Source organism: Neptunicella sp. (assembly GCF_048268085.1).
Lineage (GTDB): Bacteria > Pseudomonadota > Gammaproteobacteria > Enterobacterales > Alteromonadaceae > Neptunicella.
Genome location: NZ_JBLWWF010000015.1, coordinates 1 through 57,671, shown reverse-complemented (window position 1 = coordinate 57,671; position 57,671 = coordinate 1). Strand labels below are relative to the sequence as shown.

Annotated in this window: 54 protein-coding genes and 1 pseudogene (1 of these 55 running past the window's edge); 34 read left to right on the top strand and 21 right to left on the bottom strand. The window is 43.2% G+C overall.

Features of this window, described 5'->3' with window-relative positions; genetic code table 11:
- Nucleotides 1-472, bottom strand: partial view of an SO2930 family diheme c-type cytochrome gene (locus ACTD55_RS12885; protein WP_438864744.1) — the start only. The gene continues 656 nt to the left of window position 1, outside the view; 472 of the gene's 1,128 nt are visible here — the first part of the coding sequence; its start codon is at nt 470-472; its stop codon lies off the left edge, out of view.
- A 71-nt stretch (nt 473-543) separates the two neighbouring features.
- Entirely contained in the window at nt 544-1,791 is a 1,248-nt protein-coding gene (locus ACTD55_RS12880; RefSeq protein WP_438864743.1) for a parallel beta-helix domain-containing protein, read from the bottom strand.
- Nucleotides 1,792-1,980: 189 nt separating this feature from the next.
- Here ACTD55_RS12880 and ACTD55_RS12875 point away from each other — a divergent pair, with 189 nt between their 5' ends.
- From ACTD55_RS12875 to ACTD55_RS12865, 3 genes are all read left to right on the top strand, one after another.
- The gene (locus ACTD55_RS12875; RefSeq protein WP_438864742.1) at nt 1,981-4,557 is read left to right on the top strand and encodes a TonB-dependent receptor; all 2,577 of its coding nucleotides are present in this window, start codon (nt 1,981-1,983) and stop codon (nt 4,555-4,557) included.
- Between the two features lie 103 nt (nt 4,558-4,660).
- Nucleotides 4,661-5,605 carry a hypothetical protein gene (locus ACTD55_RS12870; protein WP_438864741.1) on the top strand — a complete coding sequence of 315 codons (945 nt, stop codon included), beginning with the start codon at nt 4,661-4,663 and terminating at the stop codon, nt 5,603-5,605.
- 112 nt (nt 5,606-5,717) lie between these two features.
- The gene (locus tag ACTD55_RS12865) at nt 5,718-6,761 is read left to right on the top strand and encodes a glycosyltransferase family 2 protein (protein ID WP_438864740.1); all 1,044 of its coding nucleotides are present in this window, start codon (nt 5,718-5,720) and stop codon (nt 6,759-6,761) included.
- Nucleotides 6,762-6,823: 62 nt separating this feature from the next.
- Here ACTD55_RS12865 and ACTD55_RS12860 read toward each other — a convergent pair whose 3' ends face one another.
- Complete coding sequence (locus ACTD55_RS12860) at nt 6,824-8,221, bottom strand: PhoH family protein (protein WP_438864739.1); 1,398 nt, start codon at nt 8,219-8,221, stop codon at nt 6,824-6,826.
- A gap of 323 nt (nt 8,222-8,544) precedes the next feature.
- Between ACTD55_RS12860 and rapA the strand changes: the two genes are divergently transcribed.
- The 4 genes from rapA to ACTD55_RS12840 all read left to right on the top strand — a co-directional run bounded on the left by rapA (nt 8,545) and on the right by ACTD55_RS12840 (nt 13,498).
- Entirely contained in the window at nt 8,545-11,379 is a 2,835-nt protein-coding gene (gene rapA / locus ACTD55_RS12855; protein ID WP_438864738.1) for an RNA polymerase-associated protein RapA, read from the top strand.
- A complete protein-coding gene (rluA, locus tag ACTD55_RS12850) occupies nt 11,379-12,038 on the top strand; it encodes a bifunctional tRNA pseudouridine(32) synthase/23S rRNA pseudouridine(746) synthase RluA (RefSeq protein WP_438864737.1) in 660 nt (219 codons plus the stop codon). Before rapA ends, rluA begins: the two co-directional genes overlap by 1 nt.
- Nucleotides 12,039-12,100: 62 nt before the next feature.
- Nucleotides 12,101-12,955, top strand: a complete 855-nt coding sequence (locus tag ACTD55_RS12845; protein WP_438864736.1) for a DUF3530 family protein — start codon at nt 12,101-12,103, stop codon at nt 12,953-12,955.
- A gap of 219 nt (nt 12,956-13,174) precedes the next feature.
- Nucleotides 13,175-13,498 (top strand): hypothetical protein, encoded by a 324-nt coding sequence (locus tag ACTD55_RS12840; RefSeq protein WP_438864735.1) that lies wholly within the window; start codon nt 13,175-13,177, stop codon nt 13,496-13,498.
- 12 nt (nt 13,499-13,510) lie between these two features.
- Here the strand turns inward: ACTD55_RS12840 and ACTD55_RS12835 are convergent, their stop codons facing one another.
- Genes ACTD55_RS12835 through rppH form a run of 5 tightly spaced genes read right to left on the bottom strand, consistent with a single transcriptional unit; the run spans nt 13,511 to nt 18,813 of the window.
- Nucleotides 13,511-14,362, bottom strand: coding sequence for a thymidylate synthase (locus ACTD55_RS12835; RefSeq protein ID WP_438864734.1), 852 nt, complete (start codon nt 14,360-14,362; stop codon nt 13,511-13,513).
- The gene (lgt, locus tag ACTD55_RS12830; protein ID WP_438864733.1) at nt 14,359-15,159 is read right to left on the bottom strand and encodes a prolipoprotein diacylglyceryl transferase; all 801 of its coding nucleotides are present in this window, start codon (nt 15,157-15,159) and stop codon (nt 14,359-14,361) included. Before lgt ends, ACTD55_RS12835 begins: the two co-directional genes overlap by 4 nt.
- 7 nt (nt 15,160-15,166) lie before the next feature.
- Nucleotides 15,167-15,967, bottom strand: a complete 801-nt coding sequence (locus ACTD55_RS12825; RefSeq protein WP_438864801.1) for a sulfite exporter TauE/SafE family protein — start codon at nt 15,965-15,967, stop codon at nt 15,167-15,169.
- 39 nt (nt 15,968-16,006) lie between these two features.
- The gene (gene ptsP, locus ACTD55_RS12820) at nt 16,007-18,286 is read right to left on the bottom strand and encodes a phosphoenolpyruvate--protein phosphotransferase (protein ID WP_438864732.1); all 2,280 of its coding nucleotides are present in this window, start codon (nt 18,284-18,286) and stop codon (nt 16,007-16,009) included.
- Nucleotides 18,280-18,813: an RNA pyrophosphohydrolase gene (rppH, locus tag ACTD55_RS12815; RefSeq protein WP_438864731.1), complete on the bottom strand. Its 534-nt coding sequence runs from the start codon at nt 18,811-18,813 to the stop codon at nt 18,280-18,282. Before rppH ends, ptsP begins: the two co-directional genes overlap by 7 nt.
- A gap of 145 nt (nt 18,814-18,958) precedes the next feature.
- On the opposite strand from rppH, the gene ACTD55_RS12810 reads away from it, so the two are divergent.
- The 3 genes from ACTD55_RS12810 (at nt 18,959) to ACTD55_RS12800 (ending at nt 20,635) form a co-directional block, all read left to right on the top strand.
- Nucleotides 18,959-19,651, top strand: a complete 693-nt coding sequence (locus ACTD55_RS12810; protein WP_438864730.1) for a lysoplasmalogenase — start codon at nt 18,959-18,961, stop codon at nt 19,649-19,651.
- On the top strand, nt 19,635-20,312 hold the full coding sequence (gene mutH / locus ACTD55_RS12805) for a DNA mismatch repair endonuclease MutH (protein ID WP_438864729.1): 678 nt from the start codon (nt 19,635-19,637) through the stop codon (nt 20,310-20,312). The genes ACTD55_RS12810 and mutH overlap by 17 nt, the downstream gene beginning before the upstream one ends.
- A gap of 98 nt (nt 20,313-20,410) precedes the next feature.
- A complete protein-coding gene (locus tag ACTD55_RS12800; protein ID WP_438864728.1) occupies nt 20,411-20,635 on the top strand; it encodes a hypothetical protein in 225 nt (74 codons plus the stop codon).
- A gap of 36 nt (nt 20,636-20,671) precedes the next feature.
- Here ACTD55_RS12800 and ACTD55_RS12795 read toward each other — a convergent pair whose 3' ends face one another.
- Nucleotides 20,672-22,069 carry a M20/M25/M40 family metallo-hydrolase gene (locus tag ACTD55_RS12795; protein WP_438864727.1) on the bottom strand — a complete coding sequence of 466 codons (1,398 nt, stop codon included), beginning with the start codon at nt 22,067-22,069 and terminating at the stop codon, nt 20,672-20,674.
- Between the two features lie 48 nt (nt 22,070-22,117).
- Nucleotides 22,118-23,623: a CYTH and CHAD domain-containing protein gene (locus ACTD55_RS12790; protein WP_438864726.1), complete on the bottom strand. Its 1,506-nt coding sequence runs from the start codon at nt 23,621-23,623 to the stop codon at nt 22,118-22,120.
- Nucleotides 23,624-23,879: 256 nt separating this feature from the next.
- On the opposite strand from ACTD55_RS12790, the gene ACTD55_RS12785 reads away from it, so the two are divergent.
- From ACTD55_RS12785 to rpsT, 5 genes are all read left to right on the top strand, one after another.
- Nucleotides 23,880-24,506 carry a TIGR04211 family SH3 domain-containing protein gene (locus tag ACTD55_RS12785; protein WP_438864725.1) on the top strand — a complete coding sequence of 209 codons (627 nt, stop codon included), beginning with the start codon at nt 23,880-23,882 and terminating at the stop codon, nt 24,504-24,506.
- Between the two features lie 152 nt (nt 24,507-24,658).
- On the top strand, nt 24,659-25,306 hold the full coding sequence (locus ACTD55_RS12780; protein WP_438864724.1) for a LysE family translocator: 648 nt from the start codon (nt 24,659-24,661) through the stop codon (nt 25,304-25,306).
- Between the two features lie 55 nt (nt 25,307-25,361).
- Nucleotides 25,362-25,865 carry a DUF2062 domain-containing protein gene (locus ACTD55_RS12775; protein ID WP_438864723.1) on the top strand — a complete coding sequence of 168 codons (504 nt, stop codon included), beginning with the start codon at nt 25,362-25,364 and terminating at the stop codon, nt 25,863-25,865.
- Nucleotide 25,866: 1 nt separating this feature from the next.
- A complete protein-coding gene (locus tag ACTD55_RS12770; RefSeq protein WP_438864722.1) occupies nt 25,867-27,615 on the top strand; it encodes a TIGR03545 family protein in 1,749 nt (582 codons plus the stop codon).
- A gap of 173 nt (nt 27,616-27,788) precedes the next feature.
- Nucleotides 27,789-28,052 (top strand): 30S ribosomal protein S20, encoded by a 264-nt coding sequence (gene rpsT, locus ACTD55_RS12765; protein WP_416307941.1) that lies wholly within the window; start codon nt 27,789-27,791, stop codon nt 28,050-28,052.
- 58 nt (nt 28,053-28,110) lie between these two features.
- Here rpsT and ACTD55_RS12760 read toward each other — a convergent pair whose 3' ends face one another.
- Nucleotides 28,111-28,941, bottom strand: coding sequence for a substrate-binding periplasmic protein (locus ACTD55_RS12760; RefSeq protein ID WP_438864721.1), 831 nt, complete (start codon nt 28,939-28,941; stop codon nt 28,111-28,113).
- 245 nt (nt 28,942-29,186) lie between these two features.
- On the opposite strand from ACTD55_RS12760, the gene ftsB reads away from it, so the two are divergent.
- From ftsB to ACTD55_RS12685, 15 genes are all read left to right on the top strand, one after another.
- Complete coding sequence (gene ftsB / locus ACTD55_RS12755) at nt 29,187-29,471, top strand: cell division protein FtsB (RefSeq protein ID WP_438864720.1); 285 nt, start codon at nt 29,187-29,189, stop codon at nt 29,469-29,471.
- Nucleotide 29,472: 1 nt separating this feature from the next.
- A complete protein-coding gene (ispD, locus tag ACTD55_RS12750) occupies nt 29,473-30,162 on the top strand; it encodes a 2-C-methyl-D-erythritol 4-phosphate cytidylyltransferase (protein WP_438864719.1) in 690 nt (229 codons plus the stop codon).
- 2 nt (nt 30,163-30,164) lie between these two features.
- A complete protein-coding gene (gene ispF, locus ACTD55_RS12745; protein ID WP_438864800.1) occupies nt 30,165-30,638 on the top strand; it encodes a 2-C-methyl-D-erythritol 2,4-cyclodiphosphate synthase in 474 nt (157 codons plus the stop codon).
- Nucleotides 30,635-31,711, top strand: a complete 1,077-nt coding sequence (truD, locus tag ACTD55_RS12740) for a tRNA pseudouridine(13) synthase TruD (RefSeq protein ID WP_438864718.1) — start codon at nt 30,635-30,637, stop codon at nt 31,709-31,711. Before ispF ends, truD begins: the two co-directional genes overlap by 4 nt.
- Nucleotides 31,708-32,454 (top strand): 5'/3'-nucleotidase SurE, encoded by a 747-nt coding sequence (gene surE, locus ACTD55_RS12735; RefSeq protein WP_438864717.1) that lies wholly within the window; start codon nt 31,708-31,710, stop codon nt 32,452-32,454. The genes truD and surE overlap by 4 nt, the downstream gene beginning before the upstream one ends.
- Nucleotides 32,455-32,467: 13 nt before the next feature.
- Complete coding sequence (locus tag ACTD55_RS12730; protein ID WP_438864716.1) at nt 32,468-33,118, top strand: protein-L-isoaspartate(D-aspartate) O-methyltransferase; 651 nt, start codon at nt 32,468-32,470, stop codon at nt 33,116-33,118.
- Entirely contained in the window at nt 33,115-33,693 is a 579-nt protein-coding gene (locus ACTD55_RS12725; protein ID WP_438864715.1) for a YqaA family protein, read from the top strand. Before ACTD55_RS12730 ends, ACTD55_RS12725 begins: the two co-directional genes overlap by 4 nt.
- Nucleotides 33,694-33,746: 53 nt before the next feature.
- Nucleotides 33,747-34,547 (top strand): peptidoglycan DD-metalloendopeptidase family protein, encoded by an 801-nt coding sequence (locus ACTD55_RS12720; protein WP_438864714.1) that lies wholly within the window; start codon nt 33,747-33,749, stop codon nt 34,545-34,547.
- Nucleotides 34,548-34,622: 75 nt separating this feature from the next.
- Entirely contained in the window at nt 34,623-35,603 is a 981-nt protein-coding gene (rpoS, locus tag ACTD55_RS12715) for an RNA polymerase sigma factor RpoS (protein WP_438864713.1), read from the top strand.
- Nucleotides 35,604-36,028: 425 nt separating this feature from the next.
- Nucleotides 36,029-39,034 (top strand): TonB-dependent receptor, encoded by a 3,006-nt coding sequence (locus tag ACTD55_RS12710; protein ID WP_438864712.1) that lies wholly within the window; start codon nt 36,029-36,031, stop codon nt 39,032-39,034.
- Nucleotides 39,035-39,177: 143 nt separating this feature from the next.
- Complete coding sequence (locus ACTD55_RS12705; protein ID WP_438864711.1) at nt 39,178-40,737, top strand: tryptophan halogenase family protein; 1,560 nt, start codon at nt 39,178-39,180, stop codon at nt 40,735-40,737.
- 40 nt (nt 40,738-40,777) lie between these two features.
- A complete protein-coding gene (locus ACTD55_RS12700; protein ID WP_438864710.1) occupies nt 40,778-41,506 on the top strand; it encodes a SapC family protein in 729 nt (242 codons plus the stop codon).
- Between the two features lie 15 nt (nt 41,507-41,521).
- Nucleotides 41,522-42,538, top strand: coding sequence for a cupin-like domain-containing protein (locus tag ACTD55_RS12695; RefSeq protein ID WP_438864709.1), 1,017 nt, complete (start codon nt 41,522-41,524; stop codon nt 42,536-42,538).
- A gap of 39 nt (nt 42,539-42,577) precedes the next feature.
- Nucleotides 42,578-44,068: a tryptophan halogenase family protein gene (locus tag ACTD55_RS12690; protein WP_438864708.1), complete on the top strand. Its 1,491-nt coding sequence runs from the start codon at nt 42,578-42,580 to the stop codon at nt 44,066-44,068.
- A 21-nt stretch (nt 44,069-44,089) separates the two neighbouring features.
- Complete coding sequence (locus ACTD55_RS12685) at nt 44,090-44,800, top strand: DUF6445 family protein (protein ID WP_438864707.1); 711 nt, start codon at nt 44,090-44,092, stop codon at nt 44,798-44,800.
- Nucleotides 44,801-44,808: 8 nt separating this feature from the next.
- On the opposite strand, the gene ACTD55_RS12680 is transcribed toward ACTD55_RS12685, so the two are convergent.
- From ACTD55_RS12680 to ACTD55_RS12670, 3 genes are read right to left on the bottom strand one after another with little or no spacing between them, the layout of a single operon-like run.
- A complete protein-coding gene (locus ACTD55_RS12680; protein ID WP_438864706.1) occupies nt 44,809-45,813 on the bottom strand; it encodes a LacI family DNA-binding transcriptional regulator in 1,005 nt (334 codons plus the stop codon).
- A gap of 44 nt (nt 45,814-45,857) precedes the next feature.
- Nucleotides 45,858-47,186: a glycoside-pentoside-hexuronide (GPH):cation symporter gene (locus tag ACTD55_RS12675; RefSeq protein ID WP_438864705.1), complete on the bottom strand. Its 1,329-nt coding sequence runs from the start codon at nt 47,184-47,186 to the stop codon at nt 45,858-45,860.
- A gap of 9 nt (nt 47,187-47,195) precedes the next feature.
- Nucleotides 47,196-48,554, bottom strand: a complete 1,359-nt coding sequence (locus ACTD55_RS12670) for a GH1 family beta-glucosidase (RefSeq protein ID WP_438864704.1) — start codon at nt 48,552-48,554, stop codon at nt 47,196-47,198.
- Between the two features lie 426 nt (nt 48,555-48,980).
- Here ACTD55_RS12670 and ACTD55_RS12665 point away from each other — a divergent pair.
- Together ACTD55_RS12665 and ACTD55_RS12660 are read left to right on the top strand one after the other, a co-directional pair.
- A pseudogene (locus tag ACTD55_RS12665) lies at nt 48,981-50,078 on the top strand (PAS domain-containing protein); the annotation flags it as partial.
- A gap of 96 nt (nt 50,079-50,174) precedes the next feature.
- Entirely contained in the window at nt 50,175-50,732 is a 558-nt protein-coding gene (locus ACTD55_RS12660; RefSeq protein ID WP_438864799.1) for a methyl-accepting chemotaxis protein, read from the top strand.
- Here the strand turns inward: ACTD55_RS12660 and ACTD55_RS12655 are convergent.
- The 3 genes from ACTD55_RS12655 to soxR form a co-directional block, all read right to left on the bottom strand.
- Nucleotides 50,729-51,211 carry a thioredoxin family protein gene (locus tag ACTD55_RS12655; protein ID WP_438864703.1) on the bottom strand — a complete coding sequence of 161 codons (483 nt, stop codon included), beginning with the start codon at nt 51,209-51,211 and terminating at the stop codon, nt 50,729-50,731. The genes ACTD55_RS12660 and ACTD55_RS12655 overlap by 4 nt on opposite strands.
- An 86-nt stretch (nt 51,212-51,297) precedes the next feature.
- The gene (locus ACTD55_RS12650; RefSeq protein WP_438864702.1) at nt 51,298-52,086 is read right to left on the bottom strand and encodes a lipase family protein; all 789 of its coding nucleotides are present in this window, start codon (nt 52,084-52,086) and stop codon (nt 51,298-51,300) included.
- Nucleotides 52,087-52,154: 68 nt separating this feature from the next.
- Nucleotides 52,155-52,601 carry a redox-sensitive transcriptional activator SoxR gene (soxR, locus tag ACTD55_RS12645; protein ID WP_438864701.1) on the bottom strand — a complete coding sequence of 149 codons (447 nt, stop codon included), beginning with the start codon at nt 52,599-52,601 and terminating at the stop codon, nt 52,155-52,157.
- 355 nt (nt 52,602-52,956) lie between these two features.
- On the opposite strand from soxR, the gene ACTD55_RS12640 reads away from it, so the two are divergent.
- Entirely contained in the window at nt 52,957-53,346 is a 390-nt protein-coding gene (locus ACTD55_RS12640; RefSeq protein WP_438864700.1) for a hypothetical protein, read from the top strand.
- Here the strand turns inward: ACTD55_RS12640 and ACTD55_RS12635 are convergent.
- The 4 genes from ACTD55_RS12635 to ACTD55_RS12620 form a co-directional block, all read right to left on the bottom strand.
- Complete coding sequence (locus tag ACTD55_RS12635; RefSeq protein WP_438864798.1) at nt 53,343-54,254, bottom strand: M14 family metallopeptidase; 912 nt, start codon at nt 54,252-54,254, stop codon at nt 53,343-53,345. The two genes, ACTD55_RS12640 and ACTD55_RS12635, sit on opposite strands and share 4 nt — an antisense overlap.
- Before the next feature lie 24 nt (nt 54,255-54,278).
- Nucleotides 54,279-54,680, bottom strand: coding sequence for a hypothetical protein (locus ACTD55_RS12630; protein ID WP_438864699.1), 402 nt, complete (start codon nt 54,678-54,680; stop codon nt 54,279-54,281).
- A 72-nt stretch (nt 54,681-54,752) separates the two neighbouring features.
- Nucleotides 54,753-56,174 carry an MATE family efflux transporter gene (locus tag ACTD55_RS12625; protein WP_438864698.1) on the bottom strand — a complete coding sequence of 474 codons (1,422 nt, stop codon included), beginning with the start codon at nt 56,172-56,174 and terminating at the stop codon, nt 54,753-54,755.
- 5 nt (nt 56,175-56,179) lie between these two features.
- Complete coding sequence (locus tag ACTD55_RS12620) at nt 56,180-57,010, bottom strand: 5'-nucleotidase, lipoprotein e(P4) family (RefSeq protein ID WP_438864697.1); 831 nt, start codon at nt 57,008-57,010, stop codon at nt 56,180-56,182.
- Nucleotides 57,011-57,231: 221 nt separating this feature from the next.
- Between ACTD55_RS12620 and hpf the strand changes: the two genes are divergently transcribed.
- A complete protein-coding gene (gene hpf / locus ACTD55_RS12615) occupies nt 57,232-57,588 on the top strand; it encodes a ribosome hibernation-promoting factor, HPF/YfiA family (protein WP_438864696.1) in 357 nt (118 codons plus the stop codon).
- Nucleotides 57,589-57,671: the final 83 nt, after the last annotated feature.

The window sequence follows — 57,671 nt, the reverse complement described above, 5'->3', positions numbered from 1 at the left end:
CATTCCATACATAAGGTAACGCTACCCAGCCCTGTTGCTGATGAATCAGTAAACGAGTTTCAATCAAACGTACTTTATCCAGGGCTAAACCATTTAAGGTGAAATCACCGCTGTAATCGTCAGTTTGACGCAGCGCATGGCGACTATCCCGTTGACGCGGGTAATAAAACGTTTTGGAAATAATGGTTCCAACCGGAAAGTCCAGCTCATCTTCACTGTACGTAGCCGATGTCCCCTCAGGCATCCAGATGGTTCTGAATTTGTGTGCATGATCGGTGAACAATTGCATATTCAGATCATAAGGCACCACCCCTTTGTTGGGGGTTAATTCTCCATTGGCAAAATTTAATACATGCCAATCACTGAGTTTGTCCGGAAAATTATCATCGGCGATAAAGTTAACCGGTTCGATGTTTTTACTACAGCCACCCAACAAAAACAGGGCAAGCAAAAAACAGCTTATTCTAATCACGAGGTTGTTTCCTGTATTAATCCGGGACAATCAGGCTTTATGACATCACAAAGCCTGATTTAAAATACCGATTAATGTGTCGAGAAATATTCCGGCAACACGATTTCGGGTAGTTTTTCATGTTGACATTGATGAGGCGTGATATCCGTTGAGATATTTTTATAACCATTCGGACCATCGACATTAACGATACCCGCATCACCATTATCAATACATATTTTATATTCAGCTTTTAGCTGGCCATTTTCGGTTTTATCAGGATTAACATAACCATCCCATAAAACATCCGGCAAGCTGCCGGTTAAACCAAACTCAGACACACGCAATGCTTGTAATTCAAGATGATCAGGTGAATCACCACCACCTTTAAATTCATTGTCATAGATAAAAATCGTTTCTGGGTAAGGGTCAAAATTTTCCGCACTGGATTTTTTAGAATAAAAACCAGCCGAATAATAACTGGATATGACCACGTTGGCAGTTTTGTTATCGGCAATCAGATTGGCAAAAATTTCCACTTTATCGTTAGAGTTAATTACCACACCTGAACCTGCAGGAACACTGGCAACCGCGGTGCCTTTGGCCGCGAAATTGTCGGTATTATTTTCATAGACTTTATTGTTAAACACACGTGTGCCAAAGCCCGGCTGAGGCAAATTAGGCATATTAAACACCAAAATACCGCCGGTATTATTAGTGGCAATATTGTCATAGACATCCGCACCTTGGGTATTTTCAATCTCGATACCAGCAACGTTATATTCGGCACGACTGTTTCGTACAATCACATTGTGAGACTGGCCTACATAAATTCCCGCATCCGATGCCGCAATAGCCACCGCGCCTTCAATCAGGGTGTTGGTGGTTTGCACCGGATAAATGCCGTAAGCGCCATTTTTCTCATTGGGGCCATCAGTCCATTCGGTACGTACACGGCGAATAATCACATTCTCGGCTTCATTTACTTTAAGCGCATCACCCAATGCATCTTCAATGGCAACATCTTCAATGGTGAAATTACTGGCATTAACCAATAAACCTTCAGCTCCAGCCAACTGATGTTTAAACGACAATACCGATTTATCCATGCCCTCACCCTTGATAGTCACACCATCAACATTAAGAGACAAACCACGGGAAATAGGATGAACACCGGCCGGGATCTCAATAACATCACCGGGTTTAGCCATCACCAATTGCTTAATTAACTGCTTTTCGAAGGCTTTGTCAGCATCGCTGGCAACCATTTTCTCTGGTTGGCTACAAGCCTGCAAAACGCTAACTAACATAAAAGGTAGGATTAATTTTGTTGTTTTCATAAGTTCAACTCACATTTTATTTAGTACGATAGTACCAATAAATTTTTATTTAATCCAAACTAAAACGGAGTAAATAAATTATATTTAGACATCCGACCATTTGTGATATAAAAATCTAACAACAATTTTTTTACAAAAAAATGATAACTATAAATACAAATCAATTATTTGAAGGGAGTAATAATTAGTATGCGCTCTATATCTAAACCACAGTTTTTTAGTCGTACCACGTTAGCCAAAGCCATCTCTGCCTCACTGCTTTTTACAGCATCTATCACCGTTGCTCAGGAACAAGATACCGAGCAAAAAGCCTCCCGGGGTGAAATTGAAGTTCTTCAGGTAACGGCCCAAAAACGGGTTGAGAATATTCAGGAAGTACCTATTTCCATTTCCGCATTTTCAGCAGAAAGTATGAAAAGGATTGGCGCCAAAAACATTGATGATTTAGGCAATATTGTGCCTGGTTTTGAAACCAAGAACACATCAAAAACCCAACCTAAATACGATATTCGCGGGATTAAAACTAATGATTTCGGTATCGGCGCTGACCCAGCTGTTGCTATCTACGTCGATGGTGTGTATGCCGGACGAAGCGGTGCCGCTCTTGTTAATTTTAATGATGTTGAACGGGTTGAAGTCCTTAAAGGTCCACAAGGCACCTTGTTTGGTCGAAATGCGGCAGCTGGCGCTGTGCATATTATTAGTAAACGCCCTGTTGATACGACCGAAGGTCAATATGAAATAGGCGTAGGTAATCACGGCTTAAAAAAATTCGATGGCTTGTATAATGTTCCCTTAGCCGACAATGTTTATTTTCGTGGCAGTATTAGCGTTTCAGACGAAGATGGTTATGTAGATGCCCGTTTATATGCTAACCCCATTACCGAACCTGACGCCGGTGATGACTACAAGATGATCAAATTGGGGGCCAGCACCAATCAAACCATCCGCGGTTCGATTTTGTGGGAAGCCACCGATGATACAGACGTTATGTTTCGCGCCGAATTTAACGAAGTAAAGGGTGATAGTCGTCCTACTTATTCCTTTAACCCCAAATTATATCGAGACACCAATCAACTCGATCCTTACGGTGTGCATGAAACTGACTTCCGAGGTACCGAGTCTCGCCATCTGTTCGGCACATCAATGGAAATCAATACTCGTTTAGGTTGGGCAGACTTCACCTCCATTACTGCTTATAAACGTTTTGAAACCGAAAACTATACAGATGATGATGGCAGCGCCAACATCCGCGCTTATTTTGCTTCCAACAATATTGAACAGCAAAAGCAATTCAGCCAGGAATTCCGCCTCGCGGGTGAAACCAAAGGGGGCACCCGCTGGACCTTTGGCGCAACTTATATGAATGAGGATATATATCAGGATACCTTTGCTGATTTTATGATGGCATCACTGGATAGCTATGCCATAAACTCAGCATTGAAAGAGGCAGGATTACCGCCAACGGGTGCACCTGAACTGGGTATTCCCGGCACCACTGATGTACCACTCGGCAGCGGCTTAACCGGCTTTTTATTACAACTCATTCCAGATGATCTGGCTTATTTAAGTATGTTAACCGGACAGGATCCGGCCAGTATTGCCAGTGCCATAGCGCAAGATAATTTAGGTAAACCCTGGATCGAAGAAACTGAAGATTGGGGCGATAACACATCTTACGCCTTGTTTACCGACGTAACCTATCCGATTACTGATAAGCTGGATTTCACCGTAGGAGTACGTTGGACTCGCGATGAGAAGAGTTTCAACATTCTGTCTTATTACCAGAATGAAATTACTATTCCCATTCCACAAGTACCGGGTTCGTTATTCGGATTGGCCTTTGCAGATCAAATGGTATTGCGCGATGAAAATGGCGATCCGGTACTGGATAGCAACGGCGATTTCCAACCTACCGAACAATCTAATACCTGGACCAAAGTCACACCGCGCTTTGTACTGGATTACCAGTGGAATGACAAAGTAATGACATACATTACCTATGCGGAAGGCTTTAAAGCAGGTGGATTTAATACCTTGGGACTTGCCGATCCTTTTGATCAGGAAGAAGTAGATAATATTGAAGTGGGTCTGAAATCAACCTTGTTAGACAATAAACTAAAACTCAACGTATCTGCATTTGATTATGATTACACCAACCTGCAAATTTTGCGTTTGACCGGTTCAAACGGCAATATTCCGGTGTATAACGTGCGTAATGTTGATGCAGCCGGTAAAGGATTTGAAGTGGAATCCACCTGGGCTGCCACAGACAACCTGAATATCAATGTTAACTATGCCTACTTAGATACCGAATATACCCGCTACTCACTGTTTGAAGGTGAAACCGCAGCCGATGATCAAACTGGCCAACCATTATCTGGTGTGCCTAAGCATCGTTTGTTTATCGGGGCGGATTACTTTATTCCTGTAGATAGCGGTGAATTTATGCTTCACGCGGACTGGACATCGGTAGATGAACGCAACGGTGCGGCAGATAACGGTAATTTAGGCTTACTGCCCTTTAACCCCAGCAATATTGAAGGCTTAACCGCGCTTAATCGCATCGATGGCTATGATTTACTTAATGCACGCATCAGCTTTATTAGTGACAACGATTGGAAATTATCGCTTTATGCACGCAATCTAACCGATGAAAACTACATGATTTCATCGCCTGGTGGACAGGGCGAAAATACCGGTTCACCCAATGCCACTCGCGGTATGCCGCGAACGTGGGGTGTGGAATTTAGTCAGAGTTTTTAATCGATTACCACGATTCAAACTTATTTAAGCCAGCGTGATGCTGGCTTTTTTATTGATGTCACTTTATCTATACTGCATACACCTTCGCAACATACGGGCAAAAATGAGCAAATATTACCTCGTCATCCTTTGCTTAACCCTATTCCCTTGCCATGCCAAACAGTTGGCTTTTTCTCGTCTTGAAAAAGACAACACCATCGAATTTCATTATGTTTGGCAGGATCGCGCCGAGAAACAACACCAACTGGATGTGTCGTTTGATAAAACGCAGTTTTTTGATGCTTTTCGCACCTTCAAACTCTATCGCCCCGAAATTGCTAATCGATATAGCGTGATGGCGATGCGCAAACAAGCCAGTCAGATTGATGCGCGAGAGGCCGATATTAAAGTGAAACAAAACGCCAACAAAATCAGCGTATCGATTCGCTCTCGTCACCCCAAAAGCATTCCCAAATGGCAAAAGCAATTCCAACAATTACAACGCAGCAGTTTTGAACAATATTTGGCTGACAATTACTATATTGAATTTGAAAATGCCATGGGTGAAACCGGCATTAAACCTGACCACGTAAAATTTGCCCGGCAAAGCCAAGACTTACTCGCGCCTTTAATAGCCAGTTTTAGACAACTATCAGAGGATTCCCCTGACAGACGTAAAACCATCGAACTGGTATTAAGTTGGGTACAATCCATTCCTTATGACCTATTGGAAGATCGGCTTAACTCCAATGGCAGCGGTTTTTCGCCCCCCAATAAACTACTGGTCGACAATAAAGGAGATTGCGACAGCAAAGCCGTCTTGACTGCCGCTCTGCTACACGGACTTTATCCAGATATGCCAATGGTATTTATCTTCTTACCGGAACATGCACTATTGGGAGTTAGTTTTAAACATAAAAAAGAAGAGTCTGTATTTATGCATGACCAAATTGCCTACTTTTACTTGGAACCAACCGGCCCGGCTTTATTCGAACTCGGTGAAATATCCGATCAAAGTAAACGGGACATAGGAAATAATCAGCAGCAGTTTGAACCGATTAAATTTTAGTGTCTATTCTTCTTGACCATAAAACAGGTAACGAATAAGGTCTGCGCAAATTTGAACTGTATTTCCAAAAGTATGAATGTATTTAAACTTCTAACTGTATCAAGGGAAAAATGTGCTTGCTCCTAGTCATATAAAAGATACCAAAATAAAACTCGTCGCCATTGCAAAGGATGAAGCAGCCTACTTACCAGACTGGATTTTTCACCATCATTATTTTGGTTTTGACCATATCGATATTTATATTAATAACACTAGCGACAATAGTTTAGCGATTCTACAAAACGTGGTTAAAACATACCCGGTAACCTTATTAGATGGAAACTCTTTTTTTACTGTTAAAGGGACCGCTCCACAGGCAGAAATATACAAAAAAGCCTTGGCGGAAAGTAATAAGCAAGGCTTCACTCACGTCATGTTCTTGGATATTGATGAATTTTGGATACCGAGACAATTCAACCAATCAGTTCACGAGTGTGTAGAGCGGATTAATGCTGATATAATTTGTTTCGAATGGCTGATGCGTATGAATGAACATGCATGGTTTTTACCGCCGGTTACCAATCCCATCAGAGGTCATCGAGCACAAAGCATCAAATCCATCGTGAGAAGTGGTTTATCTTCTAAAGATATTAACCCTCACAATCTTTATATTAAAAATGCAGTCTACAAACTTGCCAATGGCCAACCAGTTAAATTTACCAAAAACGAGTTCTCAAAAGTCGCCCCGGAAGAATTATCTACTCCTGTAAAGGACTATTTTATTTTACATCGTGCCTATCGCAGTCAACCGGAATATATCGCATTATTGAATAGGGGTAGGCCACTGCATACCCAAGAATTTCAATCCTGTTTTAAAGATAATCGTTGGGGGTTTTATAAACGCCAGACAGAAGAAGTTATCCCTATTGATGATGAATATTTTGCTCAATATGACCAGCAGAGAAATCTATTTTTTAGTCACTTGATCGATGACGAAGAACTAAAAAAAGCTAGACGTTCCGTCCGTTTAAATCGAAAACACGTAGTAAAAATGATTGCTAAAGCCAATCTTGAAGAAGCAGATACATTGGCAAGAATATTAACCAATATTACGTTGCCAGATGTCACCGAAGCCTATTTGCTTTTTAAAAACAGATTGTCACAATCTGTGGACTAAAGGTATTGATAGTATCGGCCATTAATCATAATGGCCGATGCCAATAAATTAATGCCACACAGTTACAAATTCACCTCGGCATATTCGGCAAGGCGGCTACGCACGACACCATCCAGATTAATCGTGGCACTGCCGGAGAAGTCTTTAAATTTCTCCACCAGATAGGTTAAACCTGACGTTACCGGACTTAGATAATTACTGTCGATTTGAGCCAAGTTACCACTACAAACTAACTTAGTCCCCTGCCCACAACGGGTGATGATAGTTTTCAGTTGTGAAGCGGTGAGATTCTGGCATTCGTCCAACAATACCACGGCATTTTGAATACTGCGTCCACGCATAAAGTTTATCGATTTAAACTGAATATTAGCCTTTTCCATGATGTAGCTCATGGAGCTATGAGAGTTTTCATCATGCTTGTGTAGTACTTCCAGTGAATCGGTAATCGCTGCCAGCCACGGTGCCATCTTTTCTTCTTCGGTGCCGGGCAAAAAGCCGATGGACTCGGCAATTTCTGGTGTACTGCGAGTGACGATAATCTTGTCATACATTTTTTGCTCGATAGACATTTCCAACGCCGCAGCCAATGCTAATAAGGTTTTACCACTGCCCGCAGGACCGGTTAAAATCACCAAATCAATATGCGGATCAAGCAGTGAATGCAATGCCATCGCCTGACCTATATTTTTCGGTGAAATCCCCCAGGCATTGCGGCCCATCATTCGTTCATAGCCCAAATCGAGTACTTCTAGGGAATCGTTAGTGGCAGACTCGACAATACCGGCAAAATGCTGACTGTCATCAATCAAAAATTCATTAATATAAGCTTCAGGTAATACCGATTTATCGATGGTGTGGATCGTGTCACGCCCTTCGGTCCGACTATCAACCGACTTAACCTTTTGCCAAAAATCCCCTTCAAAATGATGGAAACCTTTACACAAATATTTAATATCAGAAATCAGTTGGTCGGTGCGATAGTCTTCCACATGCACCATCCCGGCTCCCTTCGCCTTAAGACGCATATTGATGTCTTTAGTCACCAGTACCACTTGTTGATCCAGGCGATTAGCCTGTAAATGCAACGCCGCATTAATAATGCGGTTATCGTTTTCATTACTGGTAAATACGCTTTGGGTTTCAGTAAGGTTGTAATCGGCAAATATCGATAAACGTCCGGTGGGTGCGGCATCACCGGAACCTAATCCTTTAAGTGAAACTCCCGCGACGATTTCTTCCGGGGTGGCGTTGTGCAACGTATCTTCCATGGCTCGAATTGAGACTCGAGCATCTCTGGATACATCTTTTTTACTGTCTTTGATGTAATCCAGTTCCTCCAGTACCGTCATCGGTACAATAACATCGTTTTCTTTGAAGGATAAAAATGCGAAAGGTTCGTGGAGCAGGATATTGGTGTCTAGAACATAGATTTTGCTTTCACTGACGACTTTTTTGGGCATTAGCAACTCCGGCTGATGTTATATAACTCTGATAACAGGCCAGTTACTTACAGGCTAAAACGAATCAATCACCTGAAAATAATTGGTCAGTGTTTTCAGCATGGTTCAAGCACACCTTAAAACACTTTTGTTGCACAATCACCAACTTTTATTGATTAGCACCAACATCGATAAATCGCGGTATAAAATTAACGCAATTTTCATTTCCACTCACTCCAAGAATAATGTCACGCACTGTTAAATGTGTCCCATTACAGATGGTTGAAACTCGCATTCTAAAAAGGTTTAGGTATAATCCGCCTCCAAATTTTAAGAGGGTCATTATGTTATTTTCTCCCGGTCAACGTTGGTTAAGCGATACAGAAACTGATTTAGGTTTAGGCACAGTCATTGATGTAAATCATCGACAGGTGACTATTTTATTCCCCGCGACCGGCGAAACCCGAGTTTACGCCACACAAACGGCCCCCTTGACCCGCCTGGCTTTAGAAGCCAATGAGATGGTCACCAGCCATGAATGCTGGCAAATGCGGATTGACAAAGTCACCGAAAAACAAGGCCAGTTAACCTATCATGGGGTGCGTCAGGATACCCAACAAAGTGCCGCGTTAATTGAAACTTTTGTCGATCATAAAATGCAATTGAATCAACCGCATAAACGACTTCTGAATGGACAATTTGATAGTCCCAAATGGTTTGATTTACGCTATGAATGCTGGCAACAGCAGTATCAACACCTTACTTCGCCGTTATTGGGTTTTGTGGGCGCACGAGTAGATTTAATTCCCCATCAGTTGCACATTGCCCGTCAGGTGGGCCAGCGTTACGCTCCACGTGTTTTGTTAGCCGACGAAGTAGGATTAGGTAAAACCATTGAAGCGGCATTAATCATTCATCAGCAATTACTCAGTGGCCGTGCCAGCCGAGTGTTAATTGTGGTGCCTTCCAGCTTGGTCCATCAATGGTTAGTAGAAATGTTACGTCGGGTCAATTTGGCCTTTGCCATTTTTGATGCCGAACGCTGTCAGTCCTTGGCTGAGGAAGGCGGTAATCCATTTGAATCTGAACAATTAGTCCTGTGCAGTCTGGATTTATTAACTGAAAACGAAGATTATCTGCAACAAGCCCAAGCTTGTGATTGGGATTTAATGGTGGTCGATGAGGCTCATCACTTGCAATGGTCGCCTGAAGAAGCGTCGATTGAGTATCAAGCTATTGAGCAGCTGGCGCAGCAAACCAAAGGGGTATTATTACTCACCGCCACGCCAGAACAACTAGGCCATCACAGTCATTTTGCCCGATTACGTTTACTTGATGCCGACCGTTTTCATGATTACCAGCAATTCGTCGAACAAGAACAACATTATGCTGAACTAGCCGATGCGATTGCCCCCCTATTGGATAGACAGGCGCCAGACGGACAGGCCTTAAACAGCCAGCAAAAAAATGCAATTGCGCCATTTATGCGTAGCGAGCCACAACTTTTAGAACAGCTTGACGCCAGTAATAGCGAACAATGCAATCGTCTCATTGCTCACCTGCTCGATTGCCACGGCACCGGCCGTTTACTGTTTCGTAATGCCCGCTCTGGCATTAGCGGTTTTCCGGTTCGGCAGCTTAATTGTTACCCGCTCGGTTTGCCCACACAATATGCTGAATTAGCCACTCAACAAAACCTCAGTTTATTAGTCGCGCCAGAGCGTCATGGGGATATGGTGGAAAGCTGGGTGGAGTTTGATCCTCGGGTAGCGTGGTTTATCGACCAACTTAAAGAGCATAAAGGCAAAAAGATCCTGACAATTTGTGCCAGCGCAGGGACTGCCTTAGCGCTTTCAGAAGCGGTGCGTATCCAGTCCGGTATCCGTTCATCCGTCTTTCATGAAGGCATGAGCATCGTTGAACGAGATAAAGCCGCTGCCTATTTCGCTCAACAGGAAGACGGTGCACAAGTGCTAATTTGTAGCGAAATTGGTAGTGAAGGACGTAACTTCCAGTTTGCCCATCATTTGGTGCTATTTGATTTGCCATTGGTTCCGGATTTACTGGAACAACGCATTGGCCGACTGGACCGGATCGGTCAGCAAGCCGACATTCAAATTCATGTTCCATATTTTGAGCACTCTGCACAGCAAGTATTACTCGACTGGTATCATCAGGGGTTGGATGCGTTTGAGCATACCTGCCCCACTGGCAACGCTGTTTATCAGCAAGTAAAAACTCAACTGCAAGCTGCCATGCTGACACCGCAAGATGAGGCCCTAAGCTTTGCATTGATTAACCAAACCGCCGCTTTGCATCGAGAGTTTAAGTTACAACTTGAACAGGGGCGGGATAAATTGCTGGAACTCAACTCCTCCGGCAAAGGCAGTATTGATACGTTTATTGATACCATTTATCAATCAGATCAATCGGTTAATTTAGAAAAGTTCATGACTTACTTGTTTGACACCATCGGTGTAGTGCAAGAAGAAAATGACGAAAGCAGTTATCTATTGCGTCCTTCAGAAGCCATGCATCACAGTCTGCCGGGGCTGGATGAAGAAGGTACGATGGTTACGTATGAACGCCAAGCGGCGCTACAGTTTGAGCAATTACAGTTTTTAAGCTGGGATCACCCCATGGTGCAACATGCTCAGGACACCGTATTAACCGATGTTAAAGGTAAAGCCAGCATTGCACTTTACAAAGATCCAGACATTCCGGTCGGTTTTTTCTGGTTAGAAGCGGTATTTATTTTATCTGCCAAAGCCCCTAAGCAATTGCAATTACAACGTTTTCTGCCTCCTACACCGATTCGTATTTGCGTGGATCCTAAGGGGCAACAAACGCAGCATAGTTTTGATTACCTCAATAAAGTCAATCGTAAAATCGCAAATCAACTGATTAGTGCACTCAGTGATAAAGTTGAGTTGGGGCTGGATCAACTTGAGCAGATAGCCCAACAGCAAGGGGAACAACAAAGGCAGCAAAGTTTGCAACGTATGGAATCCTTATTAGGCGAAGAACTACAGCGTTTGCGCACGTTACAAAGCGTCAACCCCAGTATTCGGGATGAAGAAATAGAACATTTATCCATGCAAATGCAACAATTGGCCAAGATAATTGACCATGCCGAAGTAGAGTTTGAAGCATTACGACTGGTGGTAAACACTCACTAATGGCCTTACTTAATTACCAGCCTCCAATGGAACCTTATCTCAATATTGTCTATCAAGATGAGGATATTCTGATATTGGATAAACCCAGTGGCTTGTTGAGTGTGCCGGGTAAAGCCGCTGAACATCAGGATTGTTTACAATATAGAGTGCAGCGCGTATTTCCCACTGCTACCATTGTGCATCGTTTGGATATGGCGACTTCAGGTATCATGGTCATGGCGATGAATAAAGCGGCTCATCGCCACTTGTCCAGACAGTTTGAAACTCGCCAAACCAGCAAAGTCTATTATGCCCGGGTCTTCGGTCAACCAGCACAAGATAGTGGCATGGTGGACTTGCCATTGATTTGTGACTGGCCCAACCGCCCCAAACAGATGGTGGATCATGAACGTGGCAAGCCCTCACAAACCTTGTGGAAAGTGGTTAGTGTCACTGCGCATTCATCGTTGTTGGAGCTGACTCCGATTACCGGTCGATCTCATCAACTGCGCGTGCATATGCTCAGTTTAGGACACCCTATTTTGGGTGATCGCTTATATGCTCATCCTGAAGCTTTGAGCATGGCCGAACGTTTACAATTACATGCCCAACAATTAACCATTCATCATCCTGTAAGCGAAAAAACAATGATTTTTTGCACTCCATGTCCTTTTGATTAAACTCACCAGCATAAAACGTCGATTAATACTCAACTTAGTCCTCCCATTTCCGATAAAGGAATATGCAAATAAAATCGCCATCATTTACCCATCTACTTGCTCTGCTAAGCATTTTAGCCAGCATGATCGTCCGCGCGGAAATAGCACCTGAAAGTCAATATTTGCTCGATGCACAACGTGAATATCCCAATCAGGATTTAGACCTGTTAAATGCAGGTGAATTGCAGTTTGCAGTGGTTAAGCATATGGCCGACACTCCGTCAGTAAAGGGGGTGGCTGTTATCGTTAGTGACCTGAGCCAGTCTCCGGATAGGAGCCTGTTGGGATTAAGCCAAAAACTCAATGCAGTGGGATGGATCACCTTGATCCTCGCGGCCCCGGAAACTCAAATATTAGATAATTTCCCCAATAGCGAACTCACCGAAGATCAACGACAAAATGTCATTCAATTAATTAATACTGGTGCTTTTATTAATCAAACCACATTTGATCAAGTCGAACAGCATTTGCAACAACAAATGCAAAGTGTCATGGCAAACGCCAAGCAATATCCTGGCTTTAAACTCGTTGTTGCGCGAGGAACGGCTGCTGCATGGTTAGCCAAAATGTACTCAGAAGAAAGTCTGCAAAGACCTGACGGACTCGTGGCTCTCGGTCCCTACTGGCCTCAAGCGACACTTAATAATCAGGTTGGCAACTATCTTGCCAGTAGTGGTACCGCCGTATTGGATGTGTTCTCACAACATGACAACAATTGGATAAAAAGTACCAACAAAGAACGCAGAATTGCTGCCGGAAAAGCGTTTAAAGTCCACTATCGGCAACGCGAAATTGCGGGACTGGCGACAGGAGCTCGCCAACAATATGCTTATGTGGCTGGCGAAATAATTGGCTGGGTAAAGTCAATGGGCTGGTGATAACCGGCAATATTCTATATATTTATGTAAGCGCTTTTATTTAAAAACCACTTTAATTTCTTCAATTACAAATTGATACCTTTCAGTTCGGCGCAGATCAGCGACAAATTAATTATGCCAGCTATACTACAAAAATGAGTCAGTCATGTTACAGGCTCTTGATAAATTTGCCGGAGACAAATGTACCCTAACTCAATAATCAAGTGAGAATGACAAGTTGTGACAGTCAAAAATTTTATTAACCTTAAAGCCAGTCAATTGGCTTACTTTGTTAGAGCCTTTTGGGAGCAACGCATTCCCTACACTGAACTTGACCTGTATTTTTGGGATACGTTAGAGGAATGGATGCAGGTTAAACCCAATCCCGATAGCCCCTACAGCCAAAAAGAAAGAGTGTTTTGGCATGTCCTGCATCAAACACATTATTGGTCAGCACAAAAATTAATGCAGGATCCTTATCTGCGCAGCGAGTTGGAAACCTGTCTGGATTATCTGGAAGGTGAAGGGCAATACCCGCTGGACTGTGTCGGCATCCGCCCCTAATTCATTATCGGCTTATACCGCAAACGGATATTTAATCGCTTCATGATATTGATATCCCTCAAGCTTGAAATCATCAGTAGTTACCCATGTCTCAATATCGTTCAACGACTTGATATCGGGATTAATAGTTAGCCGGGGTGAAGGGAAAGGCTTTCTTTTTAGCTGAACATCGCGCATTAATTCAAGCTGATTTTCATAAATATGTGCATTAACTATTTTGTGGTATGCCTTACCCGCTTTATGCCCGGTAATTTGCGCCATCAATGCTAATAACACAAACACTTGAATTTGATTGAAATTTAATCCCAACGGTACATCACAGGAGCGTTGATAGCTGGTCAAATACAGCGTATCACCCAATAACGAAAATGTGTGGGTATGCATACAAGGGCGTAAACAGCCTAATTCAAACTCTCCTGGATTGTAAAAGGTAACGATTTCCCCCCGATCATCAATTCCTCTGGACAGGTTATCCACCACCTTTTTTAACTGGTCAAGATGAGAGCCGTCCGGCTTTTGCCATGCTCGCCCCTGCACACCATACACTCGCCCCATATCATCTTCACCTTGACGATTGGGGTTATTCAGCCATGCTTCATTTTCATTGGCATTGGCATTCCAGGTATTGCAGCCTATCGCCCGAAATTGCTCGGCACTATTGTAACCGCGCAAATAACCTAACAACTCTGCGATAGCTGCTTTGTAATAACTTTTACGCGTAGTAATTAACGGAAACTGATTATTAGCCACATCGTATTCCAGATCCGCGTTAATAACCGTGAGGCAACGGTAACCGGTGCGTTTATTCTCAACCCAATGGCCAGTATCAATAATACGTTGGCACAGTGCTAAATATTGTTTCACGCTTGCTCCTTGTGACTGATAACAGGGGCTTTACGCAATAATAAAAACAGACCAAACAAAATCATTGGTACCGATAACATCTGTCCTTGAGTCAGAATGTTGTCGTAGATCCCTTGCATTTGTACATCTGGCTCACGGAAAAATTCAATAAAGACTCTAAAACATCCGTAAGCTAATAAAAATAATCCAGCAACCGCCCCTTTCTTGCGTGGTTTAGATGAAAACCACCACAACAAACTAAATAGCACGACACCTTCAAGTAAAAATTCATACAACTGCGAGGGATGGCGTGGCAGTGGCCCTGCATTGGGGAAGATAATTGCCCAGGGCACATCGGTAGTACGGCCCCATAACTCGGCATTAATAAAATTACCAATTCGCCCAGCGCCGAGGCCAATCGGAATTAGCGGTGCAATAAAGTCTGCGACTTGAAAAAAAGGCGCTTTTATCTTGCGGGCATAGAGTGCCATGGCCGTGATAACACCAAGTAATCCACCATGAAAAGACATGCCACCAGTCCAAATCTTAAATAGATAGATTGGATCTTCAATAAAATGACTGAACTGATAAAACAGCACATAACCAATTCTACCTCCCAATATCACCCCTAAAAATCCATAGAACAATAAATCACTCAATTGTTCTTCCGTCCAGGGTGTGGTCGATAAACGTTTTTTGGCCAAAAACCAGGCGGCAACAAATCCCACCAAATACATTAATCCGTACCATCTAAGGCTAATAGGCCCAAGCTCAACGATAATCGGATCAATCGCAGGAAATGTCATATAGTGTTGCATAGCAGAATTACCCCAATATCATCCGTATTCCTATGATTAACAGAAATACAGCAAAGAATTTTTTTAATTTTTTAGTTGGTAGCTTATAGGCTAATTTAACTCCTATTCTGGCGGTAAAAACCGAAGTAGAAGCAATTGCCAATGTTGCTGGAAGATAGATATAACCTAATGACCAAGCGGGTAAATCAGGATGCCCCAAGCCGTGCACAATATACCCTAGAGAACCAAATATTGCGATGACAAAACCACTTAATGCTGCACAGCCTATCGCGGCAGTCATATTGACCTGATACCACACCAATGAAGGCACTAAAATAGCCCCGCCACCAATCCCCATAATGGCTGAAATAATCCCTGTTACTCCACCGATCGCAACTAATTTAGATGGGGTGTGGGTTGATGAAGATTGCTTATGCGCATAAAACGCCATTTGCAGCGCAATGACTAACACCACAACGCCAAAGCTGTTTTTTAACCATACGGCAGGTAAATGGGTGGTCACGGTCGCGCCAAGTAAAGCTCCAACAGCAATACCAATACTAACCCACAACATAATATTACGTTTAACTTGCCCCATGCGGTAATGGGCTAAGGCGGAAGACGATGCGGTAAGAATAATGGTAGATAAGGACGTGGCTATCGCCATTGGCATCAGCACCGCTTGTGAAATACTCAAATATTGCGGTAACAGGTAGATCAATGCTGGCACAATAAGCAATCCCCCACCAATCCCTAACAATCCAGCCAGCACACCGACGACAGAACCCAGTAACGCGCAAAGGATAAACAAATTAATTAAACTGTCCAACATCACTTCAATTTCATTATTAACATACTCTGGTTGAGGTTACTTGCCGGCTCTAACCAGTCCACCTAAACCTAGCGTTTCTAGTTTGAGGTTAAGTGCTTCTCGCACTTCCTGTGGTGTTGACATATTTAACACTTCTTCGAGCAAGGCTTCAGCCTCTGATGTGCCAATTGAACGAATCACCCACTTGACCTTCAACAAATTGTGCCGGTTCATACTCAAATTGCGATATCCCATTCCAAGCAATAACAATGCTCCTCCGGGCTCACCTGCCATTTCGCCACATAATGTCACCGGTTTATTTAATTGATTCGCTTGATCAATAATAAATTTAAGTGCCCTTAATACCGCTGGATGATAACTGTCATATAAATCGGACACACGCGGATTGTTTCTATCAACTGCCAATAAATACTGGGTTAAGTCATTACTCCCTATCGAGAAAAAATCGACACGACTAGCCAGTTGCGGGATTTGATAAAGCACCGCGGGTACTTCTAGCATCACGCCAATTTGTGGCATCGATAACACTTCACCGGACAAATGTGATTCTTCTGACACCTCAAAAAACGCCTGTCGAATAAGACGTAAAGCTTCGTCCACTTCATTTACCGACGTAATCATTGGCAGCATGATCTTAAGATTGCTCAAACCAAGACTGGCCTTGAGCATCGCGCGCACCTGCACCAGGAATATTTCGGGATGATCCAGTGTTAAACGGATCCCTCGCCAGCCCAAAAATGGATTTTCTTCATTGATGGGTAAATAAGGTAATGGTTTATCCCCTCCCACATCCAATGTTCGCATGGTGATTTTTTTACTGGTATCCACCATTAACATGCTGCGGTAAAGTTCAATTTGCTCTTTTTCAGAAGGAAAGCGTTCACGCATCATGAATGGTACTTCGGTACGGTACAATCCTACACCGTCATCATCTGAACTATGGGTATTTTCCAGCTCAACCGATAAGCCGGCATTAATCAACAGCTTTACCTCACATGCATCTTTACTGACACAGGGTAAGTCTGACAATCCTTGTAAATGCTCAAATAACTCTAATTCTTCATTGGCTAGTTGTTGATATTCGGCCAGAATATTGGCTTCAGGTGAAACAATAATCTCGCCAGAATAACCATCCAATATTAAGTGCTGATCACTCAACATTGAAACGGGTACATCAGTTAACCCCATTACCGACGGTAACCCCATCGCTCTGGCCATGATAGCGGCATGGGAGTTTTGAGAACCTCGCATCGATACAATCCCAATCAGCGATTGAGGTGGGTATTCTGCCAACATTGAGGCCGATATTTCTTCGGCAATAAGAATAGTGCGCTCGGGTAAACGTTGCTCTGACTCTTGTGATTGCAACATTTGTCCCAGAATTTTATTACCCAAATCTTCCACATCAACAGCTCGTTCTCGCATATAGCTGTCGTTCATGTTCTGGAAAGTTTGAACATATTGTTCTACCACCATTTTCAAGCCAGAAATGGCACTCCAGCCAGCATCAATTTTCTGCTCAACTTCGTGCCCTAGACTATTGGCATCAAGCAAGTGCAAATACATATCGAAAATAGCATGAACATCTTCGGGCAACGTACTTTGCATCCGATCGGACATATCCTGCACTTCAAGCCGAGTCATGGCCACCGCGTCACGGTAAAGAGCCCGTTCTTCAGCTGGATTATTTACCTGTTTTAACGCCTGATTGGCAAGTGTACTGATACGATTGGCGACATAACCGGTGCCAATTGCAATGCCTTCTGAACCTGGCACCCCATGCAGAGTCGATTGCCATTTATTACGTTGAGTTGCATCGCTTAAGTCCAAAGCTCCACGAGCCTGTGCATGAACTATTTCAAGTGCGATTTGAGCAGCAAGAGTAACTAAAAAGGCTTCTTCCTCTTCACTGAAATGGCGACGTTCTATTTGTTGTAAGGTAATAACACCAAGCACTTTGCGCTGATGAATGATGGGTGTCCCCATAAAGGCATGATACTTTTCTTCTTTTACCTCGGGATAATGTTTAAAACGGGGGTGAGCGCGGGCATCATCAATATTAATCGGTTCTTCACGTTGACCAATCAGTCCAATAAGGCCTTCCGAAAAGCCTATTGTCACTTTGCCAATAGCGCTTTTAGACAAGCCTTCTGTCGCTTTTAAATGAAAATTCTGTTGTTCATAGTTGGCTAAATAAATTGAACAGCAATCTGCGTTAGTCGCCTGCTTAAGACGTAACGCAAGAAGCGACAGGGCATCATCAAAATCGATGACCTGATTCACTTCCTGTACGATACGTTTCAAGGTCGTTAACATGAGCTTTTGCGTCGTCTCTTTGAGTTACCGGAATGTTGTCGAGTCCGATTCTGGGCTGGCATGGCAAAAGCGGAAAACTCTTTCATTACCCGTCGATAAACATCTCGCTTAAAAGACACCACATTACGCACGGGATACCAATAACTGACCCAACGCCACCCATCAAATTCAGGATGATTAGTATGCAACACATCCACATCTTCATCGGCACATTTTAACTGCAACAAAAACCAGCGTTGCTTTTGGCCAATACAAACAGGATTGGAGCCTTTGCGGATTAAACGTTTAGGTAATTTATATCTGACCCAGTTCTTGCTAACAGCAAGAATATCGACATCTTCTGGTTTTAGTCCGACTTCCTCATTCAGTTCACGAAACATGGTTTGTTCTGCAGTTTCACCTTGATCAATTCCGCCTTGTGGAAACTGCCATGAATGTTGTCCATAGCGCTTTGCCCAAAAAACCTGTCCTTGGCGATTACAAATTACTATCCCAACATTCGCGCGGAATCCTTCAGCATCAATCACTTAGACTCCAGGGCACTCAATTTTCTTTGTTCATCATTGTTCCACAGAACGGGAACCCTTTCCAGCGAGAATTAGCACCTAAAATGTAACTAGCAATCACAAGCGGGTTTATCGATAATGACCACCTAATTAACTTGGGGAAAACATGTTAAGTAAATTATCATTCCACGCCTGGTCACGCCTATATATGCTGCTCGCGGCTAGTTATCTTGTCGGTCTAATCTGGTTACCTTACCCCTTCGCTTTTTTGCATAAGGCGAGCCCCATTCTGATATTAGCAGCATGGGGGTATGTGACCATGACCGGTATTGGCAGAATATTATTAGTGTCCGCTGTCTTGTTTTCTGCCTGTGGTGATATATTGCTGGCCTTACCGCTGGCCAACGGTTTTATGTATGGCTTAGGCGCGTTTTTAATCGCCCATCTATTTTATCTGGGCAATTTTTCACGTTATTTTGCGTGGCGACATCATTTACTACCGCTGGTTTTACTATTACTAATTAGTGTCGCCGTGTTGTTAAATAAGCTACTCCCCATGTTAGGGGATTTAACCATTCCAGTATTACTCTACATATCAGTTATCACCTTGATGGCACTGATGGCGATATGCGCCATTGCAGATAATACCCCCACTAACCATAAGCTACTCATTGCAGGGGCCGGCAGTTTTGTCATTTCCGACGGTTTAATTGCGTGGAACAAATTTATTTCAGTATTACCCTATGAAAGTTTACTGGTAATGGGCAGCTATTATTTAGCCCAATGGTGCATTGTGAAGGCTTGCATCACGATGTCTTTGAAACAAAGGGAAACTGCACGTTTTGCAACCGCCCATTAATCCGCCCCATTCAGTTGACGAATTATTACAGCGAGCCCAACAATTGGCCGGTCTCAGTTTGGGTGATTTGGCGACAATGGCTAATATTCAAGTGCCGGACAATTTTCGCCGCCATAAAGGCTGGAGTGGACAATTACTGGAGTTATGGCTGGGAGCCGAAGCAGGCTCCAAACCTGAACAGGATTTTCCTGAATTAGGGGTAGAACTTAAAACCATTCCTATTGATCAACAAGGCCAACCACTCGAAACCACTTATGTGTGTTACGCCCATCTAACCGGAATTAACGGCATGAATTGGGAGCAAAGTAATATTCGCAACAAGTTGTCTCAAGTACTCTGGGTGCCAATTGAAGGTTGTCGAGATATTCCTCCTCATCAACGACGAGTAGGCTATGCCTTTTTATGGCATCCCAACGCCATCCAGTTACGACAATTACAACAAGATTGGGAAGAATTGATGGAAATGATTGCCTTAGGCAAAATAGACACTATCACTGCCCGACATGGCGAAGTACTGCAATTACGTCCCAAAGCGGCTAATGGAAAAGCCCTAACCGATGCAATAGGTGTAAATGGCAGCTTCATTAAAACCCGTCCACGGGGCTTTTATCTTAAGAAAAACTTTACCGCCGAGATCCTGAACAACCTGTTTTCCGGTTAATGTGAAAATCGTTTGATCTATGTTTGAGTTATGTCACTATGCGCGCCCATCCAATACTCATTTAGCTTTATAAACTTAGGTTTAGATGTGGATTTATTATGAAAACTCAAATTGCCTTTGCATTCGATTCTTCTCAAGCAGCAAATCGTTTTTTAAATGCGTTGCGCTCATCGCCAATTGATCATCTTCAGGCCAAGCTATTTAATACGCCTGAGAAAATACTCGTCTCATATTCCTATGCTGATACGGGCTTTGATCGCACCGCCAGTGATTTGGACGATCTTGCATCCCGCTACGCAGGCCATGAGATTTCAATTCGTTAGGTCATCAAAATCTCACGGTCATGATGTTAATCAGCGTTATTGATGCCCTGCCAGTTCTTTTAAAATAACCGACCAATGATCGAGCCCATCATAAAAAGCCTTGATAGGTAATCGCTCATTTAAACCGTGGGCATACATTTCATCAGGATCCATAAAAATACTGGAAATTCCCCATGTGGGCACGCCTTTAGCCCGAAAATGCATTCCGTCAGTCCCACCAGATTCCATATAGCCCATCACGGCAACATCAGGATAACGTTGATGCACGGCATGACTGACGGCACGCATGACATCATCACGCAGTTCTGAAATAGGACTCTCGACGGGCGCCCCCATCACCTCAAATTGAATATTGTCGTTAGCCACGACTTGTTGCAGCGCTTTTTCTACTTCATTGACACTGACGCCGGGAAAAATTCGGCAATTAACCACAACACTGACCGACTGGGGCAAGGCATTTTCGGCATGGCCACCACTAATCATGGTAGGGACACATGTTGTGCGGGTTGTCCCAATATAGGAGGATTCCTGAGCTAATCGATCAGAGGCCGCTTTATTTTGCGGATCCTCGGCAAATTGCAACATTGCTTGACCTAACTCCCCACCTAATTGCTGTCCGGTGGTACGAAAAAAATTGAGCGTCATATCACTAAACATGACCGGAAACTGGTATTGTTGAATGTTGGTTAACGCGTTAGCCAAATCGTAAATCGCATTATCCGGCCGCGGTCGCGAACTATGCCCACCTCGGTTAGTCGCAGTTAAAGTAAAGCTTACGTAGGTCTTTTCTGCCGCTTGCACCAAGTAGGCCAGTGGCTTACCGTCCTTAGTCAAGTCACCACCACCGGCATCAGAATTAAGGGCATATTCAGCATTAATCAAACCCAGTTCCGGTTGCACGAGTTGCCGCGTGGTCAACATACCGGTTTCTTCATCACCAGAAAAAGCAATAATCAGATCGCGGCTAGGGACAAAACCTTCATTTTTAAGGCGAATAAACGTAGAGCTGAGCATCGTGACCCCCAGCTTATTATCAATACTGCCTCGACCATAAAAATATTTGTCATCCTGAGTTAATTCAAAGGGAGGTCTCTGCCAGTCTTTATCTAAGGCTTCGACTACATCCATGTGTCCCAGCAATAAAATCGGCCTTTTACCCGCGGAACCGTCACCACGGTAATACACCACCAACGCTGCGGTTTCACCATTAGGTAAAATATGAATATCTTCTTCAGGAAAACCCGCCAGACGAAACTCAGAAGCTAAATAAGCAGCCAATTTGGGGACATTTCCTCGCCCAGCAACAGTAGGAATAGCAATTATATGCCGATATATTTCAAGTGCTTTTTTAGCATGTACCGTTTGGGGAACATCGGCAGATTGGGCAATAAACGAAACAACCGATAACAATGCCAAGACAACATATTTTTTCATGATCGACTCACTTATAGATAGTGGAACGATTAATATGATTACCGTGCGTTACTGCCAATAAGGCTGAATAGTCAAAGCCGCATGCCGACTCTGTTCCATTACATCCAAAACGCGCTGCACTTTATCCATACTCCATTCCAACAATTCATGTTTTTGTTCTACATCACTGTGTTTTAGTTCGGTTTGTAAGGTTTGAATAATATACAACTCTTCAATACCATCAAGAATATCCAACCAAGGTGCACGAAATTGTTCACGCCCTGATGCAGAGAACATATCGGCCAAAAACACCCCGTTGAACAATACATCCCGCAAACTGGATTCGGTACGTTGATACTGCTCCATACTAAACGGTTCATCACCTGCCATTAGCTCACTTACCTGTTGCAAGCTTTCAGTTAATGAGTCGCGCGCAAAATCTTCTATAGGTCTTTGCCATTGCTCACCGGCTAACCGCCAAGGTTTATTTAAGATAATTTGGTTCAACACTAATTGTATGCTGATAGTCGATGTTGAACGGATCAAGGTATCCGGTTGATGACTGATAAGAATCCCTTGTGACCGCCCGTCCAGATAACTTAATAAGTCTGCACTTTTATCTAGTTTTTTGCGAAATGCACCACGTTCAGAACGTAACACGCGCAACGCGTTAAGTTCTTCAACCCATGACCACTGCTGAATCAGCTGAGCTAATTGTGCCGACAAACGATCAAACTGCGGTAACGTCAGCACGGAATGATAAATATTCAATAAACGATTGAGCATTCTTAATCCAGTCAAAATACCATCTAATGCCTGCTCGTCTTCATTGGCTAAATAACATTGCTCATGATGTTGCCACCATTGCAAAACATAGCTGACCGCTTTGATAAACGCGTTTTCAAGATTATCCTGCTCATCCAGTTTAACGCAGCCAGATTGCTCCAATGGGGACAATTCTTGTCCTTTGGCTAGCATATATCCCCGAGCAGCCTTACTCTGAATTCCAAAACGGAATGGCAAAAATTCGGTTAATTGCTGAGCCAGTTCAAATAAACGATTGGGATCCCCTTGTTTGAGTTCCAATTCGATTTCACAAATAGGTAGACTGTGTTCTTGTGCTTCAATTTGTCCTGCATCGAACACCATCTCAACCTGATCACCATTACTGAAATCAATTAAATAAGCGTTGCGCTCAAAGACAGTGGTAAAAATAATCTGAATCTGTTGTTGAAGTTTTTCAATATCGGTTTGCTCAGGCCAAATCTGTGGATCAAATAAACTCAAGTCCGGATTATTACCTGTAATATCAACATTATATTCCGGTCTTTGATGTAATCCTCCCACCGAAGAACCGGCAGTTTTGATGGTTTGTTCGTAACAACCATCACGTCCACGCACCCGCAACCCCATATCCATGTTACGGAAATCATTATCCGCAGTGTCGTAATAACAATTGAATAAATTAAAACAGGATCGCGCCACTTGGGCATTTAAAGAGGGAAAAAATTGGTCTTCGAGAATAGTGTTTGCATCAGCGGGAACTAATAATTTTAGTTCTATTTCTGTGTCCATGCTTGATTTTAATACATTTTTAACGATGAAAAGCACACCTTACCCTGATGCTAGACAACGCGCAATGACTATTCGATGATGCACAAGGTTTAACCAGCGGTGAACACAGACAATAATTTTATCGATTATTCCCCTACAATATCGTCTAAGACTCTGTATTATAAAAATATCGAGGATGAGCACTGTGGTTAGACTTGCCTTTCGGTATCGCTCGCCCTACCATCTGATTTAATTCAAACGAGGTCAAAAATTCAATATGCTAAGCAGAGTTATCATTCTGATGATGTGTCTAACGAGTAGTGTCGCATTGGCACTACAAACAGAACCATCCAATACCACTTCAAATGAACCCAGTGACGACAGCACTGACGTACGCTATATCCGCGATAACCTAACTGTTTTTATGCATGCCGGTCCCGGCCGCGAATTTCGTATTCTTGGCACTATAGAAGCGGGAACAAAAATTACCCTGTTAGAACAAAATCGGGAAAAAGGCTTTGTTGAAATCATCGACGATAAACAACGCACTGGCTGGATTGAAGATCAGAATGTAGTTAACCAACGGAGTATGCGAGAGATATTGCCTGAACTGCGTGAAAAATTAAGCCAAAATAATGATGAACTGACACGCGCTGAGCAGTTGAATCAAGAACTAAACCAGCAGATTGCTGAATTATCATTGAGTAATAAGCAACTCCAACAGCGTTATGACACGTTAAACGATACCTATACCTTATTGCGCGAACAAAAAGACGATCAAGATCAGTCTTCGCAAAAGGAATGGTTTACCCGGGGTGGAATGATAGCGTTAGCCGGTATTATTTTGGGTGTCATTATGACCTATATTCCCAAAAGAAAACGTCGCAGCGATAACTGGATGTAATAATCTTCTGCCCGGCTCTGTGCCGGGTGTTGATGTTATTTTTAACCGGCCTTTTTCCCAGTAAAGCACATACTACATATCGACCATTATACGACTGGAAAATCCCACTACGACTGATTAGTCTAGTGATATTATTTTCAACGGAGTTCGTTATGCTTTCTGCAGATACTATCGTCACATTTGGCTTAGCGGCATTACTATTGAGTTTGTCTCCCGGCCCCTCGAATCTATACATCATGGCACGCAGCATCAATCAAGGTAGAAAAGCTGGGATTTCAGCTGCTGCCGGCCTTGCTGTAGGCTCTTTTATTTATGTTATTGCGACCGCGCTGGGCATCGCTACACTTTTTAAATATTCTCCTGTCGCCTATACCTTAATAAAACTCGCCGGGGCCGGATATTTAATTTTTTTAGGCATCACATATTTACGTTCATCCACGCATACTGCTGACTCGGTCACAACTGATTCACCTCTTGGTTTTAAGCCCCTTTTTAGACAAAGTATTATTGTTGAATTAACCAATCCTAAAACTGCCTTGTTTTTTATTGCCTTCCTACCTCAGTTTGTTACAACCGATGCGGGATCCGTTACAACCCAGTTAATTCAATTGGGTGTGCTCTATGCGCTAATCGCGTTATGCTGTGATTTAATGGTCGCCATATTAAGCGGAGCGTTGGGGAATTGGTTGTCACAACATCCAATGTTTAGCTATTGGCAGGATAAAGTATCAGGCTCGATTTTAGTCAGTTTAGGCAGTTATCTCGGTCTGGAAGAAATACTCGGGCACACCAAAAGTTAATCGCGGGCGTCTATATTATTCATCAATCATTGCATGTTGACTCAGGAGTAATCAGGTGAATTTACTGGCTAAATTTTTAAAAGTACTCAATTCTGAGGCTAGTCCTTGGCAAATTGCCATTGCTATTACCTTGGGCATGGTTATTGGACTCACACCATTACTGCGTTTGCACAATATGATTATTTTATTTGTTGTATTATTCCTGCGCATTAATCTGGCCAGCTTTTTGGCTAGTTTTGTCCTTTTCTCCGGCATCGCCTGGTTATTTGATCCCTTAATGAACAGCGTAGGTGAAGAGGTATTAACGGCAGCAAGTTGGCAAGATACCTGGATCACGTTATTTAACTCAAGCCTGGGGCAGCTAAGTCAATTCAATCACACCTTAACCATGGGTGGATTTTTGGTGAGCCTTTTACTATCACCCATCGTGCTTTTCCTGAGCCGCCATATTGTAGTGCAATATCGACAACGCATTATGGCATGGGTCAATAAGCTTAAAATTATGCAAGCCTTTAAAGCCAGTAAGCTGTATCAACTGTATCTAACTATCGGAGGCTAAGATGAGTAAAATAATTCGTTGGCAGGGATTAGTCGCTTTTATTGTGATCATTGGCCTCATACTGGCAATTACACTGATTTTTCTCGATAACTGGATAAAAATGGCAATCGAAGGCAGCGCCTCAACAGCTACCGGCGCGGAAGTCAATGTAGGTAGTGTCAGCCACCGCTTTTCGCCACTAGGATTAACCGTTAATAATATTCAGCTGACCGACCCGGAAAAACCAACCCAAAATAGTGTACAACTTGCGTCAATTAGTGCTGATATTGAGTTGATGCCATTGTTGATGAATAAGATCATTATTGATCAACTGACTGCCACTGGAGTCAAATTTAATCAACCAAGAGAAAACGCAGGAGAAGTTTATCGTCAGCCAGAACAATCCATCGTCGACCAGGCATTACCTGACGCTACCACGCTGCCCAGCGTTGATGATATTTTGGCTAAATCCCCTCTTAAAACAACACAAGCGATTGAGCAGGCCCAACTCGCCTATCAACAACACCGCGAAACATTGCAACAACACTATGCCAATTTACCCGATAAAGCGGTATTAAAAGATTATCAAACCCGCATAAAGACGCTAACCGACACCGATTATAAAGATCCAGTACAGTTAGCCAACGCGAAGAAAAAGTTCGATCAAATCAAAGCTGAATTAAAACAACATCAACAACAGGTCAAGGCGTTTAAAGATGAAGTTGTTAAGGCAAAATCGGATCTAACTCCCAAGTTGGCGGCATTAAAAGCCGCGCCAGGGCAAGATTATGATTTACTCAAAGGCTTAGTCGCCGGAGATGCCGCTGCATACAGTGATGTCACTCAAGCGGTCTTCGGTGAGCAGGCGAAACAATGGAGTGAAACCTTATTTGCCGCCTATGATCTTGTTGCTCCAATGTTGGCCAGTGAGAAACAGCAACAACAAGAACATCAACGCACTGATGGACGCTGGATTGAATTTACGGATACTCAACCGTTACCGGATTTTTTAATCCGAACTGCCGATATTTCAATTAGTTGGCAACAACAAGACTTTACCTCACAGTGGCAAAATATCACCAACGACCATGATAAATTAGGTCAGCCAACCACCTTTAAAGTAGATTCAGCCAATACCCCGCTGTGGCAATCTTTAGTTATAAACGGTGATTTCTGGTTGGCTACATCCGGCATAAAAGCCAATCAGGATTGGGCGTTGCAAGGAGTTAAACTTAATTCGTTAACGCTGGCCGAAAAAGGCAAATTAACCAGCACGCTAACCAGCGCAGTGCTGGCTAGTAGCGGTAAACTAAGTATTAAAGATAATGTGTTAGATGGGATGGGCAGTATCAATCTGGCTGATCTGGTGATTACCTCTGAAGGCGAAAACAAACTAACCAAAATAATCGCCGACAGCCTGCGTCAACTCAATAATCTAAAAATGAATGCCAAAATTGACGGCAATATTAACGCTCCCAATTTTGCACTAGACTCTGATTTGGATAACCAGATAGCGAAATCACTTACCGCGAATGTCAGTGGTAAAGCCAAACAAAAGTTGGATGAACTGCAACAAAAACTCGACGCCAAGGCTAATGGTCCATTAGCGCAAAGTAATAGCCAATTAAACCAATTATTGGATTGGGAAAAACTGGCCGACGGCAACTTAAACGGTATTGAGGAAATGCTTGGCTCGCAGCTCAATAATGTGGTGGACAAGAAAAAACAACAATTGAAAGACAAACTAAAAGATAAACTGTTTGGCCAATAGCGCGACAAAAAATAGGCCAATCATGGAAATTATATCCAGCGAATCAACTTGCCGAGGTTCGTATAAAACATGCATATTTTCAGCAATACAGCATAAAATTATTTGACAACTGATGGCTAAGAAGGCAAACTTCGCGCCTTCAATTTTGACTAGAATTTTTTGGGAGTTCTACCTTGGCTAACATCAAGTCTGCTAAGAAACGTGCGATTCAAGCCGAAAAGCGTCGCCAGCACAATGCAAGTCGTCGTTCAATGATGCGTACTTACCTTAAAAAGGTACTTGCTGCTATCAAAGCCGGTGATAAAGCAACTGCACAAGAAGCATTTTCTTCTGTGCAAGCGATTCTTGACCGCTATGCAACCAAAGGTTTGATCCATAAGAACAAAGCTGCTCGTCATAAGAGTCGTTTGTCTGCTCAGATCAAAGCTATTGGCTAAGCATCATCATGTTTCACAAAAAAGCGTCTCCGGACGCTTTTTTTGTGCCTGTCAAAAGTCAAGGAATAGCCTCAGAGGTTAGGGTAAGATTGGGATCTTTCCACACATTCACTGCGCCATTATCCAGATAAATATCCATATTGAAGGTATCTTTATAATATTTAATCCATCGTTGGGTTAACCGAACAAAGGCTTTGTCATGTTTAAACGCTTCTGCGGCGTTATGCCAATCGGCCACAGTTTGTGGATCAGTACCACTTTTTGACATGGCAATATAAGTCGTCACCACTTTATAGATAAACACATTTTCAATTTGATCACATCCCGGTTTATTTTCCGGGCATAAATAATTAATCCCCGATGAAGAAAAGAAAATAGCATTTACCCGACCTTTAAGTAACGCCCCGACAACCTGCTGCCAAGTATTGTAAAGCATAATCTCAGTTGCCCCGGCCTCACGCAGCACAGTTTCACGGGCATCGCCTCTTAACACACCTATGGAACCAATATTGCCAACCGATTCAATATCGTCTAGGCGAATATGCTGTTGTTTTAATGCATACAATCCATGGATCCCCCGAGCGATGGGCGTGATCCAGTGAAACAGGTTTTCACGTTCTGGTGTTCTGGCAACCGTCAATGCTACGACGTTTTTTTCATTACTTAAGGTTTTAACCAATCTGGCCCAAGGATAATTAAACACCGGAAAATCGGTATTAAGCTTGCCTTGAATCCCCTTGGCCAAATCCACCGCAAATCCATCAATTTGGTGTTCATCATTAATAAAAGTAAAAGGCATTTCTGGAGTAGCAAGAATCCGCATTGCTTGAGGAGCTGCATAAACCGGAAGCATAAACCAACAAAATACCAATATTATGCTACTTCTCATAATACCTACTCAAACCAAGCTCTCTCCTGCTGATAATAATGTCTGCCTACACGATTAAGACATTTATTGAAATGGCCGCTCATTTTAGCATCAACACGCACTAGACGAAGCTAAAATCTGATAAATCCTGGTAAAAAATCAACAAAGTTCACTGAATGCCTCAAGAATCATTTGCCTCTGAACTCACAAGCGGCATAATTAACCTCATCATAAAATCAAATCGGATCGTAACGAGGCATATTGAGATGAAGTGGTTAACCGCAATCTTATTAATACTGCTCTGCAGTTTGCAGTATCGTTTATGGTTCGGTAAAAACAGTATTCTTGATTATCGCCAGATGAAACAGGAAGTTGATCAACAAATCTTGCAAAATGCCAATATGAAGCAACGTAACAGTCTGCTAAAAGCCGATATTCATGATCTGAAAATCGGCTTGGAAGCTATCGAAGAAAGGGCTCGTAACGAATTAGGCTTAATTAAGCAGGATGAAACCTTTTACCGCATACTTCCCAGCGAGCAGAATTATTAAGATGCCCTATTATGCTGCGGTGGTTCCCGCTGCCGGTGTCGGTAAAAGAATGCAAGCAGACCGCCCTAAACAGTATTTGCAAATTGGCGGAAAAACGATTCTTGAACACAGTATCGAACGTTTAATTGAACATCCGCAAATCAACCAAATTATCGTCGCGATTGATCAACACGATCCTTATTTCGAGGATTTACCCATCGCCAGCGCAGACTGGTTAGTCAGAGTCGATGGCGGCAAAGAACGAGCTGATTCAGTGTTGGCCGGCTTAAAAGCAATCACCGATGCACAATGGGTGCTGGTCCATGATGCTGCCCGCCCCTGTTTGCAACGCAATGATTTGGATAAATTACTTTCTTTGGCACAAGGTTCTATTGGTGGGCTATTGGCTTCACCGGTACGCGACACGATGAAACGCAGCGATGCACAAAAAAACGTATTACGTACCGAGTCTCGCGTTGACTTATGGCATGCGTTAACACCACAATTTTTTCCCTATCATCAGTTATTTGAGGCATTGCAACAAGGGCTTGCCGAAGGTCTAAATATTACTGATGAAGCCTCTGCTATCGAAGCATTTGGTGGCCAAGTCAAACTAGTTGAGGGCAGTGCGACCAATTTAAAGGTAACCCACCCAGATGATTTACAATTAGCCGAGTTTTATCTGGATAACATTCAAAGGATTTATCAGTGACAATACGTATTGGCCACGGTTTTGACGTACATAAATTTGGCGGCGAAGGCCCAATCATGTTAGGGGGAGTATCTATTGAACATGAGATGGGACTTCTTGCCCACTCCGATGGTGACGTCGTTTTACACGCAGTTTGTGATGCCCTACTCGGCGCTGTCGCATTAGGAGATATAGGTCATCATTTTCCCGACACTGACAGCGCTTACGCTGGAGCTGATAGTCGCAATTTACTACGTCATGTCTATTCATTAGTGCAAACCAAAGGATTCAAGTTAGGTAATCTGGATGTTACGGTCGTGGCACAAACACCGAAAATGGCGCCCCATATTGATCAAATGCGTCAGCGTATCGCACAAGATTTACAAGCCGATATTGAACAAATAAATGTCAAAGCCACCACCACAGAAAAGTTAGGTTTCACTGGCCGAAAAGAAGGGATCGCCTGTCATGCCGTTACATTACTGGAGAAATTTTGAATAGCCAGGCATTAACACTATCGACCGATCATTGGCTTTATCAGCACGATAAACCACAATCTAGCGGTATCATCAAATCCACTCCTGAAGATTTTCAAGTAACCGAAATTCCGGCCTATTCATTAACTGGCGAAGGCGAACATATTTATTTATGGTTACAAAAACGCGAACTAAACACCGCTTATGTAGCCGAACAGTTGGCTCGTTTTACCGGTTTGCCACTCAGAGCAATCAGCTATGCTGGGCGCAAAGATAAATATGCGTTAACCGAACAGTATATTGCCGTGCACTTACCCGGTAACCACAACCCGGACTGGAACAGCTTTGACTTAGAGGGTGCAAGGATCATCAGTGCCACTCGGCATAATAAAAAATTACGTACCGGCGCATTAAAAGGCAATAAATTCACCTTAACTATTCGCCAACTCAGTCATCCTGAGCAAGTCATTCAACGCCTTTCTCTAATTAAACTCGCAGGGGTTCCCAATTATTACGGTGAACAGCGTTTTGGTAACCAAAATAGTAATCTACATTTGGCTCAAAAGCTGATTCAGGGAGAAAATATCCGCAATCGCAATAAGCGTTCCATATGCATCTCCGCGTTACGCAGCTGGTTATTTAATGAAACCATCAGCCAACGTCTGCAGCACAATTTATATGCTCGCCCGTTAGTCGGTGACGTGATGAAACTGGCTGGTACCAACAGTTTTTTTGTTGCTGAACAGGTTGATGAACAAATTCAGCAACGCTTGCAAAGCGGTGATATACAATTATCGGCACCCCTGTGGGGCATGGGTAAACTGGCCAGTGAAGGGCATGTTGCAGAATTTGAACAATCCATTGCCACGCAATTTGACCTGGTTGCCCGCACCTTGGAAAGCTTAAAACTTGAACAGGAAAGACGGGCGATCAACCTAAAACCAAACAACCTTGAATATCAACTTGATGGAAACACATTAACCTTGAGCTTTGATTTACCTTCAGGTTGTTTCGCGACGTCGATAATAAGAGAACTGATTCAGCTAGAATCGACAAGTCTTCCGCATTCAAACAACAATCAGGTAATGGGATGAAAATTTTACTCAGCAATGATGATGGTGTGCACGCTGAAGGACTGCACGCATTATACCGCGCCTTATCGGAATTTAATGAGGTAACGGTCATCGCTCCCGACAGAAACTGCAGTGGCGCCAGTAATGCCCTGTCCCTCACTAATCCGTTACGAATTACCAAAATGGATAGCGGTTTTTATGCAGTCAATGGCACCCCATCAGATTGCGTTCATTTAGGGTTAAACAGTTTTCTGGATGATGACCCGCAACTCGTTGTATCGGGAATTAACCATGGTGCAAATTTGGGCGATGACGTCATTTATTCCGGTACTGTTGCCGCGGCAACAGAGGGCCGTTATATGGGTTTACCCGCAGTCGCCGTTTCATTGGTAGGCAAGGAAGGAAAACATTTTTCTACCGCCGCTCAGGTAGTCGCGGACATCATCCAGCATTTAATCATTCATCCCCTGCCCGCTGACCAAATTTTAAATATTAATGTACCGGATATGCCTTATTCAGAAATAAAGGGAATACAAGTTACTCGTCAAGGACGCCGACATAGGGCAGAATCTATGATTAAGGATACCGACCCCTTTGGCCGAGAAATATATTGGTATGGGCCAGTAGGACAAGAACAAGATGCCGGCCCTGGTACAGACTTCCACGCTATTGCGAATGGATACTGTTCGGTTACTCCATTATCGGTGGATATGACCGCCTATCAAGGCATGGAAAATTTAAAACAATGGATCACCAAACTTTAACTAATAATAATTTATGAATAACACTCGTCGTACAAGTGCCAGAAGTGGCGATGCCTTAGCGCAATTACTCAGATCAGAAGGAATAACTAACAATAGTGTTTTACAGGCTATTGCCAATATTCCCAGAGAACGCTTTTTACCCGATGCGCTGCAACATAAAGCATATCAGAATACTGCGTTGCCAATTGGACAAGGACAAACCATCTCGCAACCTTATATCGTTGCGCGTATGACTGAGCTATTGCTACAGGCCCCCTGCATTCCTACAAACATACTGGAAATAGGCACCGGTTCCGGTTATCAAACGGCTGTACTAGCTCAATTGTTTGAACGGGTTTACTCAGTTGAACGCATTAAAGCCCTGCAATTTCAGGCCAAACGTCGCATGAATCAGCTGGATCTGCATAACATATCAATGAAGCATGGCGATGGTTGGCAGGGTTGGTCAAGTAAAGCCCCATTTGATGCCATCATTGTCACCGCTGCGGCAGCACATATGCCAGAGCAACTATTACAACAATTAAATGAAGGTGGACGTTTGATTATTCCTGTAGGCGACCAAACCCAACAGCTTCACTGTGTTACCCGTCATGGGGATGAATTTGAATCCGTTATCGTGGAGCCGGTACGATTTGTACCTCTGGTTCCCGGGGCAATTATATGAAGATATTTCAGCTTTGCTACGATAAGGCCCTGAAATGGTCGAGACATAAAAACGCCCCTTATTTTTTAGGAGGAATGAGCGTAGCCGAGTCTGTTATCTTTCCTATTCCGGTGGATGTAATGCTAGCGCCAATGGCGTTGGCGAATCCGGAAAAAGCCTGGCGATTTGCCCTGATTGCCAGTATTGGCTCCGTGTTGGGCGGTATTTTGGGTTATTTTTTGGGCATGTATGCATTTGAAGGACTGCTGCAGCCATGGATTATCGAATTAGGTTATCAAGCACGGCTCGATACGGCGATTGAGTGGTTTAGCCGATATGGCGTCTGGGTGGTATTTTTAGCTGGCTTTTCTCCCATACCCTATAAGGTATTTACTATCAGTGCCGGTTTTTTACAGCTCGCTATTATTCCATTTATATTAGCGTCTTTAGTAGGACGCAGTATGCGATTTTTTCTGGTCGCAGCGCTTATGTTCTGGGGCGGTGCCGATATGGAACATCGCTTACGTCAACATATTGAAACGATTGGTTGGGCCGTAGTGGTTATTATCATTGGCCTGTATTTTTATTTTAGATAGCTTGAGATTTGCTTTAAGTCGCTAGAGGTACACTGATTATCCGGTTCAGCTTTTTGTTTATTATCTTTTCTATCGCGGCCTGCAGCAGTCGACCGGTTCCTGCACCTGTCGCAAACATCACCAAAGGGGTAGAAATTAATGATTATAAAGCCCCGATTGGAGAGCCTGATACTTACCTGGTCAGGCAAGGAGATACACTTTTTTCAATTGCCTGGTTTAATGGCTTTGACTATCGGGATCTCGCCCGCATCAACAATCTAGATAAACCCTACAATATTTATCCTGGCCAAAAAATACACCTCAAAGCCGCGCCAGAGCAGACCGTTAAAGCGCTGCGTAAAAACTCCGTAAAAAGTACCGGGCAAACTTCAAAAATAAAATCAAATCAATCAGTTGACCCCTCAAAAAAGCAGGCGTATGGTAAATCCAGCAGGACAAAAAACAACCAACCTAACTCAACAAATACAGCGTATGCTGCACGAGTAGGTAAATGGCTCTGGCCTGCTGAAGGTGAGTTGATTGGCAGTTTTTCCGCCTCAGAACAAGGTAATAAAGGTATCGATATCGCAAATGATACCGGCACACCGATTCTTGCCGCCGCAGATGGCAAAGTGGTCTATAGCGGTGATGCATTAAGAGGATACGGAAAACTGATTATTATCAAACACACCGAGGCTTATTTAACCGCTTATGCTCATAACAGCAAGATTTTAGTTAAAGAGCAACAATGGGTTAAAGCCGGACAAAAAATAGCGCTAATGGGTAGAAGTGATTCAGATCGTGTAAAACTTCATTTTGAAGTCAGATATAAGGGGAAGTCTGTTAACCCCCTGAAATTTCTATCTAAACCATAATAACAATAAATAATAATAAACGAAAAATGGAGGCCTGATTAAGGTAAGCACCTACAACAATTTGGAGAAATGATCATGGGTCAAAATAAATCTGTCATAGTCGACCTGGATAAAGACGAAATTGATGATGAATCGTTAGAGCTAGATATTGTCGAGGAAGACGATAGCGATGATTTAAGCAAAGATATAATAGCGTCACAGGAAGTATTTGCTAAAAATCTGGACGCCACACAATTATATCTAGGAGAAATCGGCTTTTCGCCACTCCTCACCGCCGAAGAAGAAGTCTACTTCTCTCGCCGTGCCTTGAAAGGCCACGAACCATCCCGAAAACGCATGATTGTCAGTAACCTCCGACTTGTAGTCAAAATAGCCCGTCGTTATAACAATCGCGGCCTCGCCCTGCTGGATTTAATCGAAGAAGGAAACCTTGGTTTAATTCGAGCCGTAGAAAAATTTGATCCCGAACGTGGTTTTCGTTTTTCAACCTATGCAACCTGGTGGATAAGACAAACCATTGAACGGGCGATTATGAATCAGACTCGTACTATCCGTTTGCCAATCCATGTCGTTAAAGAGCTTAATGTCTATTTACGTACAGCACGTGAACTAGCGCAAAAACTGGATCATGAGCCCACTGCGGAAGAAATTGCCATTGCGTTGGATCGCCCCGTCGAAGATGTAACTAAAATGTTGCGTTTAAATGAACGAATCAGCTCAGTTGACACCCCGATGGGCAGCGATAATGACAAAGCCTTGTTAGACATTATTGCCGACGAAAAAGGCATGGGACCAGAAGACGATTTACAAGATAATGATATTAGAGCCAGCATTATTGACTGGTTAAGTGAACTGAATCCCAAGCAACGGGAAGTATTAGCCAGACGATTCGGCCTTTTAGGCTATGAACCATCAACACTGGAAGATGTTGGGGCCGAAATTGGTTTAACTCGCGAACGAGTCAGACAGATTCAGGTAGAAGCATTACGTCGACTAAAAGATATTTTAGGCCATCAAGGTCTTAACCTGGAATCGCTTTTCAGCGCTGAAATATAAGTACAACATCTAAATCGTTAAGTATTGTCTATCGCCACGGGTAGCAATGCTTACCGGTTCAGATGAATCAATGTTAGGGCGTGTTGATCTTTGGGTTGAACCCTCCGGGCAGTGTTTGTCGCGCATTTCTACGGCGTTATCGCTCATTCATGTAGAATAACTACACCACATTCGCTCTGCCTTGTATAAATACGCGACAAACTGCTGCAAAAACACACACCAAAGATCAACACGCCCTAATTATTTACAATTTATATTCTCCCCTGATCATTTGTTAACTTTTTGTTGACGTTTAAAAACAATTCATTTAACTTTAATGAAAGCGCTTACATATTCAAATCCGTCAGTGCATTATTAAAAATGTAAGCGCTTTCTAAGGACGCAGTAAAAACACCAGCTGCGTAGACACACACTAGGGGACACACATGAAATTCAACAAAACACAATTAGCGACCAGCATATCGTTAATCATTGGTGCAGCCACAATTGCACCTTTGTCAGTTTCAGCTCAAGAAACAGACACCGACCCAGCAGTAGAAGTCATTAATGTCACAGGTATTCGTGGCAGTATGATTAAATCCATGGACGTTAAACGTTCATCAAGTGGTATCGTCGATGCCATCAATGCAGAAGATATTGGTAAGTTTCCAGATACTAACTTAGCTGAGTCATTACAGCGTATTACTGGTGTTGCTATCGATCGTGCCAACGGTGAAGGTAGTCAGGTCAGTGTACGGGGCTTCGCTGGTGCACGTAACCTGGTGACTTTGAACGGTCGCCAAATGCCAACAACAACCGGCTCTCGTTCTTTTGATTTTTCTAATATCGCGGCAGAAAGTGTTAGCGGTGTTGAAGTCTATAAAACCTCCAATGCCAAGGTACCAACGGGTGGTATCGGTGCAACGATTAATATTCTGACAGCAAAACCACTTAATAACCCAGGTCAGCACACCGTAGTTAGTGCACAGGTATTAAATGACACCTCAACCAACGAAGGTGGTGCAACGCCTGAATTATCCGGTATTTATTCCAACACCTCTGACGATGGCAAATTTGGTGTCGCAATTTCAGCCAGCTACTCAGAGCGTGAAAGCGGTAATCAACAAGCCAACGTAGGTACCGGCTGGCGTAGCTTTGATGGTTTGGCCGATCAGGACTGGAGTGGTCCAAATGCAGAATGGGGTGGCGTACCCAAGAATGAATTCCAAACTAACCGTCCAGGTGAAGGGGATATTTATTCTGTACCACAAACCACAATTTATAAATTTGAAGAACAGCAGCGCGCCAGAACCAATGCCCAGTTAGTATTGCAGTATCGTCCAATGGATAATCTGACGGCGACCTTAGATTACACTTATGTACGCAAAGATACCGATACTCAGTTTAACGATGTATCTGCATGGTATGGCTTTTCACCATCTAAAAACGTATGGACAGATGGCCCTATCTCCTCACCTTTATTGTATTCAGAAGATTACATTGAAAATGGCGTAGGTCTGCAGGATGTTGCCATGGGTGCTGGTGACTATGGTGTACGTGATGAAACCAAATCACTTGGTTTAAACTTAGAATGGCAAGTTAATGACAGTCTGAACCTGGAGCTGGATTATCACAATTCATCTGCTGAAAACTCACCTAACAATGAATTTGGTTCAAGTAACACCTTGGCCATGGCAGGCTTTGTGCGTCAAGCTGCGGCAACGGACTTTTCTGGTCAATTACCTATATTGGCAGTACGTGGCGGTAACGAGATTAAACCTTCAGATATGTTGGTTACCGGTAGTACTTTCGTCAACAATCGCAACAAAGCGGATATTGAACAAACGCAACTTCGCGGTGAATACGTATTTGATGAAGCGGGCAGTATTGATTTTGGCTTAACATTGACCACGGCTGAAAATCATGGTCAAACCAAAAACATCGACCGGGGTAACTGGGGTGGTGAAGGTGAAGCCGGGATGTTTGACGAAAAATTCTTCCCTCGTGCTAGCATTCAGGATAAATTTACCGACGTTAGTGGTGGTAATTTTGAAGACTTCCAGGGCATTTATGGCATGGATGACTTCGAAATCATGGACACTTACTTTGACTTCGACTTCCATGGCGTACGTGATCAAGCCGCTCAGTTACTGAGTAAACAGTCGCTTGGTGATTGTGGTAACTCCTTCTGTCCATCAACTGACTATGCATCACAGACCGACCGCCGTATCGAAGAAGAGATGACCTCTGTCTATCTCCAATATAACTACGAAGGGCTATTCGGTGATATGCCGTATGACGTGCATGTTGGTGTACGTTATGAAGATACCGATGTTGTGGCAACGTCATCTGTGCCTGTTTATCAGAACATAACTCAATGGCAGGGTGATTCCGAAGTTTATTTGCGCGACAATGATCCAGCACAGCACAGCTTCGAAACCAAAAAAGGTAACTACAACCATACCTTACCTAGCTTTAACTTTAATATTGAAGTGATTGACGGGGTTATTTTACGTGCCGCCTATAGCAAAACCATTGGCCGTCCAGGCTATGACCAAATGGTTGGTGGTATTCTGTTGACAAAAGCAGGTCGTATTAATACCTATTCTGGAGCAACAGGTACGCCTGGTTTATTACCACTTGAATCCGATAACTATGATTTATCTGCCGAGTGGTATTACGACGAAGGTAGCTATGTATCATTAGGCTACTTCAAAAAAGACGTCACCAATGATATTTCATCAGTCGATGTTGAATCTGATTTTGGTATTTACACCCCTGATAATGGCCCATATCGTCAAGCAGCTATGGAAGCAGTCGGAGCAGATGGTGGTAATCAGCGAGACTGGATCTACAACAACTTCCATGATGTCGACCCTGAACATGTATTTAAAGACGACGGTGGTAATATCATCATTCTTGCCAACCCAGAGACTGATGGATTAGCTACATTTAAGATCAGTACACCATCTAACTCATCTGAAGAAAAAGGCTTCGATGGATTGGAATTCGCGGTTCAGCACTTATTCGGCGAAAGTGGCTTTGGTGGCATTGTCAACTACACCAAAGTTGACTCTGATCATGAATACAACAACTTCCTAATTGGTGAACCGCAAGTTGCCGAATTTGGTATCAGTGATACCGCTAACGTGGTTGGTTTCTACGAGAAAGAAGGCTTGTCTGTTCGTTTAGCCTACAACTGGCGTGATAAGTTCCTGGTATCAGGCTACCAAGGCGATGTGGGTCCATCACCTCGTTATGTTGAAGCCTACGATCAATTGGACTTAACCATCAGTTATGAATTACCACAAGTTGAAGGACTAACACTGTTCCTTAACGGTATTAATATAACTGATGAATACAAACGCGAAAGTGGACGTACTGAATTACAAGTATTGAATGTGACCCAACAGGGTGCACGTTACAACCTTGGAGTTCGCTACGCTTTCTAATTGCCTTAAAAGCAGTTAGTCGTGTTGTAATCAAGGCCGCTAAATTATTGATTAATTTATGCGGCCTTTTTAATGTTGTAGTAAATCCTATATATTAGAAAGCGCTAAACATCAGTTATATTCACCAATTAATTAAGGTCAGCATGAACAATAGAATACAGCAGATAATCGTCGTTGGCGGTGGTTCAGCCGGCTGGTTAACTGCCGCCATTCTGGCTGCTGAATATAAAACCAATCATGGTGATAACAGTATTGCGATCAGCTTGATAGAATCATCAACGGTATCGCCTATTGGAGTAGGCGAAGGCACTTGGCCCTCTATGCGGGCAACATTAGAAAAAATAGGATTAAGCGAAACCGACTTTATCAGACAGTGTGATGCCAGCTTTAAACAGGGTTCCAGATTTAGCAATTGGAAGATCGTAGATAATCATGCTTATTTTCACCCTTTTACTTTCCCGGTAGGTATAGAGCAGTTTGATCTGGCTCCGTACTGGTTGCCACACAGTCAACAAATCAGCTGGGCTGATGCTGTAACACCACAAGGGCATTTATCCCGCCACAATCTGGCACCCAAGCAAATTTCAACCGCTGAATATGCCTATGTCGCCAATTATGGTTACCATCTGGATGCGGGGAAATTCACAGAATTACTCAGACAGCATTGCGTTAACACACTGGGTGTCAAACATCTAATTGGCCACATTGACAAGGTTAATCAAGACGAAGATGGCGATATACGCTCAGTAACAACCCGCGAGCAAGGTGAAGTCGAAGGTGACTTATTTATTGACTGCAGTGGATTTAATGCCCTGTTAATTGGTCAGCATTTTGATATTCCGTTTATTAGTCAAAAACAATTTTTATTTAACGATACCGCACTCGCCGTGCACGTACCCTATCAACAACCGCAAGATCCAATTGCCTCCCATACTCTGTCTACCGCGCAAAGTAGTGGTTGGATTTGGGATATTGGGCTGTCATCACGACGGGGTGTCGGCTACACCTTTTCCAGCGCACATACTCGCATCGAAGATGCTGAGCAGCAATTGCGCCAATACATTCAACCCGCGATGGGAGACAAAGCAGCCTCATCGGCAGAAATCAGAAAAATAGCCATTCAGCCCGGATACCGGCAAAAATTTTGGCATAGAAACTGTGTCGCAGTCGGCATGGCGGCGGGGTTTATAGAACCGTTGGAAGCCTCCGCGCTGGTAATGGTAGAACTATCAGCACAAATGATATGTGAACAATTACCCCAGTCTCGCCCGGCAATGGATAGCGTGGCCAAACGTTTTAATGAAAAATTCACCGGTCGCTGGCAACAAATTATCGAGTTTCTAAAGTTACATTATACCTTGAGTCAACGCAGTGATTCCGATTACTGGCATGATCATCGTGACAAATCCACTAACCCAGATTCATTGAACGAGCTGCTTAACTTGTGGCAAAGTAATTTGCCCAGTAAATATGATATAACCCATACAGACGCGTTGTTTCCCGCGGCAAGTTATCAATATGTTTTGTATGGAATGGGATATATGCCTGACCATCCTCTAAGAAAAAAACGAATCGACAAGCTTAATCAGGCAGAAAAATTATTTAATCAAAATATGCAACAAAGCAAACAATTATTAGCAGCCCTGCCCTCTAATCGGGAATTGCTGAATAAAATAAAGCAATTGGGTCTGCCCAAAATTTAACTACGTGCCATCGCACTCAAGATATTATTCAGGACAATTTATGCCAAAACATGTATTAGTAAACAGTGTTGATCATCAGAACGTAAAGGTAATCACAGAACGTTCGGCAACCTATGGTGACAACGTCTGGTACAGTCTGACTTTTCCCTCCGAGTTCAGAAGCCTTCAGGCATACTATCCGGTGTTTTTTCAAAAAGATGCCAATACCGGCAAATTCCACGCAATCGCACTGTTTGGTTTTGAAAATGATGAAAATCTTTTTTTGAAAAACAATCAATGGGACGCCGCTTATATTCCGCTGACTATCGCCCGACAACCTTTTTCTATCGGCATCCATACCGTACAAGAAGAAGGTGAAGAGAAAAAACAACGCATGTTACATATTGATATGGACAATCCGCGGGTTAACCATGACTCTGGCGAAGCCTTATTTCTAGATCACGGTGGTAACTCCCCTTATCTGGATATGATGGCAGATATGTTAGAAGTCATTCATCATGGCATGCTGGATAGTGAAAAATTTATCAATCAGTTAATTGAACTGGAACTACTGGAATCCTTTACACTGGATGTCACCCTAAATGATGGCTCTCAATATCAAATGCTGGGGTTCTACACTATCAATGAAGACAAACTCAACGAGCTCAGTGGCCAAGCGCTTGAAGAATTACACCGTCAGGGCTATTTACAGGCGATTTATATGGCAATTGCCTCACAGGCTAACGTGCGTAATTTGATGAACCGCAAGAATGCGTTGCTGGATCAATAGAGACGTTCCGCCATTATGTTGTCAGTATCTGCAAAAGTAGCACAACGTGACGACTGCTCTCCAGGGCAGTTTCCCGATGATCTGTTGTCATCGGATGATCCGGTTGTACTAAAAGGGTTTGTTAAGCATTGGCCAATCGTTCAGGCTGGTTTGAATTCGTCCGACAAAGCCGCAGAGTATTTACGTAGTTTGTACAACGGAACTCTGGTATTTACCGCCTATGGTGAACCTGATGTTGAGGGGCGAGTATTTTATAACGATGACATGACAGGTTTTAACTGCAATGGCGTCAAAGCTGATCTAAACCAGATCCTGCAACGTATATTTGATCATCAGCATGATCCAAAGCCCCCAACTATTTATGTGGCATCAGCAGCAGTAAATAACTGGTTACCCGGTTTCGCTGAACAAAATCCGGTTGGCCTGGAACACTTACAACCACTAACCAATATCTGGATTGGCAATCGCAGCCGCATCGCAGCCCATTATGATTTTCCCAATAATTTGGCTTGTTGTGCCGTCGGACGGCGACGCTACACCTTGTTCCCCCCCGAACAGGTAAGTAACTTATATGTGGGTCCAATGGAGTTATCACCCGGCGGCCAGGATATTAGTCTGGTGGATTTTGCCAATCCCGATCTGGACAAGTTTCCTAAATTTAAACAGGCCATGGAGGCGGCCTTAGTGGCCGATCTTGAACCCGGTGATGCGTTATATTTACCTGGGATGTGGTGGCATCATGTAGAGGCACTCACACCATTTAACGTACTGGTGACTCATTGGTGGCGTGACAGTCCTGCTTATATGGGCCGCCCCGAAAATGCTCTTAAATTGGCGATATTGAGTCTACGTAACTTACCCCCAGCACAACGCAAAGCATGGAAGGCCTTGTTTGATTATTATATTTTTGAACATCAGCCAGGCGATATGGACCATATCCCGGATGCGGTCAAAGGCATGCTAAGCCAGCCATTAGATCCTGTTTCAGCCCGAAAATTACGCGCAGAATTGCTAAATAAATTAAAAGTGTAACCGGCTGACTTCGGACCATTTTTTGAGGAAGAATCCCGAATGAACAACGCTAAAATTAACAATGTCATCATCGCAGGTGGCGGCACCGCAGGCTGGATGTGCGCGGCAGCACTAAGCAAGTTATTAGGTAAAAATCTGAATATCACGCTGATTGAATCAGATGATATCCCTACCGTAGGTGTGGGTGAAGCGACTATCCCCACCTTGCTGGTATTTCATAAATTACTCGGCATCAACGAAGCGGAATTTATGGCCGCAACCAATGCCACATTCAAGTTAGGTATTGCCTTTGAAAATTGGAAAGACGTGGAGCAAGACTACATTCACTCTTTCGGCTTTCTTGGTCAGGATTGCTGGGCTGCCGGTTTTCAGCATTTCTGGCTCAGGGGACTGAAACAAAATCTGGTCTCGGAACTGGGTGACTATATACCGGAGCATCTGGCTTGTCGCGAAGGGCGCTTTGCCGTTTTGGCTAATCAAGATAAAAATTATGCCTTTCACCTTGATGCCGGATTGTATGCCAAATTCCTGCGCGAGTTAGCCGAGAAACACGGTTGCCAGCGCGTTGAAGGCAAAATACAGCAAGTTAACCTGCGTGAAGACAACGGCCATATTCAGTCATTAACCCTGGCATCAGGCCAACAAATCGACGGCGACTTGTTTATCGATTGCACCGGATTTAAAGGATTATTAATTGAACAGGCATTACATACCGGCTACGAAGATTGGAGCCATTTATTACCCTGTGATAGCGCCATTGCCGTGCAAACCACCACCATCAACAAACCCGTCCCCTATACACGCTCTATCGCCCATGATTCAGGTTGGCAATGGCGTATTCCGTTACAAAACAGGACGGGAAATGGCTTAGTATTTTGTAGTCGTTATCTGTCTGATGATGATGCCAAACAATTGCTCCTTAACAACATCGAGGGTGAGTTGCTCAACGAGCCGCGAGTCATCAAGTTTCGCACCGGAGTACGACGTAAACACTGGAATAAAAACTGTGTGGCCATTGGCCTATCATCCGGCTTTATTGAGCCACTGGAATCCACCAGTATCCATCTTATTCAACAGTCAATTGTACGCCTAATGCTGATGTTTCCGTCCAATGGTATCAATTCTGCTCAAGTGGATGAATTCAATCAGCAGACCCAGACCGAGATTGATAATATTAAAGACTTTGTGATCCTGCATTATTATTTAACCGACAGAACCGACAGCCCGTTTTGGCGCTACTGCCGCTCTATCCCCATTCCGGAAAGTTTAAAACACCGCATGGAGTTGTTCAGACAAAGCGCCAAGGCACTCAAACAACCCAATGAGCTATTTGGTGAAACTTCGTGGGTACAAGTCATGCTGGGACAGGGGCTAATGCCGGAGCAATATCATCCGATTGTTGATTTAATGAGTGACGAGGAACTGCAATCATTTCTCAAAACGGTTAAAGACGGTGTAAAACGCAAAGTCGGCAAATGGCCAGATCATCTTGATTTTATCCGTCACTACTGCCCTGCAGGCGAGCAATAATAAAGAATCGGAAGTACTGTGATGTCAACGGATAACTGTATCATTAATCCGCAATTAAAAATTCAGGTTAAGCGAATTGGTCATCAACAAACCCCAATTATGCTAATTGATGACTTTTTAGTCGATACCCGTCCGGTTATTGGCCATGCGTGTGAATTTGCCCAGTTTGATCAGGCAAGTACCTATTATCCGGGTAACCGCGCTTCCCTGCCCCGTGCTTATGTTATCAAGGTGCTGCAAAGTGTTTATCTGCAAATGTGTCAGTTATATCAGGTTCCGCAGCACTTAAACCTTAAACCCCAAGCGACCTATTATTCACTGATCACACATCAACCTAACGAGTTAGAATTGGTGCAACGTATGCCCCATTTTGACAGCATACAGCCATATTATTTTGCGGTGATCCATTATTTAAATGAAAGGCCTCATGGCAATACCGGCTTTTTTCGGCATCGTCCAAGCGGCACAGAATGCGTTACCCCTGCGACGAAAGCCAAGTACGTCAAATCAGCTCAACAATTTATTCAACAGCATGGCGAACCACCGATGGAATATTGCACCCAAAGTAATGACCATTACGAGTTATACAGCCAGATTGAATATAAGCCGAACCGGTTAGCCATTTACCCTGGCTATCTGCTCCATACCGGACTAGTTGAATTAGATAAGGATATTGATGCTTCGCCTGTAACAGGTCGCCTAACCGCTAATATTTTTGTCGATTTTCAATAATAACAAATTCAGCTTTTCGGGGCCGCGACACTATGACGAACGATAAGCTTAGGCTGTACAATATGAGTTAATTCCATCGCACGACGATCGTAGACTTTATTTAAAATCCAGCTGGCCGCCATTTTACCTATGTCATCCATGGGATAATGAATAGTGGTTAATTTAGGAGTGAGATAATTACTGTATTCAACGTTATCGAATCCGACCACCGAAATATCTTCGGGGATATTGAGGTTTTCTTCCCGAATTGCATTAATTGCACCCGAGGCCATTTCATCGTTTGCACAAGCAACAGCGGTAAAAGGCTTACCTTGTTTAAATAGCGCTCTGATCCCTTCTTCTCCAGCATGCCCCTGAAAGTCCCCCTCATACATCAAACTGTCATCATAAGGAATATTCGCTTCTTGCAGGGCTTTTTTATGTCCTTCCAAGCGCTCTCTAGCATCCGCTTTCCATAGTGAACCGGCAATATACGCAATTGAGCGATGACCGTGTTTAATCAGCTCTTGGGTTGCCAAATAGCCCCCTAAACGGTTGTCCATACTGATACAATTTTCAGAGATTGACTCGATATAACGGTTAACCACCACAAAAGGTACGTTTTCTTTCGCTAAATCAATCAGGTAGTCATCACTAATTGCTTCTAAATGCAGAATAAGAGCATCACAACGACGCCCCAATAACACTTCAATGGCTTCTTTTTCGTCTTTTTCATTACTGTGTCCGGGGGCGATAAACATATGTTTTCCGGCGGAACGCAATACCTTGTCCGACCCGGACATCATCGAGCCAAAGAAAGAACCGTGTAATTCCGGTACAACATAACCAATAGTGTCAGTTTTATTTGAAGCCAGTGATTGAGCGATAGAGTTAGGTCGGTAATTGAGTTCATCCATCGCATCTAATACTTTTTGGCGGGTTTTCTCTGACACCGAAGAGATGCCATTGGTAACTCTGGATACCGTTGCTAGAGAAACCCCTGCCAATTTGGAAACTTCATATATTGTTGCCATATATTGTTGTTCCTTAACGAAAACTACATCATTTTATGTCGACACTATACTGCAATATTAGGTAATTCCGTTTGAATTTTATTGATTTGTTGATTATTTAACTTATATCGGCGCATCACCCAAGCCACAATGATAAAACCAACGGCCGGATAAACCGTAAAACAGAGTAAGATTCCGTGTTTTGCTTCAGCGGTCTGTTCCATATCCGCCTGATAACCATAATAAGCCAATAACCATCCCACCACGGCTCCACCAATAGCCAATCCCATTTTAATAAAAAATACGATGGACGAATAAGTCATACCAGTGATCCTCACTCCCGTTTTCCATTGACCATAATCAACGGTATCGGCCATTTTGGCCCATAGTAACGGAGTCGCCATTTGCAATAAAAAGCTCCAGACAAAAAACACGACCGTAGCTAACATCATCTGATCACTGCCAATAAAATAACTTAATACGCAGATCACCGCAGAGATCACTTGCAATACGATATAGGCTTTCACCTTGCACACATATTTCGTCAAAGGCTGCGCTACAGCACAACCCAGAATATTACCTATCATGCCAATAGTGACAAATTGAGTGATCATATCTTCACGACCCAGATAATATTTAACGTAATAAATAGCGACCGTATTACGCATCACAATACCGAATAAGACAAAGAGTGCCGCCACGCTTAAAATGCGCCATTGATCATTTTGCCACAGGCATCTTAAATCATTCTTAAAGCTGGAATCTTGCGACTTGGGTGGAAAAACGCGTTCCCTGGTACCGGCAAAGCACACGATAAACATCAACACGCCTAACGCACTCATGGCTGCAATTGTAAGTTGATACCCCTTGGCTTTGTCTCCATGCCCAAACCATTCGACTAAAGGCAACGTAAAGGCGGTAACCAGTAAGCCACCTAACATACCAAAGACAAAACGATATGATTGCACCGAGACCCGTTCTTTAGGATCCGCGGTTAACACCCCACCTAAAGCGGAATAAGGAATATTAATTGCCGTATAGGCTGCCATCAACAATGCATAAGTGACAAACGCATAAATCACTTTGCCCTGATCCGATAAGTCTGGTGTGGTAAACGCTAAAACGCTGATAACGCCAAAGGGTAACGCCATCCACAATAAATACGGCCGGAATTTTCCATATTTAGTATTGGTTCTATCGGTCATCGCTCCCATCAACGGATCGGTAACCGCATCAAAAATACGCACCACTAAAAATAATGTTCCAACAATAGCCGGTGAAATACCAAATACATCCGTATAGAAAAATGACAAAAATAACATCACCGTTTGAAACACGATATTACTGGCTGTATCACCCAATCCGTAAGCAATTTTTTCTTTAATAGTCAGCATGGTCAGCCCTTAATATGAAGAAGTTGAACGAGTTGTATCATGGCGCTGCGAGACAAAATCTTTATAGGCCAGACCACTAGCTTTAATTGTACGTTGTTGACTAACGTAATCCACATAGACAATACCGAAGCGCTTTTCATAGCCTTCGGCCCACTCGAAGTTATCCATTAAACTCCAGGCAAAATAGCCCTGTATGTTGACGCCTTGCTCGATCGCCTGATTAACTGCATTCAAATGGCTATCAAAATATGCGACTCGATCCACATCATTCACTTGACCGTTTTCGAGCTTATCCGCCATCGCCGCACCATTTTCGGTAATATAAACGGGTGGCAACTGATAACGTTGATGTAGTGAAACCAAAATATCTGTCAAGCCTTGTGGATAGACTTCCCAGCCCATTTCGGTTAGCGGCATAATTGTTTTTTCTACGTTAGCAAAGCCATCTTTAGCATCTGCTTTATACACTTCCCGGGTGTAATAGTTAATTCCGATATAATCCAACGGTTGGGCAATAATGGCTAAATCTCCCGGCTCTATATCCGGTTTATGTAACTCGGGAAGTTGCTCAATAATGTCTGGGTAACGTCCTTCCATCAATGGGCGAATATACCACTGATTAAAGTGCTGATCGGCCAACTGGGCAGCAGCCCTATCTTCAGCGGTGTCTTTTTCGGCATAACAAGGGCTAAAGTTGAGTACAATGCCATTGAGCGCCTTTGGACTGGTTTTACGTAAAACCTGCATCGCTAAGCCATGGGCTAATAACAAGTGATGAGCCGCTTTTTTACCATATTGTTTGCCGACTTTACCGGGCGCATGAATACCAATTTCGTAACCCAGATAAGCGCTACAAAAAGGTTCGTTTAACGTAGCGTAAGAGTACACCCTGTCACCAAAGGCTTGACTAATCAGCTCCACATAATCACGAAAATGAAATGCAGTTTGACGATTTAACCAGCCACCTTCATCTTCCAGAAATTGTGGTAAATCCCAATGATACAAGGTGACAAAAGGCTTAATCCCCTTTTCAATTAACCGATCCAGTAAACCGATATAAAAATCGACACCTTGTTGATTCAAACTGCCATCACGATTGATAACCCGTGGCCATGAAACTGAAAAACGATAAGCATCAACACCTAAGCTGTCGATTAACTCAACGTCTTGCTGCCATAAATTAATATGATCACAAGCAACCAAACCATTCGACTGATCCTTGATTTTATTCTCAGTCGCACAAAAAGTATCCCAAATGCAGTCAAGTCGAGACTCTGCAGCCCCTTCTATTTGGAATGATGCAGTGGCGACACCAAAAGTAAATTGCTTTGTGTTTAAGATCGACTCTACGGGTAAAGATATTTTCATGATGGCTAAGGCTACTTAACGGTAAAGAGTGGAAACAATGTCATTGCTGACCCCGGGCGTATTTATTTGACACTTCCTGTCGATTAAACTGCAAACAAAAAATGAAAGCGCTTACATGCATGTTATAGATTTGTTGCAATTAGGTCAATATAAACAGAAATAACCATTAAAAGACTAAAAAAACCAAACACTAATAAGTTTCACATCGCTCTTATAGAACACTTCGTTATTAACATTCATGTATTGTTAACTGCAAAAAACGAACAGTTAGCAATTCACGTTCCGTATTGATTTATAAGAATAATTCGAGTCTTAATCCATACATTAAAGTAATGACTAAATAGCATTTAGCAAAATACTGTCTACGCTTAACAGTTGAACCTTATATAGTTAAGTCATTGTTCATAATGGAGAAGTGACATTATTATGTTCAACCGTAAATCGAATTCAGATGACATTGTTAAGGCCATCAATGAGACACAGGCCGTCATTCAGTTTTCCCTGGAGGGAATCATTCAAACGGCCAATGCCAACTTCCTTAACCTGATGGGCTATAGCCTTAATGAAGTAGTAGGTAAACATCACAAAATTTTTGTCGATCCGAACACTGCAAACAGTGCTGAGTATGAAAAATTCTGGATAAACTTGCGTCAAGGAAAATCGCAAACAGGTGAATTTAAACGGATCAGCAAAACCGGCAAGGATGTTTGGATACAAGCGTCCTACACCCCCATAATCAAAAATGGCAAAGTAGAGCGGATTATCAAATTTGCTTCCGATGTTACCCAACAAGTAATCGACAAAGCCAACTATCAATCACAATTGCAAGCAATCCATCGTGCGCAGGCTGTCATAGAGTTCGATATTGATGGAAAAATACTGCATGCCAACGATAATTTTTTAGCCTTAATGGGCTATCGTCTTGATGAAGTCGTAGGCAAACATCACAGAATTTTTGTTGCTGCCGATGAGGCCAATAGTGAAGCTTATCGCTCCTTTTGGAAACGACTACACGATGGCCAGTATCAAACCGCCGAGTACAAACGCATTACCAAAAGTGGCAAAGAAGTCTGGATCCATGCCACTTATAATCCAATCAAAAGTCCCGATGGCCGTATCCTCAAAGTGGTCAAGTTTGCTAACGACATAACCGAGGAAGTGGAACAGCGCAAAGAATTTCAACTCCTCTCCATGGTGGCTAATGAAACCGATAACTCGGTTATTATTACCAATGCTGAGCGTGTTATTCAGTATGTCAATAAAGGCTTTACCAGTATGACGGGTTACCGTCCGGATGAAGCTATCGGAGGAAGAACTCGTGATATTTTAGTCGGTCCCAAAACCGATCCACAAACGCGTAAACGTATCGAAAATGAGCTGGATTTACCACGAGCCTTCTATGATGAAATTGAAATTCATCGAGCAGATGACACCCCTATTTGGGTGTCAGTCACCAGCAACCCGGTGCATGACAAACATGGTATCCATCAAGGTTTTATTGCCATTTTGGCAGACATTACCAAGGTAAAATCCGCGTCATTGGAATTTCAAACCCGTTTTGATGCCATTGGTCGTTCAAACTTATTAATTGAATGGGACTTAAATGGCAAATTGATCGAAATGAATCATTATTCGGATAAACAATTACATATTCCCAGCGACAAATTTGGTAAAGCGATTAAAAGCTGGGAACAATATCTTGATAGCGAACAAAAAGATCTGCTCATGAATGAACAAAGTGTGGTCAAGGATATTGATATAAATATCGACTCACACTATTTCGGTATTGCAGCCACCTTCAGTGCCATCAAGGATCCGTATGGTAAAGTGCAAAAAATTATTATGTATGGCTCAGACATCACCGACCGGCAAATGGTGGTTAAAAATAGTGATTCGGTGATGAAGGAACTGATCAGTTCCGGTGAAAATATTAACAAAATGGTGTCCAGTATTAATGCCATTGCCGAACAAACGAATCTGTTGGCTCTAAATGCAGCCATAGAAGCGGCCAGAGCCGGTGAAGCCGGTCGTGGTTTCTCGGTAGTGGCCGACGAAGTGCGGAATCTGGCATCAAAAGCCAGTAGTTCTGCCAGTGAAATCAATACCGTCGTCAGTAAAAATCAACATTTACTGAATAGTTTGTCGGACACACTGAATCAGTTAAACAAAAAACATTAATCGGCACTTTTTAACATACTAACCAGATCTTCACTCAGTGAACGCGTTGGTTTTTCTGTTATTCGACCTAATTCATGGTCGTTTTGCAGCAAAATAATGGTCGGGGTATAACGGAGCGACATTTTTTCCGCCAAACCTGACGACTCTTGCTTGTTGGCATCCACCGCCAGCAATGTCATTTTGGCTAACTTCACCCCCGAGCCCTCGACGAGTTTGATCAAGCGAGGGACTTCCCGCTGGCTGTCATGGCACCAAAGCCCAAATAACACCAATATGGATTTCCCCTCCAGTTTCCGCATTCTTTGGAAATCTCGTTCTGTGGGCTGGAAACGATGGTATTCATCGGAAAAATCAGGGTAACCATCAACCAGTTGCTCTACCTCAATCACGCCTTGAATCCCTGCGCGCGAAACAGGATTAGTTGCACTGCTACACGCAGTCAACAGGCTAACCAATAACAATCCAACAATAATTTTCATCGTTCAAGTTCCATTGAATACTTCTGCCCATGGGTAATAAAACGGGTCAATAGTAACCAGAACAGTCAGCTATCACCAGACAACCACTAACGCTTGTCGAAAAAATCTTTATTACGGATATATTTATTCATGTAGTGGTAGGAAATCGGTGAGATGATCCAACTAAGCAGGGTTTTGTATAGCCTGACCGATGGCCTGATATTTTCGTAAATTCTTTCATTATGCAGCCACAAACTGCGCCCAACATGAGCAAAAATGCCGGGAAACGGTGGTAAAAAGGTAATAATGTCCAGATCACAGCAAATACGATAGGTACGCATGTGCAATAAATAATGCTTACGAAAACTGCGAAATCCCGGTGAAGGTTGACCAAAAGTGACTACCCGCTTGATCGCCCCCTGATAACGGCGTTCTAACCTGTCCGCCACCAATATTGCCAACGCCCCACCGGAAGAATGACCGGTTAAACTGATTCGCTTACCGGATGCTATGAGGGGATCGAGTACCTTTTCTATCTGCTGATAAATACTGCATCGTTCAGCGCTCTGTTGCCCGCGTCGAGTGGTAGATTGATTGAGTAAATGATCATATCCCATATGCACTGCGTAACGAATATTGGCAAACCGTTTGCGTTTGGGTAAACAGCATAAATTGATAAACCAGTCACTTAACGATTGTGAACCACGGAATACCACGATGACTTCCTTTTTATCCTGTTGCCACAGAATACGAGCGATAACCTGCCCGGAACGATTAGCAATTTCAGCGTACCCCTGTTCAGAAAACCCCAAAGAGACATGATCAAAAACCAGTGGATAAGCCAGTTTGCACAACACCGCATAGCGTTCGTACTGATAACGTTTTAGCTTTTTCAATGCCGATTACAAAATCAAAAATTCTATAGCGACGGTAACGAACAAGTATGACAACAAAGTGACAGATACTATTCCTTAGCCCTATCCAGAATCACTGGCCCAACACCATCTTCAGCCAAAATATCATCGGGGTTATAAAGCGGACATTTTGTCATCGACAGGCAGCCACAGCCAATACAGCCGGTTAATGAATCGCGCAATCGTTGCATATAGGCAATACGCGCATCCAACTGCGCTCGCCATATCGCCGACAATTGGGCCCAATCCTCTTTATCAGGCGTCCTCTGGTTAGGTAGCTGTATAAACGCAGCTTTAATATCCTCCAGAGCTAGTCCCATTTTTTGCGCAGCCTTAATCACCGATATCCGCCTCAACACATCCCGTTTATAACGCCGCTGATTTCCCTGATTGCGCCAGCTTTGGATCAGTCCCTTGTCTTCATAAAAATGCAGGGTGGAAACCTTAACACCACAGCGTTTAGCCACATAACCTACCGTCAGGTTCGCTTGTTCCACTTAAAATTCCTGATCAGAAAATAAATCGTAAAAAACACTTTACCTCAAGTTAACTTGAGGTTCTAGACTGTGGCTCGAATCAGAAATTAACCTTCATAGGAGACACAACATGACGAATACAACAACAAACAACCAACCTAAAGCGGCACATAAAACAAACTTTGCCCAAACCTTTTACCGGTTGTTTAACAACACCATGAGTAAAAAATAACACTCGATACCGCAAAGCAACGTAAATGTTGGATAATCGGGCATTTCAATAAAAAGACCGGGTATCTTTAGGTCAGTTACATAGATTTTGTGAGACAACTTCCCTATCCTTTAAAGCATCATTTACGCAATCAAGGGGAAGTGTGTGTCAGATCATTTTCATTGCTGGCAATGCGGTAACCGTTTAACCAATGTGATACTGCCAATGTCCCGACGCGAGGAATGCGCGAGTTGTGGTGCTGATCAGCATGTATGCCGTATGTGCGATCATTTTGATAATAGTGGTTGGGGAGACTGTAAAGAGGAACGGGCTGAGCATGTATCGGATCGGGAAAGTGCCAACTTTTGTGATTATTTCTCTCCCAATTCCGATGTCCAGACACCACTACGTCAGAAACATCAGCAAGCCAAAGCCAAGCTTGCCGCTTTATTTGGTGATGAAGCGGCAGATGCTGATGGGAGTAAAAAACCGGATGATCAATTGAGTCCGGCAGAAATCGCCGAACGTAAACTAAGAGAAATGCTAGGCGATTAGGCTAATATGTAATCCAATCCACCAGTGATAGCGGCCACTTGTGCCTGAATGCAGATTTCATCATTCGCACTTGGGCTATCCGGATAAACTTCCGTGGTAGTGACATATGTCGCATTGCTGAAGCCACCACATAGCCCTAACTTGGCCATGTCGTAATTAATCACACCTTTTTGTTCCTGCGGCGTACCTATTATTTTGCCCCATTTATCCGCAGGGGCAATATGGGTTACTTTTTCAACCGCAGCAATGACCGCCTGTTGAAATTCAGGTTGTGGATTTTGATTATTGCCTACGGTGTAAAAGCCATCGGGAATTTCCCATTCTTCGTTTTCCACTCCATCACGGGCGGCCAAAGCCGGACCAAATTCAGAATTGTCCGTATCAGTGGTTTCGTGCAAGTCAAAATGAGCGGTTAATTCTATATTGAGAGATTGCAAATATTCCATTAATAAACGGGGTTCCGCCGCGGGACTATTGGCATAAAAGGAACGGTTAGGATCAATTGCATCAGGATTCCAGCGATTAATGGTTTCATAGCCCCAAGGGCTCAAACACGGAGCAATTAAAAAGTTAACCTGCTGGACGTATTTGGACGCTACTGTCTCGGCAAAACGCAATGCCCCTTGCACACCACTGGTTTCATAGCCGTGTACACCACCGGTAATTAATATAACAGGCCGATCCAATTGCCAATTGGATGATTTAAGAATGAAGACTGGATACTTGTCCGTATCGTAAGGCAATGCTCCGTATTGAATAACTTCAAAAAGCGAATGCAGACCGGCTATTTTACCTAGTACTTCCTGCTTATAAGACCGTTTGATAGTTTGTTGCTCAAACCATTGTTTTTTGTGTTGGCTATTCCAGATTTGGCCGGGAACACCAATAGGATATGATTGCTGCATGATTGTTCTCAACGATGTGTTAGATAATTAGAAGCCGTCGGGCAAGGCAAACTCAAACCCTTGTTGATTAAGCCATTGAACGGCTTCCTGGGCATTTTGGGTAAAAAAATGAAATTCAGGTTCATAGCTGGATACATCACCAATAATATTTTTCTGGGTATCAAAACGACACACTGTCGCTTCATGAGTTTGATTATTATCGGCACACCAATCATAAATACCCTGGAAGCCATTTAATGCCTCCATGCTTGGCATGATCCAGTCGCGTATATCTACATAGGCTGCCCAAGGTTCATGCTGGATATCTTTAACAAGATATTGAACCTCATCAAGAAGTTGCTCAACTAAAGCTTTGGTAGAAATGCTTTTAAGCTTTACGCACAGCACTCGACCAACCACTCCCATTTGATACAAATCTGTTCTTGGCATGCAAGCCCCCTGTTTCATCCACGTTCTGGCAGCATATAGATAAACGATGAAATTTCAATAAATCAACAGCCGCTAAGCATGACGATCATCAATTTCAATCATTGTTTCTTCAGATATATGCACAATGTTTTTATCATCTTCTGTTAAACGGGTTTTCTTCCAACTACCTCGAGCAAACCAAACTATTGATACCAATGCGATTAAGATATTCGTAATCGTAAATGACCACCAGATACCAACGGCATGTAAACTGGTATGCTTGGATAAAATATATGCCAGTGGAAATTGAAACACCCACTGAGATAACAATGACAGTAACATCGCATTGACCATATTACCTGATGCCCTAAAAGTCGAGACAATACACAGCTGCACGCCAATAAATCCCCAGCTCAAGCACATAATCCGAACAAACTGCGCTCCGTGCTCAATCACTTGTTGATCATCAGGAATAAAAAAAGCGACTAACTGTGGGGCAGACCAATAGGCTAATCCACCGATAATAGTTAATGCAACCAATCCCCATGTTGCACCAATCACCGCCACTTTAGCGGCACGTTCAATTTGGTTTGCCCCTAAGTTTTGCCCGACTAACGTCGAGACCGCCATCGATAATCCCATGGCCGGAATAGTGACGACCTGTAAAATATTTGAGCCCACGCCATAAGACGCAATGGTGATGGTGCCAAAACTCGCCACGATAAAAGACAGCATAATTAACCCCAGTGCACGGGCGGCTAACTCCACTGAACCTGGCGCTCCAAGAAAAAATGCGCGCTTAATATAGGCAAAGTCAGGTTTGAAATGTTGCAGAGTGACATGTATCCCATGACGGCCCTTCAAAAAGATTGTGATCCCGCAAATTGCCGCTAAGCCTTGTGTGACCAGGGTAGCCAAGGCGGCACCCATGACGCCCAATCCGTCATACTCCCCCCAACCATAAATAAATAAAGGATCAAGAAAAAAATTTAATAGAACCGTTCCCAACACAATAAATAACGGTACTTTAACCTGCCCGACTCCACGCATAATGGCCTGAAAAATGGCAAAGGTGAACACAAAGATAACGCCAATAAATGAGACATGCATAAACTTCAATGCGTTGTCATACACCGATTGGCTAACGCCCAACAAATGTAAAAAATAAGGGGAAAGTAAATAGCCGCTCAATCCCAGCACAATGGCAACCAGTATCACCATCAACATGGTTTGTGCCGCCACATGGTTGACCATATCGAACTTTTTCGCGCCCATATATTGAGCCGATAATGTTGCCCCTGCCATCGCAAGACCGGCTCCTAAAGCGATAACTAAAAAGGTAACCGGCATACTGACTGACACAGCAGCGACTTCATCAGCCCCCAATCGCCCTACCCAGAAGGCATCCGTTAATTGGTAGGCCGATTGTAAAATTTGATTCAATACAATTGGAATAGCTAACGATAACAACGCCTTATGAATCGGACCTTGTAATAATTTATTGGAGCTAGGCATCGATATTATTGTGGAACCCAAGCATTAAGATGGGCGTGACGCATATCACTCTTTTGTTTGGCAGTGGCACTCCAGTCATGCTGATAAACCTTACCTTCCCAGTCACCATACATGGGATTAGGCAGCACAATATACCGGCTACCAAACAGCGTGCTGTTTTTATCTACCGCGGTACGGGTTGCAGTCAGGCTATCCGCTGCCAGTTGATTAGAAAAATCACTCAGGTTATCGCCCATAAATAAGGCAATATCATAATTAACCAGCACCTGTTGACGACGAGGCTCTTTGTCACCGGTGTCGGTGCGCAAAATCAAATGCTGATCATCCACAAAAGGAAAACCCAGTGCCTGCATGTTTTTCATTGTACCAGCACGGCCTTTTTCGTAACGGTTAGTAATGTAAAATACTTCTGCGCCCTGTTGTTTTACATAGTTTAAAAATTCTGTAGCGCCGGGCATCGCCTGTGCTTCAGCAGCTTGCATCCATTGTTGCCAAGTAGGTTGCGAGTAGCTCTTCTCTTGACTAATTAACCATGCATTATAGGCCGAGTTGTTGATTACTGTTTCATCAGCATCCACCACAATCGCCACTTTCTTGTTACCTTTGTGGGTCGCCAAATAATTATCCAGACTCATTTTAGCCACATTAAATGCCTGATAGGACAACGCGCGATATTCTCCTGACACTTGCGTCCATAATACCGCCATCACTGATTGCTGGTTTAACTCGGCATCAGTGTATGTCGGTTGATTAACCTCTTTCGCTACTGAAATGGTCGATGTACTGACTAAAAACAGCATGGATAAGGCGATAGTACGTAAAAATTGAGAACACATAACTGATCCTTCCGAAAATGATATAGGCATAACCGTAAAACCTAATTATATCGCTTAAGCCACGGTCAATCTGGTTAAACAATAAGCAAACTCGCCAAATTCCATGCCTAATTACACTTAGCCTACTTGTATTATCGTCAAATTGGCCCAAGCTCTATTTATAAGATAAAGAAAAACAAAGTAGTAAGACAGTAGTAACGTTAATTGAAAAAGGAAAACCTATGAAGATTAAACTTTCAGGCCACCACGTAGAAATCAGTGATAGCGTTAGAGAACACGTCGAACAAAAATTATCGAAATTAGCCAGCCATTTTCCCTCTCTCATTGCCATCGATGCCATTATCGCCAAAGAACATGGTGAATTTGAGGTTGAATTGGTCACCAACTACGAAGGCAGCCGCCTGGCCGCATCAGGTAAAGATCAAGTAATGTACCCGGCCATTGCCAAAGCAGCCAAAAAACTCGATGCCGCACTAATGCACCGTAAAGGTCAGTTAAAAGATGATTTACATAAAAAGCCGGTGGCAACTGCGCCTGAAATTGCCGCTGAAGTTATTCAAGGTATGGATTTAACTTAATCTCTCAATTTTTCCCCGAAGGCGGATCTTGTCGATCCGCCTTTTTTATATCAATGCTCCACTGCGGTTTCATTACTATCCAC

Coding starts and splice junctions, on each gene's coding strand:
- ACTD55_RS12680 (WP_438864706.1), bottom strand. CDS start 45,813: ATGGCAACAATATATGAAGTTTCCAAATTGGCAGGGGTTTCTCTAGCA.
- ACTD55_RS12675 (WP_438864705.1), bottom strand. CDS start 47,186: ATGCTGACTATTAAAGAAAAAATTGCTTACGGATTGGGTGATACAGCC.
- ACTD55_RS12845 (WP_438864736.1), top strand. CDS start 12,101: ATGCAAATAAAATCGCCATCATTTACCCATCTACTTGCTCTGCTAAGC.
- rpoS (WP_438864713.1), top strand. CDS start 34,623: ATGGGTCAAAATAAATCTGTCATAGTCGACCTGGATAAAGACGAAATT.
- ACTD55_RS12655 (WP_438864703.1), bottom strand. CDS start 51,211: ATGAAAATTATTGTTGGATTGTTATTGGTTAGCCTGTTGACTGCGTGT.
- surE (WP_438864717.1), top strand. CDS start 31,708: ATGAAAATTTTACTCAGCAATGATGATGGTGTGCACGCTGAAGGACTG.
- hpf (WP_438864696.1), top strand. CDS start 57,232: ATGAAGATTAAACTTTCAGGCCACCACGTAGAAATCAGTGATAGCGTT.
- ACTD55_RS12725 (WP_438864715.1), top strand. CDS start 33,115: ATGAAGATATTTCAGCTTTGCTACGATAAGGCCCTGAAATGGTCGAGA.
- ACTD55_RS12785 (WP_438864725.1), top strand. CDS start 23,880: ATGCTAAGCAGAGTTATCATTCTGATGATGTGTCTAACGAGTAGTGTC.
- ACTD55_RS12620 (WP_438864697.1), bottom strand. CDS start 57,010: ATGTGTTCTCAATTTTTACGTACTATCGCCTTATCCATGCTGTTTTTA.
- ACTD55_RS12730 (WP_438864716.1), top strand. CDS start 32,468: ATGAATAACACTCGTCGTACAAGTGCCAGAAGTGGCGATGCCTTAGCG.
- ACTD55_RS12710 (WP_438864712.1), top strand. CDS start 36,029: ATGAAATTCAACAAAACACAATTAGCGACCAGCATATCGTTAATCATT.
- ACTD55_RS12685 (WP_438864707.1), top strand. CDS start 44,090: ATGTCAACGGATAACTGTATCATTAATCCGCAATTAAAAATTCAGGTT.
- ACTD55_RS12800 (WP_438864728.1), top strand. CDS start 20,411: ATGAAAACTCAAATTGCCTTTGCATTCGATTCTTCTCAAGCAGCAAAT.
- ACTD55_RS12705 (WP_438864711.1), top strand. CDS start 39,178: ATGAACAATAGAATACAGCAGATAATCGTCGTTGGCGGTGGTTCAGCC.
- ACTD55_RS12875 (WP_438864742.1), top strand. CDS start 1,981: ATGCGCTCTATATCTAAACCACAGTTTTTTAGTCGTACCACGTTAGCC.
- ACTD55_RS12670 (WP_438864704.1), bottom strand. CDS start 48,554: ATGAAAATATCTTTACCCGTAGAGTCGATCTTAAACACAAAGCAATTT.
- ACTD55_RS12810 (WP_438864730.1), top strand. CDS start 18,959: ATGTTAAGTAAATTATCATTCCACGCCTGGTCACGCCTATATATGCTG.
- lgt (WP_438864733.1), bottom strand. CDS start 15,159: ATGCAACACTATATGACATTTCCTGCGATTGATCCGATTATCGTTGAG.
- ACTD55_RS12870 (WP_438864741.1), top strand. CDS start 4,661: ATGAGCAAATATTACCTCGTCATCCTTTGCTTAACCCTATTCCCTTGC.
- rluA (WP_438864737.1), top strand. CDS start 11,379: ATGGCCTTACTTAATTACCAGCCTCCAATGGAACCTTATCTCAATATT.
- ACTD55_RS12695 (WP_438864709.1), top strand. CDS start 41,522: ATGTTGTCAGTATCTGCAAAAGTAGCACAACGTGACGACTGCTCTCCA.
- ACTD55_RS12630 (WP_438864699.1), bottom strand. CDS start 54,680: ATGCCAAGAACAGATTTGTATCAAATGGGAGTGGTTGGTCGAGTGCTG.
- ACTD55_RS12690 (WP_438864708.1), top strand. CDS start 42,578: ATGAACAACGCTAAAATTAACAATGTCATCATCGCAGGTGGCGGCACC.
- ACTD55_RS12700 (WP_438864710.1), top strand. CDS start 40,778: ATGCCAAAACATGTATTAGTAAACAGTGTTGATCATCAGAACGTAAAG.
- rapA (WP_438864738.1), top strand. CDS start 8,545: ATGTTATTTTCTCCCGGTCAACGTTGGTTAAGCGATACAGAAACTGAT.
- ACTD55_RS12625 (WP_438864698.1), bottom strand. CDS start 56,174: ATGCCTAGCTCCAATAAATTATTACAAGGTCCGATTCATAAGGCGTTG.
- ispD (WP_438864719.1), top strand. CDS start 29,473: ATGCCCTATTATGCTGCGGTGGTTCCCGCTGCCGGTGTCGGTAAAAGA.
- ACTD55_RS12795 (WP_438864727.1), bottom strand. CDS start 22,069: ATGAAAAAATATGTTGTCTTGGCATTGTTATCGGTTGTTTCGTTTATT.
- ACTD55_RS12860 (WP_438864739.1), bottom strand. CDS start 8,221: ATGCCCAAAAAAGTCGTCAGTGAAAGCAAAATCTATGTTCTAGACACC.
- ACTD55_RS12660 (WP_438864799.1), top strand. CDS start 50,175: ATGAATCATTATTCGGATAAACAATTACATATTCCCAGCGACAAATTT.
- ftsB (WP_438864720.1), top strand. CDS start 29,187: ATGAAGTGGTTAACCGCAATCTTATTAATACTGCTCTGCAGTTTGCAG.
- ptsP (WP_438864732.1), bottom strand. CDS start 18,286: ATGTTAACGACCTTGAAACGTATCGTACAGGAAGTGAATCAGGTCATC.
- ACTD55_RS12770 (WP_438864722.1), top strand. CDS start 25,867: ATGAGTAAAATAATTCGTTGGCAGGGATTAGTCGCTTTTATTGTGATC.
- ACTD55_RS12790 (WP_438864726.1), bottom strand. CDS start 23,623: ATGGACACAGAAATAGAACTAAAATTATTAGTTCCCGCTGATGCAAAC.
- ACTD55_RS12760 (WP_438864721.1), bottom strand. CDS start 28,941: ATGAGAAGTAGCATAATATTGGTATTTTGTTGGTTTATGCTTCCGGTT.
- ACTD55_RS12880 (WP_438864743.1), bottom strand. CDS start 1,791: ATGAAAACAACAAAATTAATCCTACCTTTTATGTTAGTTAGCGTTTTG.
- ACTD55_RS12780 (WP_438864724.1), top strand. CDS start 24,659: ATGCTTTCTGCAGATACTATCGTCACATTTGGCTTAGCGGCATTACTA.